Genomic DNA, 56,742 nt, shown 5'->3' on the forward strand with positions numbered 1-56,742 from the left:
ATTTTACACGAACAAGACGCAAAACCATATATTTTAATGTCTGGTGGGCTCGGTTTTGTTTATAAGACCCCGCGTCTCCCCCACGGGCGGGGCCCCCCCCCGGGGGGCCCTCGCCGTTTTTCGTGCCGTCGTGGTGTTTTGGGATATACCGTCCAACGGCCGCTCAATCAATGGGATATGAGGCCTCATCACTTTTCGGACGCGGTGTTCCGGTTTGGCAGGTGGCGTCCGGATCAAGGCGTAGGTTCGCCCCAACCCTGGGGAGCAGAGCTGTTCAAGCCGCCTTCCCCGTGCTGGCATGCGCTCGTCATCCCACTCCTGGTGTTCCCGCCCCGCGGGCCCTAGGACGACCGGAAGGAAAGCCCATGCTCAGCACGCTCAGTGCTGGTGCCGCAGTGGCATCGTTGCTCCTCGCCGGATCGGCATCCCCCACCACCGCCACACGGTTCGGCGACGACCCGCCGACCGGCAAGATCACCATTACCGTCGCCACGGTCAACGGATCGGGCTGCAGACCCGGCAGCGCCGCCGTGGCCATCGCCCCCGACAACACCGCCTTCACCGTCACCTACAGCGAATACCTCGCCCAGGCGGGCGCCGGCAGCAAGCCGACCGACTCCCGCAAGAACTGCCAGATCGCGCTGAACGTGCACGTCCCGCAGGGCTTCACCTACGCGGTCGCCCGGGCCGACTACCGGGGCTATGCGTCCCTGGCCCCGGGTGCCAGAGGGCTGGAGCAGGCGGGCTACTACTTCCAGGGCCAGCAGCAGACGGCCCGTAAGAGCCACACCTTCACCGGCCCCTACGACTCCAACTGGCAGACCTCGGACGAGACCGACGTCGACGCCCTGGTGTACGCACCCTGCGGGGAGGAGCGCTACTTCAACATCAACACCGAAATGAGGGTGGACGCCAAGTCGGCGGACCCCAAGGCCACCAGCTACATGGCCATGGACTCCACCGACGGCAGCATCAACACCCTGTACCACTTCGCGTGGAAGGAGTGCCCCGCGCGCAAGTGAGGTCCGGACGATGAGCGGGGGCCCGTACGCCGGTGCGTACGGGCCTCCGGCCAGGCGCGTACGGGCCCCCGGTCAGGCGCGCACCGCGGTGGGCTCGGCCGGCGCCGGCGGGGGAGCGGCCGCGGCCTGCTCGTCCGGCAGTTTCAGGCAGAGGGTCAACAGCGCGGCGACGACGTACAGTCCGGCGAAGATCAGGACCACACCGCCCGCCCCCAGCGGTCCGAGGAAGACACTGACGATGGCCGGGCCGACGAAGGCGGCGCCGCCCGCGCCGAGGTTGAGGAGTGCCATCGCGCCGCCCTTGTTGTCGGGGGCGAGCGCGGGCACCAGGGCGGAGATCGATACAAATCCGGCCAGCGTGATGCCGTAGAGCATGCCGACCACGATCGCGACCCAGTAGTGGCTGCCGACGGCCCGGGGGATGAAGTACAGGCTCAGGGTCGTCACCGCGCAGCCCAGGCCGCCGAAGGTGGCGATCGTACGGCGCCAGCCGATCTTGTCGCCGATGGCCCCGAACAGCAGATTGCACAGGACGTTGGTGCCGTAGATGACGGCGAGCAGGGTCAGCCAGCGGCCCTCGCCGAAGCCCAGCTCCTTGGAGAAGAAGGTCGGCAGAAAGACCAGGAAGCCGAACTCCGGGGCGGTGTTGATGATGCGGACGACGCAGCCGACGGCGACCTTGGGGTGGGTCCAGGCGATGGAGAGGCTGGAGAGCAGCGACTGCACGGGGCGGACCCCGGGCGGGGCGAGGCGCGCGAACCCGGTGCGCTCGCGGACGCCGAGCAGACAGCACGCCCCGCCGAGCGCGATGATGCCGAGCGCGACCCACAGCGTGCCGAAGCGGCCGAACCAGGGGTTGGTGAGGCCGGCGACCAGCGAGCCGAGGGTGGGCAGTCCGCCGGTGAAGGCGACGTAGAACCAGCCGACGGCGGTGCCCATCCGGGCCATGGGTGCGGTCGCGGTGATCCAGACGAGGAAGCCGAACGCGAAGAGCGGATAGCCGAAGCCCCGCAGGCCGTAGAAGACCAGCATCAGCGTGTAGTTGTGCGGCGCCAGCGCCAGTGTCAGGAAGAGCAGGTCGAAGACGATCCAGACGGCCAGGCCCAGTTGCATCACCCGGCGCGGGCCCCACAGGTCGGAGAGTGCGCCGGACAGCCAGGAGGCCAGCATCACGGTGATGCCGTACGCGGTGATCACGTATGAGGCGTGGATCTCGGTGCCGGCGCCGTGGTCGGCCATGTACGGCGCGATGAACCCGGACTCCACGCCGTCGCCGACCATGAACAGCAGCACGCCGAGATAGCCGAGGACCAGGGCCTTGGGGATGCCGAGCCGGTCGGGGAGGGTGGATGGTGCCATGTCGCGCCTCCGTGGGAGCGGATGTCTGAGAGGCAAGGAAGGAAGGAAGGGGGGAGGGCAGGAAAGGACGGGGAAGGACGGGTGGGGCGGGAGGGTGTGATGCGAGCAGCATGAATCCTGAGAACTTCACATGCAAGATGTGATGAAGGACTTTCTTGGCCAGCATCCTCACAGGGTTACCCAGGATTTCCGCCGCCAGGGGTGACGTATCTGTGATGTAGGTGTTAAATCCAACAGGGAGAGAACAAAGGAGTGTGCCCTGATGACCACCACCCCCGCCGGCCTCGGACACCACCCCGAGACCTTCCGTGAGGACTGGCTCGAAGGACTGGCCGACGCCTATGCACGCACGGTCCGCCGCGTCCCGGGCGCCTACGGCGTGGTCGGCCGCCACGTACCACGCCCCGGCAAGGTCGCGGTCGTCATCGGCGGCGGCTCCGGCCACTACCCCGCCTTCGCCGGACTGGTCGGCCCCGGCCTCGCCGATGCCGCCGCGATCGGCGATGTCTTCGCCAGCCCCAGCGCCGAACAGGTCTACCGCACCGCGAAGGCCGCGGACGGCGGCGCCGGCGTCCTGCTCAGCTACGGCAACTACGCAGGCGATGTACTGCACTTCGGCCTCGCCGCCCGCCGGCTCGCCGCCGAGGGCATCGAGACCCGTACGGTGCTGGTCACCGACGACGTCGCCAGCGGCCCGCCGCCCGTGGCGGGGCAGGAGACCGACCCGTCCCGTGACCGCCGCGGGGTGGCCGGTGACTTCTTCGTCTTCAAGGTGGCCGGCGCCGCCGCCGAACGCGGCGACGACCTCGATGCCGTCACCCGCCTCGCGGCCCGCGCCAACGCCCTGACCCGCACCTTCGGGGCCGCCTTCGCCGGCTGCACGCTGCCCGGCGCGAGCGAACCGCTGTTCTCGGTCGGCGCCGGAACCACCGAGCTGGGCATGGGCATCCACGGCGAGCCGGGCCTGCGCACCACGCACCACCTCACCGCCGCCGAACTGGCCGACGAACTCGTCGACAACCTGCTGCCGGAGCTGCCCGAGGGCGGCGACGGCCGGGTGGCGGTGCTCCTCAACGGGCTGGGCCGCACCAAGTACGAGGAGATGTTCGTGGTCTACCGGCGGGTGAACCGGCGGCTGCGGGCGGCGGGCCTGCGCCCGTACCGGCCCGAAGTAGGGGAGTTCGTCACCTCCTTCGACATGGCCGGCGTCTCCCTGTCACTCATGCCCCTGGACGAGGAACTGGGCGCGCTCTACGACGCCCCCTGCGACACCCCGGCCTTCCGCAGCCTGCCGGGCAGGCACTCCGTCGAGGACGACGTCCGGGCCGAGGAGCCCGCGCCCGTACGGGACGAGGCGTCCGTTCCCGTACGGGACGCCCGCACCCCCGGTGGGGATCTGCCCGCGACGAAGGCGCTGCAAGCGGCCCTGGACCTGGTGGCAGCGCAGGAGGCCGAACTCGGCCGGCTGGACGCGGTGGCCGGCGACGGCGACCACGGCATCGGCATCGTCCGCGGGCTGCGAGCCGCCGTCGCCGCCGCCCGCGCCGCCGAGCCGGGACCGGCCGGCGACCCGCAGTCGGCCGGCCGCGCGCTGCTCACCGCCGGCCTCGCCCTGGCCGATGCCTCGGGTGGCGCGTCCGGGGCCCTGTACGGCGCTCTGCTGGCCGAAACCGGCGCCGTACTGTCCAAGGCCCCAGCGGGCAGCGGCGGTCGCCCTGGCGCGCTGTTCGCGGACGCCGCGGATGCCGCCCAGCGGGCCGTCGGCGAACTCGGCGGCGCGGCGGTGGGGGAGAAGACGATGCTGGACGCCCTGGACCCGTTCCGCCGCGAACTGCGCGCCCGCGCGGGCGAGGAGCTGCCCAAGGCCTGGCGGGCGGCCGCCGAGGCCGCCACCCGGGCCGCCGCCGACACCGCACAGCTCACCCCGGCCCGCGGCCGCGCCGCCCGTATGGGGGCGCGGGGCCACGGCCACCCCGACGCCGGGGCGGTCTCCCTCGCGCTGATCCTCACGGCCGTCGGCACGACCCTGCGCTGAGCGCCGGCGGCAGCCGGGTACGACGAAGGCCCCCGCACCTGACCGGTGTGGGGGCCTTTCGTCATGCGAGGCGTGCGGGCACGGGGAGCCCGGACGCGTCTGCCGCCTGTCCTAGCGCAGCCGCGCCATCAGCGCGTGTTCCACGAGCGTGATGAGCGCGCTCTTGGCCTCGCTGCGGTGCCGGGCGTCGGTCACGATGATCGGCGCGTCCGGGCCGATCTGGAGCGCCTCACGCACCTCGTCCGGCGTGTAGGGCTGGTGCCCGTCGAAGCCGTTGAGGGCGATCACGAAGGGCAGGCCGCTGTTCTCGAAGTAGTCGACCGCGGGGAAGCAGTCGGCGAGACGGCGGGTGTCGACCAGCACCACGGCGCCGATGGCGCCCCGGACCAGGTCGTCCCACATGAACCAGAAACGGTCCTGACCCGGCGTACCGAAGAGGTACAGGATCAGGTCCTGGTCCAGCGTGATCCGGCCGAAGTCCATCGCCACGGTCGTGGTCGTCTTGTCCGGCGCGTGCGTGAGGTCGTCGATCCCCGCCGAGGCGGAGGTCATCACGGCTTCGGTACGCAGCGGATTGATCTCTGAGACGGCCCCGACGAACGTGGTCTTGCCCACGCCGAAGCCGCCCGCCACCACGATTTTCGCGGAGGTGGTGGAGCGGGCTGCACCGCTAGAGCTTGCGAAGTCCACTGAGCACCCTTTCGAGCAGTGTCACATCTGGCTGTCCGCCGGCGGTCTCGTCCCCGCCGGGCTGATGGATGGCGACGAGTCCGGCCTCCGCCAGGTCGGCGACGAGGATCCGGGCGACGCCGAGGGGGATGGAGAGAAGCGCGGAGATCTCGGCAACTGACTTGATCTCGCGGCAGAGGTGGCAGATGCGCTGGTGCTCCGGCAGCTGGCCCTGCATCTTCGCGGGGTCGGCGGTCGTGCTGACCAGCGCCTCGATGGCGAGCTGGTAGCGCGGCCTGGTCCGGCCTCCGGTCATGGCGTACGGGCGCACGAGCGGGTTGTTCGCACCCGTGGGGGCGGGCTCGGGCGCGCGCCGCTGCGGCTGTACCGGCTGGATGCGCGGTGCCTGCGGCTGGTCGTACACCGACGGCTCGTACGGCTGGGAGTCGTACGGCCGGGGCTGCTGCTGCGGGGGCCGCTGCGGCCGGCGGCTCGGCGCAGACGGGAAGTTGAAGCGGTTGCTATGGGTCTCGCCCACAGGCCCGGACTCCTGCCCGGAACCATACGGGTATCCGCTCGGGGGCGTTGCCACGTCTCCTCCTCCAACTTGCCTGTCTGACGCCGGTCGCGCCACCGAACCATATGGCGCGGTGGCGGGAAACGCACTGCCTGTCTTTTAGTTGAGAAGGCTGCCCTGCAGTTCGGCACGCAGATCCGGCGTCAGTACCGTGCCCGCGCGGTCGACCAGCAGGGCCATCTCGTAGCCGACCAGGCCGATGTCGCACTCGGGGTGTGCGAGCACGGCCAGGGACGATCCGTCCGAGACGGACATGATGAAGAGGAAGCCGCGCTCCATCTCCACCACGGTCTGGTTGACGCTTCCGCCCTCGAAGATGCGGGACGCGCCGGAGGTCAGCGAGGTCAGGCCGGAGGCCACCGCCGCCAACTGATCGGCTCTGTCACGAGGGAAACCCTCGGACATGGCGAGGAGCAGACCGTCCGCGGAGACCACGACCGTGTGGGACACCCCAGGGGTGTTGTCCACGAAGTTGGTGATCAACCAGTTCAGATTCTGCGCCGCCTGGCTCATCGGGCTCACACTAACGCTCCTGATCGTAGGTGCTGCCGGGGCCGTAGCCCTGTTGGTCATTCTGAGGGACCCCGGAGGGGTCCGTGCCGACGTTGCGTCCCTGCTGGACACCGCGGCGCAGGTTACTCAGCCTGCCGCGGACGTCCTCCGGGGCCCGGGAGACCTGAGGGCCGCCCTGCAGCGTCTGCTCCGCGGCGCCTTCGACCAGGTTGGCCTTGGGCACCCGCCGGGGGAGGCCGGAGGAGGTGACTCCGCCCGCCTTCGGCTCGCGCAGCCGCTCCGCCCGCTCCCACCGGTCATCGTTGGAGCTGCGCCAGTCGGAGCCGTCCTGGCCGGTCTCCGGCGTGCTCCGCTGCTGCTGCACCTGCGGTGGCTGCTGGTCGCGGCCTCCGCGGCGCGGAAGGCCGGCGCCCGTCAGCGAGGGGGTATCGCTCGGTGTGGGGCCCGGACGCTCGAATGGTACGCGCTCGGGCGCGTCAGCGGGAGCGGCAGTTGTATTGCGGTCGGATTCCGCTTCGGTCCCGAAGTAGCCCTCGAATGCGGGGCGTTCGGCCCATTCGTCCGGCTGTGCCGCTTCATGGGAGACGAAAGGCTGCTGGCCCGTGGTCTCCGCGAAGCCCGCCCCGCCGAATGCCTGGTTGCCGTGGGACCGGTCGTCATAGAGCGGTTGATCGGCTTCCGCATATGCCTGGGCGGGGTAGTCCTGGTAGCCACCGCCGGACGGCACCTCGTCACGGAAGAGCGGACGCTCGCCCCCCTGGTACTCGGCTTCCTGCTCCCCGGTGGTCTGGGCCTCCAGAGCCGCCCGGCGCTCCTCGCGCTGCAGCGAGCGGCCGACCATGTCCAGATCCGCGGCGTCCGTGCGGCCGTACTGGCTGTCGTCGAAGCCGAGCTCGGCAGCGGTGCGCTGGTGGTCCTCGTACGACGCCTCCTGGTGCTCCGGAACGATCCGGGAGACCGTGAAGTCGTCGTCGTACTGCTCCTCGCCGCCACCACCGTGGGTGATCGCCTCGGGCAGCATGACCAGGGAGGTGGTGCCCGCCTGCTCGCCGGACGGGCGCAGCTGCACCCGGATCCCGTGCCGGTCGGCCAGCCGGCCGACCACGAACAGGCCCATGCGCTGGGAGATCGCGGCATCCACGCTCGGCGGGTTGGCGAGCTTGTGGTTGATGTCCGCGAAGTCCTCGGGGGTGAGCCCGATGCCCTTGTCGTGGATCTCGATCATCACCCGGCCGTCGGGCAGCCGCGTCGCGGCCACCCGCACCTTGGTCTGCGGGGAGGAGAACGTGGTGGCGTTCTCCAGCAGTTCGGACAGCAGGTGCACGAGGTCGGTCACGGCGGTGCCGTGGATCTCGCTCTCGGGGACGCCGGTGAGTTCTATTCGCTCGTACGACTCGACCTCGGAGGTCGCCGCCCGCACGACGTCGATCAGCGGCACCGGCTGGTTCCAGCGGCGGCCGGGCTCCTCGCCCGCGAGGATGAGGAGGTTCTCGCCGTTACGCCGCATACGGGTGGCGAGGTGGTCGAGCCGGAAGAGGCTCTCCAGCTGGTCCGGGTCCGCCTCGTTGTTCTCCAGGTCGGTGATCAGCTCCAGCTGGCGCTCGATCAGGCCCTGGTTACGGCTCGAAAGGTTGGTGAAGATCGCGTTGACGTTGCCCCGCAGCAGCGCCTGCTCGGCGGCGAGCCGGACGGCCTCGCGGTGTACCTGGTCGAAGGCGCGGGCGACCTCGCCGATCTCGTCGGTGGTGGAGATCGGGATGGGCTGGACGCGGGTGTCGACCCGGCCCGGGTCGGTCCGCGAGAGCTGGTCGACCAGCATCGGCAGCCGCTGCTCGGCGATGCCGAAGGCGGCGGTACGCAGCTGGCGCATGTTGCGGCTCATCCGGCGGGCCATGAGACCGGCCACGACGAACGCGATGATCAGCGCGGCCAGCACGATGCCGGAGTCGACGAAGGTGGACTGCTTGGCGTCGTCGGAGATCTGCGCCGCTTCGTTCACGGCCTTGTCCGCCAGGTCCTTCTCGATGGACCGGTACATGTTGAACTTGCCGGTCGCAGTCGCGAAGTAGCTGTCCGAAGTGATGCCGCGCACACCCAGCGTCTCCGGCGCCGCGCCGGTGGCGATCAGGGTGGACATCTGGTCGATCGACGGCGGGGCGCGGAACGGCCGGCCGGCGGCCTCCGCCTGTGCCTTTGCCCGTGCGATCTTCTGCTGCGCGGCCTGCTTGAGCGCCGCGGCGTCCTTGCTCAGCCGCTGGACGTCGTCGGGCGTGCCGCCGGAGGTGTACTCGCCGATGGCGATGCCCTCCAGGTAGCGGTACGACGCGAAGGCGGTCAGCTGCAGCTTGTGCTCCTTGCCGCCCTGCGGCGTCGCCGGGTCCACCAGGAGGTGGGTGCCGATGGAGCGCTGGAGCGACACGGCGGCCTTGGCCAGCGAAACGGCGTAGACCGTACGGCCGTAGGAGGTGATGTTGCCGGTGCCCAGGCCGAGTTCGTTGGCGAACTCCATCAGCGGGTGCTGGACCTCGACATAGCCCTCTTCGGTCTGCACCCCGTGCAGCTTGGAGGTGTAGGAGGCCTGGCGCAGCTTCTGCAGCTTGGGCTCGGCCTTCTCGAACGCCGCGAGCCGGCGCTTGAGGCCCGGCTTGTCCGGCATGGCCTTGGCGGCCTGGTGGAACTTGTCGGCGGCGGCGTCGGTGGCGTCCCGCGCCTGCTGCACGATCGGGTCGTCCTTCTTGCCCTTGAGCAGCGGCGCCGCGGTGCGGTCACGCTCGTCGATCACGGCAGTGCCGTAGGAGAGCGCGGCACGCACCAGCTTCGCGGTGTTCTCCGCGTCCTGCGCCTCCTGCCAGGTGCCGAACGAGCTGTTCACCCGCAGACCGCCGAAGACCAGGGCGACCAGCACGGGGATCAGCAGAATGGCGTTCAGGCGGGTCGCTACGCGCCAGTTGCGCGGGGAGTACTTACCGCCGCTCACCGGAGGCTTCGCGACCGGACTTTCGGGCGCGTCGGAAGCCGGTAGGCCACCTCTGGGCGGCGGTGTGAAGTTGCCCCGCCGCGGTTCAAGCGGCTCGGGGCTCGCCTTGCTTCGCCTCACTCGACCAACAACCTCTCGGCGCCGGCACTGATTTGCTGTGCCGTTCTTCTGGGCGTTCCTACTCCGGAGTTCAGCGAATTTCAGCACGTCAGGGCGGTGCGTTCCAAACACTGGGCAAAGCCGGAGCAGGGCCGAAAGGGCCGGAGATAAAAGGGGCGTTAAGGGCGAGCGGCGCCAAAATGCAAGAGATCTGTGAGCGCAGCGAAGCCATGCATGCGCGCGGGGTGTCGAAACCCCGCTGATTCACTGTCGAAACGTTATGAAGCAAAATTGTGGGCGTGTCGAAGGACACAGATCCACACACGGCTGCCGGGAACCCGGCCGGAGCAGGGCGCTGCACCCCCGCCGGTGACAACTGCCGCACGGCCCGCGCCCGATGGCGGGGCGGGCCGTCAGCGCGCTACTGCAGCCGCGCCATCAGGGCGTGTTCCACGAGCGTGATGAGCGCGCTCTTGGTCTCGCTGCGGTGCCGGGCGTCGGTCGTGATGATCGGCGCACCCGGGCCGATCTGCAGCGCCTCACGCACCTCGTCCGGCGTGTACGGCTGATAGCCCTCGAAGCCGTTGAGGGCGATCACGAAGGGCAGGCCGCTGTTCTCGAAGTAGTCGACCGCGGGGAAGCAGTCGGCGAGACGGCGGGTGTCGACCAGCACCACGGCGCCGATGGCGCCCCGGACCAGGTCGTCCCACATGAACCAGAAACGGTCCTGACCCGGCGTACCGAAGAGGTACAGGATCAGGTCCTGGTCCAGCGTGATCCGGCCGAAGTCCATCGCCACGGTCGTGGTCGTCTTGTCCGGCGCGTGCGTGAGGTCGTCGATCCCCGCCGAGGCGGAGGTCATCACGGCTTCGGTACGCAGCGGATCGATCTCCGAGACGGCCCCGACGAACGTGGTCTTGCCCACGCCGAAGCCGCCCGCCACCACGATCTTCGCGGAGGTGGTGGAGCGGGCTGCACCGCTAGAGCTTGCGAAGTCCACTGAGCACCCTCTCGAGCAAGGTCACGTCCGGCGTGCCGCCGGCCTCACCACTGCCACCGGGCTGGTGGATCGCCACCATCCCGGCCTCTGCCAGGTCCGCGACCAGAATCCGCGCCACACCCAGCGGGATGTGCAACAGCGCGGAGACCTCGGCAACCGACTTCACCTCACGGCACAGGTGGCAGATCCGCTGGTGCTCGGGCAGCAGCCCGGGCAGCTGAGAGGGGTCGGCGGTCGTGCTGACCAGCGCCTCTATGGCGAGCTGGTAGCGCGGCCTGGTCCGGCCTCCGGTCATGGCGTACGGGCGCACCAGCGGCTGGTCACCTTCGCTCCCGTACGGCGCTTGACTGTAGGCGCCGTACGGGCCGGAAGTGGCAGGTGGCGGGGTCATGGGTCCTCCGGGCGGGACAACTGACTGTCGTCGGGTTGGGCCGGTGGGGGGTGCGGCACATGGGTGGTTGGGTGCTGAACGGTGCGGCGCTGCGGACGCCGCCTCAGTGCAGCAGGCTGCCCTGCAGTTCTGCGCGCAGATCGGGCGTCAGGACCGTGCCTGCGCGATCGACCAGCAGCGCCATTTCGTAGCCGACCAGGCCGATGTCGCACTCGGGGTGCGCCAGAACGGCCAGGGACGATCCATCCGAGACGGACATGATGAAGAGGAAGCCGCGCTCCATCTCCACCACGGTCTGGTTGACCGTCCCGCCCTCGAAGATGCGGGACGCGCCGGAGGTCAGCGAGGTCAGGCCGGAGGCCACCGCCGCCAACTGATCGGCACGGTCGCGGGGGAAGCCCTCGGACATCGCGAGGAGCAGCCCGTCCGCGGAGACCACCACCGTGTGCGACACCCCTGGGGTGTTGTCCACGAAGTTGGTGATCAACCAGTTCAGATTCTGCGCCGCCTGGCTCATCGGACTCAACTAACGCTCCTGCTGGTGAGTGGGATCGACAACGCCATGGGTGCCGGTGGACGACGTCCCGGCCTGCCGGCCTTGCTGGATACCCCGACGGAGATTGGTCAGCCGCCCCCGGACATCGCCGGGCGCACGCGAGACCTGCGGACCGCTCTGGGTGGACTGCTGTTGCGCGGTGCCCGCGACGAGGTTCGCGCGCGGGACCCGGCGGGGCAGCCCGGAGGTGGTGATCCCGCCCGCGGCGGGCTGGCGGATCTGCTCCGCCTGCCGCCAGGTCTCGTCGTTCGGCGAGCTGCGCCACTGTGCGGACTCGGCGGGCGCCGCGTTGCGCGCACCGTTGACCGGTGCGTCGCTGCGGGGACCGCCACGTGCCTCGCCGCCCTGGGCGGACCCGCGGCGCGGCAGCCGCGAGGCCTCCGGCTCGGCGGGGCCCTGGGGCGGCACACCGGCCGCGGCGGCCGCGGGGGTGTTGAACCAGTTGGACTCGATGGTGTCGAAGATCGGCGTACGGCCGTCACCGGGACCGGCGTCCGCGCCGCCGAGCACATCGGCGGACGGCGCACCGCTGTCCTGCGGCTGCTGCACCGGGAACTGCCCGGTGCCCTGCGACTCGTCGGCGTACGCACCACGGTCGGCGTCCGGCCGCTGGTACTCGCCGGTGTCGCTGTCGGGCCGCCGGTACTGGCCGGTGTCAGCCGCCGGTCGCTCGTACTGCCCGGTGTCGCTGTCGGGCCGCCGGTACTGGCCGGTGTCGCCGCCGGGCCGCCGGTACTGGCCGGTGTCGGCGGCCGGTCGCTCGTACTGGCCGGTGTCGCTGTCGGGCTGCGGGAACTGGCCGGTGTCGTACCGTCCGGCGTCGTACTGACCCGTCTCGTACTGACCCGTGTCGCTGCCCGGCAGGGCGAACTGCCCCGTGTCACCGGGCCCGTTGGCCGCACCCCGGCCGGCCGGACGTGCGCCCTGCGGGCCGCGCCCGCCCCGGGGGCCGTCCGCGACGGGCGGCGGACCGTTGAAGTCGGGACGGGGGAACGCCGCGGTGTCACCGGGACCGCCGCTCTGCGCGGGCCGCTCGAAGAGCCCGGTGGTCTCCGACTCCTCGTGGCCACGCGGCTGGTCCTGCGCCTCGCGGGGCGTCAGCGGCCAGTCGTCGGAGCCGCCGCGCTCACGGCGCGCACCCCAGCTCGTACCGCCCGGCTGCTGAGTGCCCTGGCCACCCTGGCCACCGGAGGGCGAACTACCCGGCAGCTCGGCCGCGGGGCCCCGCGCCGGCAGCTGGGGGCGCTCCTCACGGCGCGGTGCGCCGGTGGGCGGTGCCACGGTGGACGCCGGGCCCTGGTCCGCGCTGCGGGTGGGCAGCGAGGGACGCGCGCCACCGGGGCGGCCGGCGGCCGGGCGAGCGTCGCCGCCGCGTGGGGCGCCGGGCGAACCCGCGCCGGGAGGTGCCGTACGGCCGGACGGCGCCGAGGCACCGAAGGCGTTCGGCGCGCCGCCGCCGGGACCGCCGCGGCCGGGCAGCGCGGGGCGCCCGCCGGCCGAGGGACCCGAACCGACCTGTCCGCGCGGCTGCAGCCCCGCGAGCCGGCTGGAAGGCGCGCCGCCGACGTCGCCGCCGGCCTTGGCGTTGCTCGGCGCCGGCTTCTTGCCGCCCTGGGCGACATCGACCGGCAGCATGACCAGCGCGGTGGTGCCGCCGGAGTCGGAGGGCCGCAGCTGGATACGGATGCCGTGCCGCAGCGACAGCCGGCCGACCACGAACAGACCCATGCGCCGGGACACCGAAACGTCCACGGTCGGCGGGCTGGCGAGCCGCTCGTTGATCGCCGACAGGTCCTCGGGCGACAGACCGATACCGGTGTCGTGGATCTCGACCAGCACCCGGCCGTCGGGCAGCGCGTGACCGGTGACCTTGACCTTGGTCTGCGGTGAGGAGAACGAGGTGGCGTTCTCCAGCAGCTCGGCGAGCAGGTGCACGAGGTCGTTGACGACCCGGCCCGCGACCTCGGTCTGCGGGACGGCGTTGAGTTCGATCCGCTCGTACTGCTCCACCTCGGAGGCGGCGGCACGGAGCACGTCGACCAGCGGCACCGGCCGCGTCCACCGGCGCCCCGGCTCCTCACCCGCGAGGACCAGGAGGTTCTCACCGTTACGGCGCATGCGGGTGGCGAGGTGGTCGAGCTTGAAGAGGGAGGACAGCTGGTCCGGGTCGGCCTCGCGGGACTCCAGTTCGGAGATCAGCGAGAGCTGACGCTGGATGAGGCCCTGCGAACGGCGCGACAGGTTGGTGAACATCGCGTTGACGTTGCCCCGCAGCAGTGCCTGCTCGGAGGCGAGGCGGACCGCCTCGCGGTGCACGTCGTCGAAGGCCGCGGCCACCCGGCCGATCTCGTCCCGGCTGTGCACACCGACCGACTGGACGGAGGTGTCCACGTCCTGCGGGTCGGACTCGGACAGCTGCTTGACCAGCTCGGGCAGCCGGTCCTGGGCGACCTTCTGCGCGGTGTCCTGCAGCCGGCGCAGCGAGCGGACCATGGACCGGGCCACGACGAACGCGCCGACCAGCGACACACCGAGGACGAGCAGGATCAGCGCACCGCTGATGATCGCCGACTGGGTGGCCTGGTTGCGCAGCTCGCGGGACTTCTGCTCCATCTCCGAGAGCAGCGTGGTCTCGATCCGCGACATCTCGTCGATCTTGACGGTGTCGGAGTCGTACCAGTCGAGGTACCGGTAGTCCTGGCTGCGGATGCCGGAACCGCTGGCGAAGGCCCGGTGCGCGAAGGCGACCGCGGCCTTGATCTCGTCGTTGTTGCCGTCCAGACCGCGGGTGAGCGCGCCGGCGTTGTTGGTGTAGATCTGCGAGAAGCGGTCGCGGGCCGCCTTCTCGCTGTCCTCGGCGTTACGGCCGGCCAGCCGGTCGTTGGAGGAGAGCTGGGGGCCGCCCTTGTGGGCGAGGCCGGCGCTGACCAGGGCGCGCTGGATCGACGCGTACTCCTTGGCCGACGAGAACGCCGCCAGCGCACGGGTACTGCGGATCATCTCCGGGTTGCTGGTCGCCTGCGCCATGTCCTGGGACAGCGACAGCAGCGAGTTGATCAGCTGGTTGTAGCTGGTGACGGTCCGCGCGGCGTTGTCGCCGTCCTTGTAGGAGTTGGCGCGGATCTCGTTGAGGGTGTTGAGCTGGCGGCCGATCTCCAGGACGGTCGCGCGGACACCGGCCATCGTGGCGTCCTGGCCCTGGATGTCACCGGTGGCCTGGTTGAACTTCAGCTTGGCGCGGTCGGTCTCTTCACGGGGCGCGATGACGTTCGCGTCGTCCTTGGAGTTGCCGCTGCCCGCCAGCGGACCGGCAGACTTGTCCCGCTCCACCTGCAACGCGTCGGCGAGCTCGGTCGCCTGCCGGGTCATCTCGGTGAGCAGCTGCATCTTGTCGAGCTGGTCGATGTTCTCCATCGACGTGCCGATGCGCATGCCGCCCAGCGTGGTCGCGGCGACCACCGGAAGCGCGAGCAGGGAGACCAGGCGGGTGCTGATGCGCCAGTTGCGCAGCGCTATTCGTGAACCCGGGCCACTGGGGCCCTTCGCCTTGGGCTTACTGTCCGCGGCGTCATTGCCCGGCGCCTGACTGCCTCCGTCGACGGGCAGAGTGCCCCCGCCGGAACCGTTGCTCTGGGCGCGCTGGGGCGAGGAGGCGCGGTCTGTCCCGCCGCGCAGCTCCGGGTCCGCCGCAGCGCTGCCATCCCTCTTGAAACGTCCCTGCACTAGCGTCGCAACCTCTGGACCAGGCGTCCCACCTCGGCGGGACGGAGTCGAGTCGTATGGGGGACCGCTAAGTCCCCCATGGCGGTCGTGATGGACCGGCGGGCTGCCCTCTCTGGCCGAGAGAACGGCACCACCGCGCGGCGCTACGTTGCGCCCTGCGCGCCGGCTGAAACGTGCGGCGGTCCGTGGAATTCCAGCACAGTGCAGGATCTCCAACAAGAGCGGAGTCGGTCACTGTGACTTGGGTGACGCAATGTACGGAGCGCGTCACGACTTGTAGAACGTACCCCCGTTGATAACGGACTTTTACCCGCGAGTCGTTCGCCCTTAGCGGCTGTCCCAGGTGCGGTGATCGGGAGCGGAACGTGCAGTTCAATCCGCCATTGTCCGTTTCGCCCGGGGATGTTGATCATGGGAAATGCGGCATTTGTCGCACAGTTCGTGAGCAAACTCACAAGAAGATCGTCGAGTTCCCGTGCGCCGCGCAGGGAATAGCGTGCATAGCCTGACGCTTTACATGGTTGCCCAATGTGACAAGGCAACTTCCATGAGCCCTTTCCCGACCTTTGATGACGCGAGGCATGCAGCAGTGAAGACGACGATGATGTTCCGCAACATAGCCAACCCGCGGCGCACCACCCTGGCCCACCTCAACGACGCCGACGAGCTCGGCACCGAGGCACTCGAGACACCGGACCACACCGTCGACCTGCCGGCCCAGACCGCCAATCCCCGCCGCACCGTCCTGATGGACGCCCCCAAGGAGGACGTCCCGGCGTAAAGCGTTCAACGGATCGGCAGCGGCCCCGCGATAGCCTGGAGTGTCAACTCCGGCCAATGATCAATTGAGGGGCAGCGGCAACTCGTGCGCATCGCCAGATTCTCCATCGACGGCAACGTCGGCTTCGGCGTCCTCGAAGGCGACGAACTCGACGTCATCAAGGGGCATCCCTTCGCAGAATTCGAGCGCTCGGGCCAGAAGGTCCCCCTCGACAAGGTCCGGCTGCTGCCGCCGGTCCTGCCCAACAAGGTCGTGGCGATCGGCCGTAACTACGCCGATCACGCCGCCGAGCTGGGCAACGCCGTCCCGGACGTACCGGTCACCTTCTTCAAGCCGTCCACCTCGGTGATCGGCCCCGGCGGCCCCATCGCGTACCCCTCCTTCTCCCAGGAGGTGCACCACGAGGCGGAGCTCGCCGTCGTCATCGGCCGCATGTGCCGGGAGGTGCCCCGCGAGCGCGCCAAGGACGTCATCCTCGGCTACACCTGCGCCAATGACGTCACCGCGCGCGATGTGCAGCAGCGCGAGAAGCAGTGGGCCAGGGCCAAGGGCTTCGACAGCTCCTGCCCGCTCGGCCCCTGGGTCGAGACCGGACTCACCCCCGCGGACATCGCCGCCGGCCTCACCGTCCAGTGCACGGTCAACGGCGAGCAACGTCAGCTGGGCCGTACCAGCGACATGGTCCGCCCGGTCGAGGACCTGATCGTCCACATCACCGAGGCGATGACCCTGCTCCCCGGCGACGTCATCCTCACGGGCACCCCGGCCGGGGTCGGCCCGCTCAACGTCGGCGACGAGGTCGCCGTCACCATCGAAGGCATCGGCACTCTCACCAACAAGGTGATCAAGCGTGGCTAACGCGTCCCCCATCCGCGTCCGTTTCTGTCCCTCCCCGACCGGTAACCCCCATGTCGGCCTGATTCGTACCGCCCTGTTCAACTGGGCCTACGCACGGCACAACAAGGGCAGCCTGGTCTTCCGGATCGAGGACACCGACGCGGCCCGCGACTCCGAAGAGTCCTACCAGCAGCTGCTGGACTCCTTCCACTGGCTCGGCTTCGACTGGGACGAGGGCCCCGAGGTCGGCGGCCCGCACGCGCCGTACCGCCAGTCGCAGCGCATGGACATCTACAAGGACGTCGCCGACAAGCTCCTCGCCGGCGGCCACGCGTACCACTGCTACTGCACCACCGAGGAGCTGGACGGCCGCCGCGAGGCCGCCCGCGCCGCCGGCAAGCCCTCCGGCTACGACGGCACCTGCCGCACGCTGACCGATGAGCAGAAGGCCGCGTACGAGGCCGAGGGCCGTACCTCCATCGTCCGCTTCCGGATGCCCGACGAGCCGATCACCTTCACCGACCTGGTGCGCGGCGAGCTGACCTTCACCCCGGAGAACGTTCCGGACTACGGCATCGTCCGCGCCAACGGCGCGCCCCTCTACACCCTCGTCAACCCCGTCGACGACGCCCTGATGGGGATCACCCACGTCCTGCGCGGCGAGGATCTGCTCTCCTCCACCCCCCGCCAGCTCGCCCTGTACAAGGCGCTGATCGAGCTGGGCATCGCGCAGGCCGTCCCGGCCTTCGGTCATCTGCCCTACGTCATGGGCGAGGGCAACAAGAAGCTCTCCAAGCGCGACCCGCAGGCCAACCTCAACCTCTACCGCGAGCGCGGCTTCCTCCCTGAGGGCCTGCTCAACTACCTTGCGCTGCTCGGCTGGTCGTTCTCGGCGGACCAGGACATCTTCTCCATCCCCGAGCTGATCGAGAAGTTCGACATCGCGGACGTCAACGCCAACCCGGCCCGCTTCGACCTGAAGAAGGCCGAGGCGATCAACGCCGACCACATCCGGCAGCTGGACGTGAAGGACTTCATCACGGCCTGCGAGCCCTGGCTGAAGGCCCCGCACGCCAACTGGGACCCCGAGGACTTCGACGAGGCCGCCTGGCAGGCCATCGCCCCGCACGCCCAGACCCGCCTCACCGTCCTCTCCGACATCACCGCCAATGTCGACTTCCTCTTCCGCAAGGAGCCGGTCGAGGACGAGGCGTCCTGGACGAAGGCGATGAAGGGCGACCCGGTCGCGCTGCTCACCACGGCTCGCGCCAAGCTCGAGGCCGCCGACTGGGCGTCCGGCCCCGAGCCCCTCAAGGAGGCCGTCCTGGCCGCCGGTGAGGAGCACGGCCTCAAGCTCGGCAAGGCACAGGCCCCCGTCCGGGTGGCGGTCACCGGCCGCACGGTCGGCCTGCCGCTCTTCGAGTCCCTGGAGATCCTCGGCAAGGAGCGCACCCTCCAGCGCATCGACGCGGCCCTGGCCAAGCTGGCCGGCTGACCTCGCAGCACTTTCCATGGGCCCGGAAGCCGCACGGCTTCCGGGCCCATGGCCTGTCCGGAGCGCTCGGCTACATTGCCCGTATGCCCGTTCGCGCCGTCCTGTGGGACCTCGACGACACCCTCTTCGACTACTCCGGCTCGGACCGGGCCGGTGCGCTGCGACACCTCCGGGCCGAGGGGCTCCTTTCCGTACACGGCGGCGAGGAGGCGGCACTGGAGCGCTGGCGGACGGTCATGGAGGCCGAGTTCGCCCGTTTCCTCGCCGGCGAGGTGGGCTTTCTCGATCACCGCAGGGCCCGGGCCCGGGCGTTCCTGGGGGCCCCGCTCCTCTCCGACGCCGAGGCGGACGCCTGGTTCGGCCGGTACATCGCCCATTACGAGGCGTCCTGGGTCCTCTTCCCGGACTCCGCACCCGTACTGGAGGCGCTGGCGCCGCTGGTACGGCAGGCGGTGCTGTCCAACGCCACCACCGCCAACCAGGAGCGCAAGCTGGCCGTTCTCGGGATCCGCGGGTCCTTCGAGGCGGTGCTCTGCGCCGATGAACTGGGGTGCGCCAAGCCGGCCGCGGAGGCATTCCACGGCGCCTGTAAGGCGCTTGGCCTAACGCCCGACGAGGTGGTCTACGTGGGCGACAAGCTCGACATCGACGCACTCGGCGCCCGCGATGCCGGGCTGGCCCCCGTATGGCTGGACCGTACGGGCACTGGGGAGGAGGCCCGGGACGGGCTGCCGTCGGGGGTGTGGCGGATCGCGGGCCTGGCGGAGCTCCCCGAGCTGTTGCGCGGAGTTATCGGTTTTGGTGCGCCGTCCACGATCAGGTAATGTTCTTCCTGCGCCGCCCGAGAGGGCCGAAAGGCCTGGCCGGAAAGCGCAAACCAAACAAACCCCCCACGGGGGGTTGAGTTTTGGTGGGCTATGGTGTAATTGGCAGCACGACGGTTTCTGGTTCCGTTAGTCTAGGTTCGAGTCCTGGTAGCCCAGCAAGAGATCTTTCGGTCCACTGTGATCGTGCTGAAGGTTTCTTGATCGCAGTACCAGGCCCCCGTTGTGTAGCGGCCTAGCACGCCGCCCTCTCAAGGCGGTAGCGCCGGTTCGAATCCGGTCGGGGGTACAGATCCTTTCTCTCCGTCTCCTTCGGGTCGCTCCCGGATGCGACGATGCAGAGCCCACACGACTCCGGTCGTGTGGAGGATCGCTAGGGCCCCCGTTGTGTAGCGGCCTAGCACGCCGCCCTCTCAAGGCGGTAGCGCCGGTTCGAATCCGGTCGGGGGTACTGGTCTAAACCACCATGGGCTATGGTGTAATTGGCAGCACGAGTGATTCTGGTTCATTTAGTCTAGGTTCGAGTCCTGGTAGCCCAGCGCGGTGTGTCCTCGGGACACGACAACTGCAGGAAAACTTGCCCCCGTTGTGTAGCGGCCTAGCACGCCGCCCTCTCAAGGCGGTAGCGCCGGTTCGAATCCGGTCGGGGGTACAAGAAGGAGAAGCCCCCCGCATCATGCGGGGGGCTTCTTCGTGTCAACTGCCGCTGCCGAAGCGCCGGTTGGACTCCTCCGCCGCCGCCAGCCGGCGCAGGCTCAGCAGCACCGGCTCATGGAGCACGGTCAGGGCCACCGCCGCCTCCACCTGCTCCGCCGGGGTCGCGTACTCCTCGACCAGATCCAGGTCGGCGACGGCGAGTTGCGTTGCCTGCTGTCCGTAGGGCAGCAGATGTGCGGTGTCGCAGGCGTAATTCAGGCGGTGCAGCGCGGCGATGGCCGTGACGAGCATCCCGAAGGCGGGGGAACTGTCCGCGATCTCCAGGTTGAAGTGCCAGTCCAGGCGCCGCAGCAGCTCGGCGGCGGTGCGCCGGGCGACGGCCGTCGAGGGGGAGCTCTCGTCGGGCTCCGGGCCGTGGGGGAGAGCCTCCACGGCAATGCCCAGACGGGAGAGCTGGTCCAGGGAGTCGTCCTCGACCGCGGCCACCACCTTCCGCGCGGTGTTCACCGGTATCCGGCCGACCTGGATCAGCGCCCGGACGAGCCGCAGCCGCCGCAGGTGCTCCTCGTCGTACTCGGACTGGGTGGCGGAGATCCGGCGGCCCGGCGGCAGCAGCCGCTCGCGCAGGTAGTACTTGATCGTGGCGGTGGACACCCCGCTGCGTTCACTCAGTTCCGCCAGTCGCATACCTCTTGCGCCTTCCCTTGGAGAGTGTCACTATCCAACCATGGATAGCGATGCTATCCAATGTCGGAGGGGGCCGCCATGAGCGGAAAGCCGGTGCAGGGACGGATGACGACGGACGGCGGCCGGGAGGTGGTGGTCTTCCTCATCGGGATGCGCTTCAACAGCTGGCGCGCGGTGCGCAGTTGGCTTCCGGTGTTCCTGGCCATGCCGCGCATGATCAAGGAGCTGGCCCGGGATCCGGACAGCGGGATGATCGGCTGCCGGCTGCTTCCCGGTCTGCCGAGGAACTTCGCCGTCCTGCAGTACTGGGACTCGAAGGAGAAGCTGTTCGCCTACGCCGCGGACCAGAGTGGCGAGCACCGGCCGGCCTGGGCGGCGTTCAACCGGCGGGCCCGGGAGGGGCGGAACAAGGTCGGCTTCTGGCACGAGACCTACGTCGTCCCGGCGGGCTCGTACGAGAGCATCTACGTCAACATGCCGTCGTTCGGGCTGGGGGAGGCCCTGGGGGCGGTGCCGGTCGGGCGGCGCGGGGAGCGGACCGCGGACCGGATCGCGGCCTGAGTGCCGGGGCGCGGCCCCGTCCTGCCGGTCCGGTGGACGCAGGGCGGGGCCGCGCGCCGTGTCAGCCGGTGCGGCGCAGGCCCTCGGAGAGGCGGGCCGCCGCGTCGATGACCGCCTGGGCGTGCATCCGGCCGGGGTGGCGGGTCAGCCGCTCGATCGGTCCGGAGACCGATACGGAGGCCACCACGCGGTTGGAGGGGCCCCGTACGGGGGCGGAGACCGAGGCCACGCCCGGCTCCCGCTCGCCGATCGACTGGGCCCAGCCGCGGCGCCGTACGCCGGACAGGGCGGTGGCCGTGAAGCGTGCGCCCTGCAGACCGCGGTGCAGCCGCTCGGGCTCCTCCCAGGCCATGAGGATCTGGGCGGCCGAGCCAGCCTTCATGGGGAGCGTGGAGCCGACCGGGACGGTGTCCCGCAGTCCGGACAGCCGTTCCGCCGCCGCCACACAGATCCGCATATCGCCCTGCCGGCGATAGAGCTGGGCGCTCTCGCCCGTCACATCGCGCAGATGCGTGAGCACCGGGCCCGCCGTGGCCAGCAGGCGGTCCTCGCCGGCCGCCGCGGCCAGCTCGGACAGGCGTGGGCCGAGGATGAACCGGCCCTGCATGTCCCTCGCCACCATCCGGTGGTGTTCCAGTGCCACGGCCAGCCGGTGGGCCGTGGGTCGTGCAAGCCCTGTCGCCGCGACCAGCCCGGCGAGGGTGGCCGGACCGGACTCCAGGGCACTCAATACCAGAGCTGCCTTGTCGAGAACGCCGACGCCGCTAGAGTTGTCCATGCAACGATACTCGCGTCTCACACTGTGAAACGCAAGTTCAATTTTCCAGGGAAGTCGTCAATCTGTAGGTGTGGCCCTCTACCAGGGCCCGGCGTAAGGCCCGGCACGGGGATTTCTGCGGGCATCGCGCACAGACGAGAAAGGCCGGCACTGCGGCCGGCCGGAGGGAAAGCGATGGGACGGACACTCGCGGAGAAGGTCTGGGACGACCATGTCGTCCGGCGCGCGGAAGGCGAGCCCGACCTCCTCTTCATCGATCTCCACCTGCTGCACGAGGTCACCAGCCCGCAGGCGTTCGACGGCCTCCGTAAGGCCGGCCGTCAGGTGCGCCGTACGGACCTGACCATCGCCACCGAGGACCACAACACCCCCACCCTCGACATCGACAAGCCGATCGCCGACCCGGTCTCGCGCACCCAGCTGGAGACGCTGCGCAAGAACTGTGCGGAGTTCGGCGTCCGACTGCACCCGCTGGGCGACGTCGAGCAGGGCGTTGTCCACGTCGTGGGACCACAGTTGGGACTGACCCAGCCCGGCACCACCGTGGTCTGCGGTGACAGCCACACCTCCACCCACGGAGCCTTCGGCGCGCTGGCGTTCGGCATCGGCACCAGCCAGGTCGAGCACGTCCTGGCCACCCAGACACTGCCCCTGGCGCCCTTCAAGACCATGGCGATCACGGTCGACGGCGAGCTGCCCGAGGGTGTGACGGCCAAGGACCTCATCCTGGCGATCATCGCCAGGATCGGCACCGGCGGCGGCCAGGGCTACGTCCTGGAGTACCGCGGCCCGGCCATCGAGAAACTGTCGATGGAAGCCCGGATGACCATCTGCAACATGTCGATCGAGGCGGGCGCGCGGGCCGGCATGATCGCCCCCGACAAGACCACCTTCGACTACCTGCAGGGCCGCGACCACGCTCCCCAGGACGAGGACTGGGACGCCGCGGTCGCCTACTGGAAGACGCTGCGCACCGACGACGACGCGGTCTTCGACGCCGAGGTGCACATCGATGCCTCCGCGCTGGCGCCGTTCGTCACCTGGGGCACCAACCCCGGCCAGGGCGCGCCGCTTTCGGCGCAGGTCCCCGACCCGGCTTCGTACGAGGACGCCTCGGAGCGCTACGCCGCCGAAAAGGCCCTGGAGTACATGGGGTTGACGGCGGGTCAGCCGCTGCGCGAGATCAACGTGGACACCGTCTTCGTAGGTTCGTGCACCAACGGCCGTATCGAGGACCTGCGCTCCGCGGCCTCGATCCTGGAGGGCCGCAAGGTCGCCGACGGCGTACGGATGCTGATCGTTCCCGGCTCGGTCCGGGTCTCCCTGGAGGCCGTCGCCGAGGGTCTGGACAAGGTCTTCACCGCGGCGGGCGCCGAATGGCGGCACGCGGGCTGCTCGATGTGCCTGGGCATGAACCCCGACCAGCTGGCGCCCGGTGAGCGCTCCGCGTCCACCTCGAACCGCAACTTCGAGGGCCGGCAGGGCAAGGGCGGTCGTACCCACCTGGTCTCGCCGCAGGTTGCCGCCGCAACAGCGGTTCTCGGCCATCTGGCCTCACCGGCCGACCTGGCCTCAACGGCCGGCCAGTCCGACGTCGCCACGCCCGCGGGAGTCTGAACCATGGAAGCTTTCACCACCCACACCGGCCGGGCCGTCCCGCTGCGCCGCAGCAATGTCGACACCGACCAGATCATCCCTGCTCACTGGCTGAAGAAGGTCACCCGCGACGGTTTTGAGGACGGGCTGTTCGAGGCCTGGCGCAAGGACCCGCAGTTCGTCCTCAACCAGGAGCAGTACAACGGCGCCACGGTGCTGGTCGCCGGCCCCGACTTCGGTACCGGCTCCTCGCGTGAACACGCCGTATGGGCGCTGCAGAACTACGGCTTCAAGGCCGTCATCTCCTCGCGGTTCGCGGACATCTTCCGCGGTAACTCCCTCAAGAACGGTCTGCTGACGGTGGTCCTGCCGCAGGAGACCGTGGACCGGCTGCAGCAGCTGGTGGAGGCCGACCCGGCCGCCGAGGTGACCGTTGACCTGGTCGGCAGGCAGGTTCGCGCCGAGGGCGTGACCGCCGACTTCGAGCTGGACGAGAACGCCCGTTGGCGGCTGCTGGAGGGGCTGGACGACATCAGCCTCACCCTTCGGGAGGAGTCGTCCATCGTGGAGTACGAGGCGAACAGGCCGCCGTTCAAGCCGCGTACCATCGAGGCCTGACCTCGGGTTTTATGGCTCAAAGCTATATTGCGTACGATGCGCCCCCTGTGCAGTTGGCAGGGGGCGCATCTGCTTGTGCAGGCGGCTGTTGAGGCCCCGTGAAGCGACAACTCGGCGCAGATGGCACAATTAGCGCATGGAACGCGACGACCAACTCGAGCTCTACGGTCTCGTCGCCGACCGGCTCAAGGACGCACATACAAGAGTGCGCACACTGCAAGTCCCGGAGGGCGTACGGATGGCGCTGACCCGGAAGCTGCTCGTCATCACGGCCGCGGCTAAACACGATCTTGCGGACGCGGCAAGGCGTCTGGAGTGGTTCATGGAAGACCTCGACGAAGGTCGTTATCCCCAAGATGTGCGTGCCGACGGAAGTCCGTGAAGGTCGACTTCGTTGCGGCACAAGGGTGATTAGCCCGTTTCGTGTTTGATTTGCGGTATATATCTGCCTAACGTGCGAAAAAGCTTGGAAACTTTCCTTCCAGCAATGTCTCCGAAGGGGAAGACGTGAACAAGGCGCAGCTCGTAGAAGCCATTGCCGACAAGCTCGGCGGCCGCCAGAACGCCGCGGACGCGGTGGACGCCGTACTGGACGCAATCGTCCGTTCCGTGGTCACCGGCGACCGTGTTTCGGTCACCGGATTCGGTTCGTTCGAGAAGGTCGACCGCCCGGCCCGCTACGCCCGCAACCCGCAGACGGGTGAGCGCGTACGGGTCAAGAAGACCTCCGTGCCGCGTTTCCGCGCCGGTCAGGGCTTCAAGGACCTGGTGAGCGGCTCGAAGAAGCTCCCCAAGGGCGGAGAAGTCTCCGTCAAGAAGGCCCCCAAGGGCAGCCTCTCCGGTGGCACCGCCATCAAGAAGGCCGCCGCCAAGAAGGCCACCGCCAAGAAGTCCGCCGCGAAGAAGGCGACGGCGAAGAAGGCGACGGCGAAGAAGACCACCGCGGCGAAGAAGGCCACCGCGAAGAAGACGACGGCGAAGAAGACCGCCACGAAGGCCACCGCCAAGAAGGCGGCCCCGGCCAAGAAGACCGCCACGAAGAAGGCCACGGCGAAGAAGACCGCCCCCGCCAAGAAGGCGACCGCGAAGAAGGCCCCCGCGAAGAAGGCCACCGCGCGCAAGACCACCGCCAAGAAGACCACCGCACGCAAGCGGTAATTCAGCAGCGGCGACGCCACGCGTCGGGCCGGTCTCCCTTCGGGGAGCCCGGCCCGCGGTGCGTCCGGGGCCACCCGGACGGGCAGGCCCCGAGTCCCTTGTGGCCCACGGGCGGACGAAGGGGCCCGGGACCTCCTCGTCTAGGCTCTCTCCCATGCAGGCCACCGCGTATACGTACGACTCCGAGACCCGCTCCGGCAGTGTGCTGCTGGACGACGGCACCCCGCTGCCCTTCGACGCGGCGGCCTTCGACGCCGGCGGTCTGTTGCTGCTGCGGCCCGGTCAGCGGGTCCGAATCGACGTCACCGGCGAAGGGGACGACCGGCATATCGCCCTGGTCACCCTCCAGACGCTCTGACCTGCGGCGGCAGCAGCCGCGGGGATCCGTCCGGGGTATCGCTCCCCGCAGCCGCTCCGCCCGCCAGATACGGCGCCTGGAGCGCCGTGTGCGGGCCCACGCCCAGCGCCAGCGCGGCCAGCAGATCCTCGCCGGTGTCCACGTCCCGGCGTACCGACGGCACCCCGGGCGCGGTGATCTCCCGGGCCCCGGATGCCAGGTGACGGGCCCGGGACGCTCCTCCGAATGCCGGTTCCAATTCCACTCCGGAAGTCGCGGTCAGAAGTGTTGTCCCGATATCCGCCGCATCCGCGAGAAATGCACGGGGAAATTGCGAAGCGGAATGGAGCACCAGTTCCAGCTCGGCGGGGCGCAGCGCCGGAAGGTCGGCGTTCAGTGCGGCGACCGCCGCGCCCGGGCGACGCGCCCGGACCGCGCCCGCTCCATGGACCAGGGCCGCGTTGAGTCCGCGGGCCGGTGTGTCGGGCACGATGCGCGCTCCCAGCGCCGCCAGGCGCTCACCGGCGCGCTGATCGTCCGTGACAACCGCCACATCCCGGACGTCCTTGCAGGCCAGCGCCGCTGTCACGGTATCCAGGGCGAAGGCGAGGGCCAGCCGGGGCCGGAACTCCTCACCGGCGGCCGGGGAGAGCCTGCTCTTGGCCCGCACCAGCGGTTTCAGCGGCACCACCAGGCTCCAGCCCACATCCGCTCCCTCTCTACGCATCGGCGCCATTCTCACCTGCTGCCGCCGCTCTCCGGGAGCGTCGGGGTTACGGTGTCCTCGACATAGCGGGTACCTGGGGCGACACTTGTGCGGCTGCCGGCCCGCAGCAGCTTTGCAGGTCCCACAAGGAGGGTGTCCCAGTGTCCCGCCGCAGAATCGGCTTCTGGTACCGCTTGGCCGCGGTCATCTGCAAACCGCCGCTCTTGGTTCTGTTCAAGCGGGACTGGCTGGGAATGGAGCACATTCCGGCCGACGGCGGTTTTATCACCGCGGTCAACCACAACTCGTATCTTGATCCGCTCTCCTATGCGCACTATCAGTACAACACCGGGCGGGTCCCCCGATTCCTCGCCAAGGCCGGACTCTTCAAGAGCGGCTTTGTCGGCCTGATGATGCGCGGCACCGGACAGATCCCCGTGTACCGGGAAACCACCGACGCCGCGACCGCGTTCCGCGCCGCCGTCAGCGCCATCGAGAAGGGCGAATGCGTCGCCTTCTACCCCGAGGGCACCCTCACCCGCGACCCCGAGCTGTGGCCCATGCAGGGCAAGACCGGTGCCGCCCGGGTGGCGTTGCTGACCAAGGCGCCGGTCATTCCCGTCGCGCAGTGGGGCGCCAATGACGCGATGCCGCCGTACGCCAAGGAGAAGAAGCTCCGCCTCCTTCCGCGCAAGACGCTGCGGGTGAAGGCAGGGCCGCCGGTCGACTTGAGCGCGTACTACGGCCAGGAACCGACCGCCGAGGTGCTGCGCGCCGTCACCGACGTCATCATGACCGCGATCACCGAGCAGCTGGCCGACCTGCGCGGCGAGCCCGCGCCGTCCGAACCGTACGACTGGCGCAAGGCGATCGCCCGGGAACGCCGCGCCGCCCGGGAGGCCGCCAAGTCCGGCCAGGGCGCCACGGCGGCCAAGGCCCCCGCGGAGCCGGCCGTCGCCACCGAACCGGCCGTCGGCCCGCAGCAGGCCCGAAGCACCCAGCAGGCACAGGAGGATGAAAGCAAGTGACGCGCTGCGCCGTCTACGGCACGGGGTCCTGGGGTACCGCCTTCGCGATGGTGCTCGCCGACGCGGGATGCGAGGTGACCCTGTGGGGACGCCGTACGGCCCTGGTCGACGCCATCAACAACGGCCGTACGAACCCTGACTATCTGCCGGGGGTCGAGCTCCCCGCGTCCGTACGGGCCACCACCGACCCGGCGGAAGCGGCGCGCGGCGCGGAGTTCGCCGTACTGGCCGTTCCCGCCCAGACGCTGCGCGGCAATCTCGCCGAATGGGCGCCCCTGCTGCCCGACGGGACGGTCCTGGTCTCCCTGATGAAGGGCGTCGAACTGGGCACGGCCAAGCGCATGAGCGAGGTCATCGAGGAGGTCGCCAAGGTCCCCGCGGAGCGCGTCGCGGTGCTGACCGGCCCCAACCTCGCCAAGGAGATCGCCGCCCGGCAGCCGGCCGCCGCGGTCGTCGCGTGCGCCGATGAGGCGGTCGCCCAGCGGTTCCAGACCGCCTGCCACACCGCGTACTTCCGCCCGTACACCAACACCGACGTGGTGGGCTGTGAACTGGGCGGCGCGGTCAAGAACGTCATCGCGCTCGCCGTCGGCATCGCCACCGGCATGGGCCTGGGCGACAACGCCAAGGCATCCCTGATCACCCGCGGTCTGGCCGAGACCACCCGGCTCGGCCTCGTCATGGGCGCCGACGCGCACACCTTCGCCGGGCTGGCCGGCATGGGCGACCTCGTCGCCACCTGCTCCTCGCCGCTGTCGCGCAACAACACCTTCGGCACCAACCTCGGCCGCGGAATGACGCTCCAGGAGACCATCGCGGTCACCAAGCAGACCGCCGAGGGCGTCAAGTCCTGCGAATCCGTACTGGATCTGGCCCGCAGGCACGGCATCGACATGCCGCTCACCGAGACGGTCGTGGAGATCGTCCACGAGGGCAAGCCGCCGATGGTCGCCCTCAAGGAGCTGATGTCGCGCAGCGCCAAGTCCGAACGGCACTGAAACCGGGGCCGAAGCGTCCGACCGGCACCTTTGCGTCAGGAGGCGTGGCCCCCGGCACCCCGGAGGGCGTCGGCGCGGCACCACCAACGGCCGCCGCAGCACTGACTCCGCGCCGGTCAGCAGGTACCCTCAACCCGATATGAGCAGCGAGACCTCCCCACACAAGCCCCGCGTCGCCGTCGTGTTCGGCGGCCGCAGCTCCGAGCACGCCATCTCCGTACTCACGGCCGGCGCCGTGCTGCGCGCCATCGACCGCGACAAGTACGACGTGCTGCCCATCGGCATCACCACCGACGGCCGCTGGGCGCTGACCACCGACGACCCCGATCGGATGGCCATCGCGGACCGGCAGCTGCCCTCGGTGGCCGCGCTCGCCGAGTCCACCGAGGGCGGCGTGGTACTTCCCGTCGACCCCACCAACCGCGAGGTCGTCTACAGCGAACCGGGCTCGGTCCCCAAGGCGCTGGGCGAGGTCGACGTCGTCTTCCCCGTGCTGCACGGCCCCTACGGCGAGGACGGCACCCTGCAGGGCCTGCTGGAGCTCTCCGGTGTGCCCTACGTCGGCTCGGGCGTCCTCGCCTCCGCCGTCGGCCAGGACAAGGACTACATGAAGCGGGTGTTCACCTCCTTCGGGCTGCCGGTCGGCCCGTACGAGGTCATCCGCCCCCGTGAGTGGGAAAAGGATCCCGCAGCCGCCCGCAGGAAGATCGTGGACTTCGCCGGCGAGCACGGCTGGCCGCTCTTCGTGAAGCCCGCCCGGGCCGGCTCGTCCATGGGCATCACCAAGGTCGACGACCTCGGCGGCCTGGACGAGGCGATCGAGGAGGCCCGGCTGCACGACCCCAAGATCCTCGTGGAGTCGCTGCTGCGCGGCCGCGAGATCGAGTGCGGGGTGCTGGAGTTCGAGGAGGGCCCGCGGGCCAGCGTGCCGGCCGAGATCCCGCCCGTCACCGCGCACGACTTCTACGACTTCGAGGCCAAGTACATCGACTCGGCCGACGGGATCGTGCCGGCGCCGCTGAGCGCCGAACAGACCGCGAAGGTCCAGGAGCTGGCCGTCGCGGCCTTCGATGCGGCGTCCTGCGAGGGCCTGGTGCGCGCGGACTTCTTCCTGCAGGACAACGGCGAGTTCGTGATCAACGAGATCAACACGCTGCCCGGATTCACGCCCATCTCGATGTACCCGCGGATGTGGCAGGAGAGCGGTGTGAGCTACCCGGAGTTGATCGACCGGCTCCTGCAGGCCGCCCTGCAGCGCTCCACGGGTCTGCGCTGAGCACTGCCCGCCCCGGCGGCCGGTCCGTCCCCTGCGGGACGGTTCCTAGACCCCGGCGGGAACGGTCTTCTTCACGGCGCCCCCGAGGTCGGTGAGCACATCGACCTCGGGGGCGTACTTCCCGGGAACGGTCACCTCGACGAAGGCCTTCCGCAGCACCGTCGTGAAGCGATAGCCGTCGTCCTGTTTCTCAAAGAGCCATTCGACCCCATTGACTTCCGCCGCGTCGGCGTTGGGGTTGTAATGTTCACTCCCGTACGTCAGGACATCGGGCTTCGGCACCCCGCAGCGCAGTTTCACGGCAGGATCGCCCCATATGGCAGTGAAGTCGGAGACGGGCTCGGGAGTACCCCGCTTCAGCCCGTCCACGGTCTGCGGCAACTCCTTGTGGAGCGCCTTGCAGTACCGCGCCGCTGCACCCTCGGGGGAGGGTACGGCCATGTCTTCGGAAGAGGAGCAGCTCACCGCGGCGAACAGCACGGTGAGTACCGGGAGGGCCAGGTACCGGCGGCGCGTAGGGATCACCCGGCCGAGGATACGGGGGAGCTAAATATGCACGACCGGGCAGGTAAGGGTGCGCGTGATGCCATCCACTTGCTGGACCTTCGCGACCACCATGCGGCCGAGCTCGTCGACCGTGTCGGCCTGAGCGCGCACGATGACGTCATAGGGACCGGTCACGTCCTCGGCCTGCAGCACGCCATGGATCGTGGAGATCACCTCAGCTACCGCCGAGGCCTTGCCGACCTCGGTCTGGATCAGGATGTAGGCCTGTACCACGGAACCTCCAGGGCGGCTACGAGGATCATGTGGGAAGAAGGGACGCCACGGTACCGCGTCACCGAGCGGAGCGGGGAGACCCGCGCGGTGAACACGGCGAGTGCGGCACAGTCGTCAGCCACGTACGGACCGTCCGTACACATGGGAAGGGCAACAGCATGAAGGGCACCGTGGGCGAGCTGGGGGAGTTCGGGCTGATCAGGGAGCTCACCTCCCGGCTCACCACCACTCCGGCCGTACGGATCGGGCCGGGTGACGACGCCGCGGTGGTCACCGCGCCGGACCGGAGGGTGGTCGCCAGCACCGACATCCTCCTGGAGGGCCGGCACTTCAGGCGCGACTGGTCCACCGCCTACGACGTCGGCCGCAAGGCCGCCGCGCAGAACCTCGCCGACATCGCGGCGATGGGCGCGGTGCCCACGGCGATCCTGCTCGGCCTGGTCGTGCCCGCTGAGCTCCCCGCGACCTGGCCGACCGAGCTGATGGACGGGCTGCGCGACGAGTGCCAGGTGGCCGGTGCCGCGGTCGTCGGCGGAGACGTCGTGCGCGGCGACACCATCACCGTCGCCATCACCGCGCTCGGCGATCTGCGCAACCAGGAACCGGTCACCCGGGCCGGTGCCCAGCCCGGCGACGTGGTCGCGGTGACCGGCTGGCTCGGCTGGTCCGCCGCCGGGCATGCCGTCCTCTCCCGCGGATTCCGCTCGCCGCGCGCCTTCGTGGAGGCCCACCGCCGCCCCGAGCCGCCTTACCACGCGGGTCCGGCGGCCGCCGGGCTCGGCGCCACCGCCATGACGGACGTCAGCGACGGACTGGTCGCCGATCTCGGGCACATCGCCGAGGCCAGCAAGGTCCGGATCGATCTGCGGTCCGCCGGTATCGACATCCCCTCGCAGATGTCCGACATCGGCACGGCCGTGGGCGTGGACCCCATGCAGTGGGTGCTCAACGGCGGCGAGGACCACGCGATCGTCGCGACCTTCCCGCCCGATGTGAAGCTGCCCGCCCGGTGGAAGGTCATCGGCGAGGTGCTCAACCCCTCCGCGCTGCCCCAGGTGACGGTGGACGGCGCCCCCTGGGCGAAGGCCGGCTGGGACCACTTCGGCGACAACGGGGACGCCGGATAGGCCCGGTACGGGCCACCGGCGACGCCGGTACGGGCACCCGCAGGACCGCGGGGTGCCGCCGAGTAGATTCGGCGGTATGCACATACCTCCACGCGTCCTCACCATCGCCGGGTCCGATTCCGGCGGCGGCGCGGGCATCCAGGCCGACCTGAAGACGATGCTGGCGCTCGGCACCCACGGCATGAGCGTGCTCACCGCCGTCACCGCCCAGAACTCCCTGGGCGTACAGGGCGCGTGGGAGCTGCCGGCCGAGGCCGTACGGGCCCAGTTCCGCAGCGTCGTCGACGACATCGGCGTGCAGGCGGTGAAAACCGGGATGCTCTCCTCGGCCGAACTCGTCGAGACCGTCGCCGAGCTGCTCGCCGGACTGCGGGTACCGGTCGTCATCGACCCCGTGGGCGTCTCCAAGCACGGCGATGCGCTCCTCGCCGCCACCGCTCTGGACGCGGTCCGCACCACGCTGCTGCCGACGGCCACCGTCGCCACCCCCAACCTGGACGAGGTCGCGCAGCTGACCGGTATCCGCGTCGAGGAGGAGGCCGGTATGCGGCGGGCGGCCGCCGCGATCCTGGACTTCGGTCCGCGCTGGGCGCTGATCAAGGGCGGCCATCTGACGGCCGGGCACGACGGCACCGAGAACAGCGCCGTCGATCTGCTCACCGACGGCACCGAGGAGCACTGGCTGCGCGCCCCCCGCCACGACAACCGGCACACCCACGGCACCGGCTGCACCCTCGCCAGCGCGCTCGCCGCGCAGCTCGCCAAGGGGGACGCCGTCCCGCAGGCCGCCGCGGCGGCGAAGGACTATGTCACCGGCGCCCTCGCGGCCGGCTTCCGGCTGGGCGCGGGCATCGGCCCCGTGGACCACGGCTGGCGCTGGCGCGGCACGCACTGACCGCGCGCACCGCGGCCGCACGGCCGGGCGAAGCAGCCGCTGCGCCCGGCCCCGGGAACGGCAGAAGCCGGTCCACCACGAAGGGGGACCGGCTTCTCAAGCAACCGGCTGGGCTGCGCTACGGCTAAGACGTCAGCGCGAGACCTTGCCGGCCTTGATGCACGAGGTGCAGGCGTTGAGCCGCTTCGGCGTGCGCCCGATCACTGCACGCACCGTCTGGATGTTGGGGTTCCAACGACGGTTGGTACGGCGATGCGAGTGCGAGACACTCTTGCCGAAGCCCGGCCCCTTGCCGCAGACGTCGCAGTTGGCAGCCACGGGTCACTCCAAAGACTTCAGATGCACTTACGGTGAAATCCCGACGAGCCGAGTGCATTGCCCGAACGGCACCGTCAGGAGAGGAATGGCCCGATTCTCATCGGGCAACCGGAGCAGCATACAACGGCCGCTCCCGTAGAACGAAACTACCACGCACCCCCGGCCCCCCGACCCGGCCCCGCCCCCGGAGCGCGGCTACTGTGCGGTGCATCCCGCGACCCAGGAGGACGACGTGCCGTACCCGCTCGACGCCGCCGCGGTCCGCTCCTGGTGCGGGCTGGCGCTGGAGGCGCTCGGACGGGAACGCGAGCGGATCGACGCGATCAACGTCTACCCGGTGGCCGACGGCGATACCGGCACCAACCTCTATCTGACCCTCGAATCGGCCGCCCGCGCGGTCGAGGCCGCCTTCGACGGGCACGCCTCGGCCGGCACCGCACCCCGCCTCGCGGACGCCATCGGCGCCATGGCACACGGCGCCCTCATCGGGGCGCGCGGCAACTCCGGCACGATCGTGGCGCAGCTGCTGCGCGGGATGACCGAGGTGCTGGCCGCCACCGACGGCTCCCCCGACGCCCTGCGGCGGGCGCTGCGCCGGGCCGCCGCATCGACCTACGAGGCGGTCGCCCACCCCGTGGAGGGCACCGTCCTGACGGTGGCGACCGCCGCCGCCGATGCCGCGGAACGGGCCGCGGGCGAGGACGCCGGGGCCGCCGAGGTCGCCCGCGCCGCCCACGAGGGCGCCCGCACCGCCCTGCAGGCGACCCCCGGGCAGCTCGCGGTCCTGGGCCGGGCCGGTGTCGTGGACGCCGGCGGCTGCGGACTCGTCGCCCTGCTGGGCGCGCTCGCCGATGTGCTGTCCGGGGAGGTCTCGGCGGCACCGGTCGCCGTACGCGCCGACGCCCCGCTCCCCGAGGCGGCCGGCTGCGAGGTCGCGGGCCGGGTGACGGCGAACGGCTGCGGGGACCCGGACGGACCCGCCTTCGAGGTGATCTACCTGCTGGAGGCCGACGACACCGCTGTGGCGCGGCTGCGGGCCCGGCTCGACGGACTCGGTGACTCCCTGGTGGTGGTCGGCGGGGACGGCCTGTGGAACGTCCACGTCCATGTCGACGACGCGGGCGCCGCCGTGGAGGCCGGCATCGAGGCGGGCCGCCCGTACCGGATCCGCATCACGCACTTCGGCGGTGCCCGCACCAAGGAGCCGGCGATGACGGCGCGGGGCGTGGTCACGGTGGTGCCGGGCGCCGGGCTCGCCGGGCTGTGTGCACAGGCCGGTGCGACCCCCGTCCCGGTACGTCCCGGGGAGCCACCCGCCAGCGGCGAACTGGTGCAGGCGATCCGGCAGGCGCACGCCCGTGAGGTGATGCTGCTGCCGAACGACCACGACCTGCGGCACACCGCGGCGGCCGCCGCCGAACAGGCCCGCACCGAAGGCGTACGGGTCGCGCTCATCCCCACCCGCTCCGCCGTCCAGGGCCTCGCGGCGCTGGCCGTGCACGAACCGGGCCGCAGCTTCGACGAGGACGTGGTCGCGATGACCGCGGCCGCGGGCGCCACCCGGTACGCCGAGCTGGCCCTCGCCGAGCGGCAGTCGTGGACGATGGCCGGCGTCTGCCAGGCCGGGGACGTCCTCGGCCTGATCGACGGCGATGTCGCGGTGATCGGCTCCGACCTCACCGGCACCGCGATGACCGTGCTCGACCGGATGCTGTCCGCGGGCGGGGAGATGGTGACCCTGGTCCTCGGCGCGGAGGCGCCCGACGGGCTCGCCGAGCGGCTGGCGGGCCATGTCCGCGAGCGTCATCTCGCCGTGGACACCGTCGTCTACGACGGCGGTCAGTACGCTGCGCCGCTGCTCATCGGCGTGGAGTGAGCGCGCGGCACCGGCGTGAGCGCGCCGGGCCGGTGAGACGGCCGCGATTGTCACAGGCGTGGTGTGCAATAGATGCGTGGCAGCGCTCGACGAACCTCTGAAGAAAATCCTCGGTGGCACCACCGCGAAGGTGCTGGCCGAGCATCTCGACCTGCATACGGTCGGCGACCTGTTGCACCACTATCCGCGCCGCTATGCCGAGCGCGGCGAACTGACCCGGCTCGCGGACCTCCCGCTGGACGAACATGTCACGGTCGTCGCACAGGTCGCGGATTCCCGGGTGCTGAAATTCAACGGCGGCCGGGGACAGCGCCTCGAAGTGACGCTCACCGACGGCAGCGGCCGGCTCCGGCTGGTCTTCTTCGGCAAGGGCATTCACAAGCCCCATAAGGACCTGCTCCCCGGGCGCCGGGCGATGTTCGCCGGCAAGGTGTCGGTCTTCAACCGCAAACTGCAGCTCGCGCACCCCGAATACGAGCTCCTGGACGGCGACGCCGAGGACGGGGCCGATGCGGTCAGCGCCTTCGCCGGCCAGCTCCTGCCGATCTACCCGGCCTGCCAGCAGATGGCGTCCTGGAAGATCGCCAAGGCGGTCGACGCGGTGCTGCCCAGCGCGCAGGACGCCGTCGATCCGCTGCCCGAAGCGCTCCGGGAGGGCCGGGAGCTGGTCCCGCTCACCGAGGCGCTGCTCAAGGTCCACCGTCCGGCGAGCAAGGCCGATATCGCCGCCGCGCGGGACCGGCTGAAGTGGGACGAGGCGTTCGTCCTGCAGGTCGCGCTCGCCCGGCGCCGCCTCGCCGAGACCCAACTCCCCGCCGTGGCGCGGACCTTGGCCACGGGCGGCATCCTCGACGCCTTCGACGCCAAGCTGCCCTTCACGCTCACCGACGGCCAGCAGAAGGTCAGCCGGGAGATCTTCGACGAGCTGGCGACCGAGCACCCCATGCACCGCCTCCTCCAGGGCGAGGTGGGCTCCGGCAAGGCCCAGCCGCTGGATGCGCTCGTGCTGACGCCGCGCGGCTTCCGGCCCATGGGGGAGATGACCGTCGGCACGGAAGTGGTGGTGCCGAGCGGGGAGCGGGCCGTGGTGGACGGCGTCTTCCCGCAGGGGGAGCGGGAGGTGTGGCGGCTGGTGCTGTCCGACGGGAGCACCGTCGAGTGCGATGACGAGCATCTGTGGATCGTCGGAACCGACGATGCCCGGGAGCGGGTGCTGACCACACGCGAGCTGCGCGGCGACCTCTGCGGCCCCGACGGCCACCCCCGGTGGTCCATCGCGGCGGCCACCCCGGTGGATCTCGACGACGGCGGGAACCGCCCGCTCGATCCGTATCGGGTGGGGCGGGCGTTGGGCGGGGGCGATCGGCTCCCCGGTGCGGAAGCGGATCTCGACGGGGCGACGGCCGGTGCGCTGCGCGGGCGCCGGGTGCCCCACGCCTACCGCAACGCACCGCTCAAGGAGCGCCTGGCCGTGCTGCAGGGGCTGATGGACGCGGGGGGCGAGCGCGGGGCGGCCGGTGCGGCGTTCCGCGCGGCGCCCGCCCCGCTGGCCGGCGATCTTGCCTGGCTGGTGCGCTCCCTGGGCGGCCATGCCCGGCAGCGGCCCGTGGGGGACGGCGGATACGACGTATCCGTGGCGCTGCCCGCTGCCTGCGACCTGTTCCGCGAGGCGGCGACCGACGGTGCCGCGCGGCCGGCCGGCGCCGAGGACTTCCGGCGCACCATCCGGGCCATCGAGTACGTCGGCCGCAAGCCCGTCCAGTGCATCAGCGTCCGGCACCCCGGCCACGCCTATGTGACCGACCACTTCACCGTCACCCACAACACCATGGTCGCGCTGCGCGCCATGCTCGGTGTGGTCGACAGCGGCGGCCAGGCCGCGATGCTGGCGCCGACCGAGGTCCTCGCCCAGCAGCACCACCGCTCGATCACCGAGATGATGGGGGAGCTGGCCGAGGGCGGGATGCTCGGCGGCGCGGAGAAGGGCACCAAGGTGGTGCTGCTGACCGGCTCCATGGGCGCCGCCGCCCGCCGGCAGGCGCTGCTCGATCTGGTCACCGGCGAGGCCGGGATCGTCGTCGGCACCCACGCCCTGATCGAGGACAAGGTGCAGTTCCACGACCTGGGCCTGGTCGTCGTCGACGAACAGCACCGCTTCGGCGTCGAGCAGCGGGACGCGCTGCGCGGCAAGGGCAAGCAGCCGCCGCATCTCCTGGTCATGACGGCGACCCCGATTCCCCGCACGGTCGCCATGACCGTCTTCGGTGATCTGGAGACCTCCGTCCTGGACCAACTCCCCGCCGGGCGCTCGCCGATCGCCACCCATGTGGTGCCCGCCAAGGACAAACCGCACTTCCTCGCGCGTGCCTGGGAGCGGGTCCGCGAAGAGGTGGAGGCCGGGCATCAGGGCTATGTGGTGTGCCCCCGGATCGGCGACGAGGAGGAAGCGCCCAAGGGGGCGAAGAAGACGGCCGGCTCCAAGGGGGCCGCGGACAAGGCGAGTTCGCCGGAGGACGCGGAGGAGAAGCGCCCGCCGCTCGCGGTGCTCGATATCGCCGGGCAGCTCACCGAGGGGCCGCTCGCCGGGCTGCGGGTGGCGGTGCTGCACGGCCGGATGGCGCCGGATGACAAGGATGAGGTAATGCGCCGGTTCGCCGCCGGCGAGCTGGATGTGCTGGTGGCCACGACCGTCATCGAGGTCGGGGTGAACGTCCCGAACGCCACCGCCATGGTGATCATGGACGCGGACCGCTTCGGTGTCTCCCAGCTGCACCAGCTGCGCGGCCGGGTCGGCCGTGGCTCGGCTGCCGGGCTGTGTCTGCTGGTCAGCGAGATGCCCGAGGCGAGCCCGGCCCGCGCCCGGCTCGCCGCCGTGGCCGCCACCCTCGACGGCTTCGAACTCTCCCGTATCGACCTGGAACAGCGGCGCGAGGGCGATGTCCTCGGCCAGGCGCAGTCCGGCGTCCGCTCGTCGCTGCGGATGCTCGCGGTCATCGACGACGAGGAGGTGATCGCGGCCGCCCGCGAGGAGGCCACCGCGCTGGTCACCGCCGATCCCGAGCTGACCGGATACCCCGAGCTGCGGATCGCCCTTTCCGCCCTGCTGGACGAGGAACGGGAGCAGTATCTGGACAAGGGGTGAGCGGGTGCCGCGGCCCTCTCCGGGGCGCGGCCGGCGGGGGCCCGGCCGCCCGGCCACGGCTCAAGGCCCCCCGCCGCCACGTGAGATCGATCACCACTCGGTGCGCTTCCGGGGAGCCCCGGCCGGACGCCGGGCCCCGGCTGACGGAATATCGTGGAGGAGCGGAGCCCGCCCGGCTCCTCCATACCGACCACGCGCAACGTAAGGACGGGCCCATGACCCGCGTGATCGCCGGCACGGCCGGCGGCCGCCGCCTGGCCGTACCACCGGGAAACGGCACCCGCCCGACCTCCGACCGTGCGCGTGAGGGCATGTTCTCCACCTGGGAGTCGCTCGACGGACCGCTGCCCGGTGCCCGGGTGCTCGATCTGTACGGCGGTTCCGGCGCGGTCGGCCTGGAGGCGCTCTCCCGCGGCGCCGCACACGTCCTGCTGGTCGAGGCCGATCCCCGCGCGGTGCGCACCATCCGGGACAACGTCCGCACGGTCGGACTCCCGGGCGTCGAGGTCCGGGCCGGCAAGGCCGAGCAGACCGCCGCCGCACCGGCCCCGGGCGAGCCGTACGACATCGTGTTCCTGGACCCGCCCTATGCGGTGACCGATGAGGATCTCCGCGAGATCCTGCTCACACTCCGTGGTCAGGGGTGGCTTGCGGAGCAGGCACTCGTCACCGTGGAGCGCAGTACCCGAGGCGGCACGTTCCCATGGCCGGACGGTTTTGAAGCGATCAAGGCCCGTCGCTACGGCGAGGGGACGCTTTGGTACGGTCGCGCCGCTTCGACGTCCGCCGAATCGACGTCAGTAAGCGTGTCATGACCGGATCGGAGAGCGAGGAACCCGAGTTGCGCCGCGCCGTCTGTCCGGGGTCATTCGACCCCATCACCAATGGGCATCTGGACATCATCGCCCGTGCCTCCAAGCTGTACGACGTCGTCCATGTCGCCGTGATGATCAACCAGTCCAAGCAGGGACTGTTCACGGTCGACGAGCGGATCGAGCTGATCCGCCGGGCCACCGCCGAGTACGGCAATGTGGAGGTCGAGTCCTTCCACGGCCTGCTCGTCGACTTCTGCAAGCAGCGCGACATCCCCGCGATCGTCAAGGGGCTGCGGGCCGTCAGCGACTTCGACTACGAGCTGCAGATGGCCCAGATGAACAACGGCCTGTCCGGAGTGGAGACCCTCTTCGTCCCCACCAACCCCACCTACAGCTTCCTCTCCTCCAGCCTCGTCAAGGAGGTCGCCGCCTGGGGCGGTGATGTCTCCCATCTGGTGCCGGCGTTCGTCCTGGAGGCCCTCACCGAGCGCCTGCGGAAGAAGGACTGACACCGCTGGACGCACCGGCCCGGTGCCAGACTGATGGGCCGTCAGTTGGTGTCGGGCAAAGGGGCCGTGGACGTACAGTCGTCCCGTTCCGTCGTTCCAACCCTTCAGAGAGTGGCGAGTCCAAAGTGGACGTGCAGAAGAAGCTCGACGACATCGTCGCGACCGTCGGCGGTGCCCGGTCCATGCCCATGTCGGCATCGTGCGTGATCAACCGCGCCGAGCTGCTCGCCATGCTGGAGGAGGTGCGTGCGGCGCTTCCGGGCTCCCTCGCACAGGCGCAGGAGCTGCTCGGCGGGCGGCAGCAGATGGTGGAGGAGGCGCGGGCCGAGGCCGAGCGGATCATCGAGACCGCGCACGCCCAGCGCGGGTCGCTGATCTCCGACACCGAGGTCGCCCGGCAGTCCCAGGACGAGGCGGAACGGATCCTCGCGGAGGCCCGCCGGGAGGCCGAGGAGATCCGCGCCGAGGCCGACGACTACGTCGACAGCAAGCTGGCCAACTTCGAGGTCGTGCTCACCAAGACCATCGGATCCGTCGACCGCGGCCGCGAGAAGCTGCTCGGCCGCGGTCCTGGGCTCGATGAGCAGGGATACCCGGACGAGGACGGCACCGAGGCCCCGGAGCGCAGCGCCGACCCGGAGACCCTCAGGCAGCGTGCCGACGTGTATGTCGACGCCAAGTTCGGGGCATTCCAGGCCGTACTGACCAAGACACTGGAGGCGGTCGGCCGGGGCCGCGACAAGCTCCAGGGCGCCCGGGCGATCGATGAGCTGGGCGTCCATATGGCAGGGCAGGGCGACCCCCAGTCCGGGCACCCGCAGGCCGACGCCGAGTATCTCGCCGGCCTGGCGGGCATCGGCGCCGGCCAGGAGCCGCAGCCGCCCCAGGCGCCCCCGATGCCCGAGGCGACTCCCATGCCCCAGATGCAACCCCAGCCCCAGGAGCATCAGCAGCCCCTCCAGCCTCAGCAGCCCCTCCAGCCCCAGCTTCAGCAGCAGGGCTACTACACCGACCCGGCGCTCTACCAGCAGCAGGACGTCTACGGCTATCAGCAGCCGCAGGAGGTCCCGTACGCCCAGCACCAGGACCCGTACGGCTACGACTGGCAGCAGCAAGCCCAGCAGCAAGCCCAGCAGCAAGCCCAGCAGCAAGCCCAGCTGCAGGCCCAGCAGCAGGGCTACGACCCCAACGCCTACCTCCAGCAGCAGGTGCCTCAGCAGCCCCAGCACGCTCCGCACGGCCACCCCGCGCAGCCCGGGGCACTGGACGAGACCAGCCTCTTCGACACCGGCATGATCGACCTGGACCAGCTCCGGGCCTACGAGGAGGGGCGCCAGTAGGCGGCCCCGCCCGCGGCCCCGGGAGGGGACCGGGAGCGGATTGGGCCTATCGGGGCCCGTCCAGTATCCTGGCTCTTCGGTCGCGCGTATTTCCGCGATCTCTGCTGCCCGAATCCTGTCCAGCAGGAATACGGACGGCACGGAAACCCCGTAGAAAGCAGGAAGCCATCAACGCCCGCCTCGACCACCGTTCCCCTCTCGTGTTCGATACGCGCGAGCTGGGCCGGCGTCCCGGTGCGCTCAAGAGGGTCTCCCGCTCCATCGAGGCCCCCCAGGGCCTCGGCAATGAGGTCATCGGTGTGCCCGAGGGTGCGCCGGCCGAGCTCGACCTCCGCCTCGAATCGGTCATGGACGGGGTGCTTGTCACAGGCACCGCCCGTGCAACCGTCAAGGGGGAGTGCGTAAGGTGTCTGGAGCCGCTGGAGCGAGAGCTCGATGCGGACTTCCAGGAGATGTTCGCCTACCCCGACGCCGACGCCAGGGTCCGTGAGGACGCCGGCGACGACGCCGAGGACGAGGAGGACACCCTCTTCCTCGAGGACGACCTGTTCGACCTCGAACCCGTGCTGCGTGACGCGGTGGTGCTTGCACTGCCGATGCAGCCGGTGTGCCAGGACGACTGCCCGGGTCTGTGCTCCGAATGCGGAGTGCGGCTGGCGGACGACCCGGACCACCACCACGACGCCGTCGACATCCGTTGGGCGGCATTGCAGGGACTCGCCGGGACCGTCAAGGACGGCGAGAAGGACAACATGGGCGGCGCCGAAGCGGGCGTCGACGAGAAGCAGGAGAAGTAGCCGTGGCTGTTCCGAAGCGGAAGATGTCGCGCAGCAACACGCGCCACCGCCGGTCGCAGTGGAAGGCTGCGGTCCCCACCCTGGTGGCGTGCGAGCGCTGCCACGAGCCGAAGCAGCAGCACATCGCGTGCCCGAGCTGCGGCACCTACAACAAGCGCCAGGTCCTCGAGGTCTGAGCGGCTGGTGACAGGCTTCATGTCAGACGCCAATTCGACTTCCCGCAAGCGCGGGGATGAACCGACTCCGGCGGACACGGCCTCGTCTCACACGCTTCTGGAAGGGCGGCTCGGGTACAAGCTCGAGTCCGCCCTTCTGGTGCGTGCGCTGACGCACCGCTCGTACGCATACGAGAACGGCGGTCTGCCCACCAACGAGCGGCTCGAATTCCTCGGGGATTCGGTGCTCGGCCTGGTGGTCACCGACACGCTGTACCGCATCCACCCCGATCTGCCCGAGGGCCAGCTGGCCAAGCTCCGGGCCGCGGTGGTCAACTCGCGTGCACTTGCCGAGGTGGGCCGCGGCCTCGACCTCGGCGCCTTCATCCGCCTCGGACGGGGCGAAGAGGGCACGGGCGGCCGGGACAAGGCATCCATCCTCGCCGACACCCTTGAAGCGGTGATCGGCGCCGTCTATCTCGACCAGGGCCTCGACGCGGCCGGCGAGCTGGTGCACCGGCTCTTCGACCCGCTCATCGAGAAGTCCTCCAGCCTGGGCGCGGGCCTGGACTGGAAGACCAGCCTCCAGGAACTCACCGCGACCGAGGGTCTCGGCGTTCCGGAGTACCTGGTCACGGAGACCGGACCGGACCACGAGAAAACCTTTACTGCTGCCGCCCGCGTCGGTGGTGTCTCGTACGGCACCGGCACCGGCCGCAGCAAGAAGGAAGCCGAGCAGCAGGCGGCCGAGTCCGCATGGCGCGAGATTCGCGCCGCGGCGGACGAGGCGGCCAAGGTGGCCGAGGCGGAGAAGGCGGCACAGCCCGCCGAGCCCGCCGCTGAAGACACCGCCGGCTAGGCGCATCGCCTACGCCCTTGTGGCGCGGGCCCGCACCCCCGTTGCGCTTCGGCGTGGCGGGGGTCCTTCTTGTCCGGAGCCGTACCTGCCCGCGGCACCGGTGACGCGGCGGTGTTCCTCGCGGCGGTACCCCAACCAGGCGGCGGCAACCGGCGGTTGGGATGGCGAACGCCGTGCGAGGCACCGGGCGGGCCCATGGCGTCCCGGAGGGGAGAGGTACGCTGCGGCTGTCGTTCCTCAGCTGTCCCAAGGAGTCCCGTGCCCGAGCTGCCCGAGGTCGAGGTCGTACGCCGCGGACTGGAGCGCTGGGTCAGCGGCCGCACGATCGACGACGTCGAGGTGCGGCATCCGCGCGCGATCCGCCGGCACACGGCCGGTGCGGCCGACTTCGCGGCGCGGCTCAAGGGGTTGCAACTCGGCGTGGCGTGCCGGCGCGGCAAGTACCTCTGGCTCCCGGTGACCGGCGGTGGCCCGGCCGCACAGACCGCCGCCGAAGGCATCACCCCGATGGTCACGCCGTCCGTCACCCACGGCCTGGCGATCCTCGCCCATCTCGGGATGAGCGGCCAGCTGCTGGTCCAGCCGCACGACGTCCCGGACGAGAAGCATCTGCGGATCCGGCTCCGCTTCGCCGACGCCCTCGGCACCGAGCTCCGCTTCGTCGACCAGCGCACCTTCGGCGGCCTCTCGCTGCACGACACCGTCCCGGGCGACGCCGACCACCTTCCCGACGTCATCGCCCATATCGCCCGCGACCCGCTCGATCCGGCCTTCGACGACGCCGCCTTCCACGACGCGCTGCGCCGCCGCCGGACCACCGTCAAGCGGGCGCTGCTCGACCAGACGCTGATCAGCGGCGTCGGCAACATCTACGCGGACGAGGCGCTGTGGCGCAGCAAGCTCCACTACGAGCGGCCGACCGCCACCCTCACCCGCCCGCGCACCGCCGAGCTGCTCGGCCACGTACGGGACGTGATGAACGCCGCGCTCGCCGTCGGCGGCACCAGCTTCGACAGTCTCTATGTCAACGTCAACGGTGAGTCCGGCTACTTCGACCGTTCCCTGGACGCCTACGGCCGCGAGGACGAACCCTGCCGCCGCTGCGGCACCCCGATCCGCCGTCGTCCCTGGATGAACCGGTCCAGTTACTTCTGCCCCCGCTGCCAGCGGCCGCCGCGCGGCTGAGCGCGGAACGCCGGCGCGGGCACCGGCTCATTCCGCGGCGTGCCGGGCGTCATAGCGTTCCCGGGCCTGGAGCACCTGTGGCATCCGGTCCTCGACCAGGGTGATCAGTAGCTGCAACTGGCGGGCGACCTGGTGGCCCAGTGGCGTCAGCGCGTAATCCACCCGAGGCGGGTTGGTCTGCTGGGCCGCGCGGTGGACGAGTCCGTCCCGCTCCAGTGCGTGCAGGGTCTGGGCCAGCATTTTTTCGCTCACCCCTGCCACCCGGCGCCGCAGTTCGTTGAAGCGGAAGGTGCCGTCGAGGAGCGCGCCCAGCGTCAGGCTGCCCCATCGGTCGGTGACGTGCTTGAGCGCGTCGCGGGACGGGCAGTCGCGCGCGAAAACGTCGAAGGCCAGGTCGTCCGTACAGCCGGAGGCGGGCTCCTCGGCCGGTTCGGCAGGGGTCTCGGTCGCCATACGGACACCATACCTGTGCGCAGCGCTATCTAGTGGGTTGCGCTTTCGAAAAGTTAGTGCTTGTCTTCTCTCATCGCCGCCCGGCATTCCCCGGCACCGACCGCCCCGGGAAGCCGTGACCTTGAGGAGAAACCGCCGTGACCAGCCCCGCCCTGCCCGCCCCCGTCGTCTCCATCGCGTACCACTCCGGCTTCGGCCACACCGCCGTACTGGCCGAGGCCGTCCGCGCCGCTGCCGCCGAGGCGGGTGCCACCGTCCACCTGATCAAGGTCGACGACATCACCGAGGCCCAGTGGGAGCAGCTCGATGCCTCCGACGCGATCGTCTTCGGTTCGCCGACCTATATGGGGACGGCCTCCGGCGCGTTCCACACCTTCGCCGAGGCGACCGCCAAGCGCTGGGCGACCCGCGCCTGGCAGGACAAGCTCGCGGCCGGCTTCACCAACTCCGCCTCCAAGAGCGGGGACAAGCTGCACACCCTGCAGTTCTTCACGGTGCTCGCCGCCCAGCACGGCATGAGCTGGGTCAGCCTCAACCTGCTCCCCGGCTGGAACGCGTCCACCGCCTCGGAGAACGACCTCAATCGGCTCGGTTTCTTCCTGGGGGCCGGCGCCCAGTCCGACAACGACCAGGGCGCCGACGGAGTCCACAAGGCCGATATCGCCACCGCTGAGCACCTCGGACGCCGCATCGCCGAGCAGGCCCGCATCTTCGCCGCGGGCCGCGCCACCCTCGCGGCCTGACCACCAGGGGGTGCAAGCCCCCCGGGCCTCACACGTGAGACGCCCGTGCCGCGCCGTGACGGATCACGGGGCGGCGCGGGCGTCTCACGCGTCCGAGGCCGGTTCACCTCGGCCGGGGAAGCTGTCTCAGAAGCCGAAGTCCTGCGTCCACCACGGGCCGCCCGGCCCGAAGTGGGCGCCGACGCCGAGGGTCTTGTACTCGCAGTTGAGGATGTTCGCGCGGTGGCCGGGGCTGTTCATCCAGGAGTCCATGACGGCCTGGGCGGTGGCCTGGCCGCGGGCTATGTTCTCGCCGCCCAGGTCACTGATGCCCGCGGCCTTGGCACGGTCCCAGGGCGTGTCGCCGTCCGGGTCGGTGTGGTCGAAGAAGCCACGCTGGGCCATGTCGTCACTGAACCGCTGTGCGAGACCGGCCAATTCCTTGTCCGCCGTGACGGGGGAGCAGCCGGCCTGGGCGCGCTCCTGATTGACCAGGGACAGGACCTGCGTCTCGGCGGACGACTGGGTGTCGGGGGCCTTCGACGGAGTCGCGCTGCGTACGGGCGCTGCCGGGGACGGCCGGTCGGTGGGTGCGGCGGACCGGTGTGCCTCGGCCTTCCCGGTGGAGGAGGTGGCCGACCGGTGCGGCGAGGGGGACTTCGACGGGGTAGTGGGGGAGGAGGGGCGGCCGGTGCCGGGGACCGTGGGGCGGGCGCCGCCGCGGCTCGCCTGCTCCGTGGCGCGGTCGGTCGGGGTCGCCGACACGCCGCCCAGTGGCTCGGTGGCCTCCGGCAGCGCGCCGGCCCGGACGCGGTCTCCGCGGTCGCCGCTCGTCCCGCCGTCGAACTGGCCGTGGCCGGGGATCAGTCCGGAGGCGACCGCGACGGCTCCCATCGCCATCGCCGCGGACGCGCCGAGCAGTCCGGTGCGTACGGGCGCCATGCCGCGGCGCGGGGCCGCGCGATGTCCGCGGCGCCGGGCCGCTGCCGACGCGCCGGTCCGTACCGCTGTCGGAGCGTCAACAGTCCCCGCACCGGGGGCCTCGGGGGCTGGGGGAGCAGAGCGTCGATGGCGGCCCATCCGCTGTCTTCCTTCCGTCCTCAGCGTCAAGACGACTCACTCAAAAGAGTGAGTCTCGCTTGTCGGGGGACTGTACGCCATGGCGGAAGTGGCAGATGTGACCACTGAGCAATTGGCCGGTTAACGTGCACACATGAACGAAGATGTCCGTGTGACCGCCTGGGTGCGTGGTCAGGTACAAGGCGTCGGGTTCCGTTGGTTCACCCGGGCCAACGCCCTTCGCATCGGCGAACTCGCCGGATTTGCGGTCAATCTCGGTGACGGCCGCGTCCAGGTGGTCGCCGAGGGGCCGAAGGATCACTGCGATGCGCTGCTGGACTGGCTCCGTACCGGAGACACGCCCGGGCGGGTCTCCGGAGTCACTGAGATATGGGACACGCCCCGCGGCGGTTACGACGGCTTCGAGATCCGCTGAGCGACCCCGCCGAAACCGTCCGTACGGCCGTCACGGACGACCTTGCGGATGCGTCTTTGTCAGCTGCTTACAGGAGATAAGGCCTGGTGGTTGCCAACTCGGCCGACCCGTGCAAGGCTGCCGCTGTACGGATGATCTCTACGCCCCCGCGGGACCTTTCTGGGGAGTCGGCGCAGCGCCCTCGCGGCCGCGCACTCTCAGGTGCCCGAGGATACGGGGTGTGATCGTGTTGACCGTCAAACCGTTTGGTGAGACTCTGGAATCCCCGCGCACCTTAGCTGTTTGGCATTGAGTACAACAGAGAATGACAAGCACCGCGGGTGCGAATCCCTCACGACCCACACCGCTTCGGTCGGTCACTCATTGTGGAGGACCATCCATCATGGCAAAGGCGCTTCTCGGTTACGTCGGCGGCTCCGACCCCCGAGTCCTCTCCGAGATGCGACGGCTTCAGCAGCGCGTTCAGGACCTTGAATCCGAACTTATTCGGATGCAGGCCGAAAACGACATGCTGTCCGCTGCCGCACGTCACGACGACTCGATGCTCGACCTCGACGTACCCCAGGCGGAGCCCGCGCTCACCTGACCTCAACCCAAGGGCCGGTAGGGCTGCTCGCCAGCCGCTTGAGGACCGCTCTCTTCAAGATCTGCAAGGGACGCTTCGGCGTCCCTTCGTCGTTTCCCGGCTCTGCGTTCTCCGGTTCCTTTTCGCGGACCATACGGCCACTTCAGCCGTGCCGCCCCTCCCTTACCGCATGATGTGCCCTGCGCTTTCGTCAATGAAACCGAAAATGAACGGTGCGGTATACCGGGGGGCCGTACGGGCGGGCGACCGGTGCCGGAATGTTGGGGTCGCCCCCCGAGGAGCGGCCGGTAGAGTCCAACGGCGTGCATCTCAAGAGTTTGACCCTGCGAGGTTTCAAGTCCTTCGCCTCCGCCACGACGCTCCGGTTCGAGCCCGGCATCACCTGCGTCGTGGGCCCGAACGGCTCGGGCAAGTCCAATGTCGTGGACGCGCTGTCCTGGGTCATGGGCGAGCAGGGAGCCAAGTCGCTGCGCGGCGGGAAGATGGAGGACGTCATCTTCGCCGGGACGACCGGGCGGCCGCCGCTGGGCCGTGCCGAGGTCTCGCTCACGATCGACAACTCCGACGGTGCACTGCCGATCGAGTACGCCGAAGTCACGATCACCCGGATCATGTTCCGCAATGGCGGCAGCGAGTACCAGATCAACGGCGACACCTGCCGGCTGCTGGATATCCAGGAATTGCTCTCCGATTCCGGTATCGGCCGGGAGATGCATGTCATTGTCGGGCAGGGCCAGCTCGACTCCGTCCTGCATGCCGACCCGATGGGGCGCCGGGCCTTCATCGAGGAAGCCGCCGGTGTCCTCAAGCACCGCAAGCGCAAGGAAAAGGCGCTGCGGAAGCTGGAGGCGATGAAGGCCAACCTCGCCCGCGTCCAGGATCTGAACGATGAGCTACGGCGCCAGCTCAAGCCGCTGGGGCGGCAGGCCGCGGTCGCCCGGCGCGCCGCCGTCATCCAGGCGGATCTGCGCGACGCCCGGCTGCGGCTGCTCGCCGACGACCTCGTCACCCTGCGCCGGGCGCTGCGCGCCGAGATCGCGGACGAGGCGGCGCTGAAGGAACGCAAACAGGCCGCCGAGGACCGGCTGCGCGACGCCCAGCGGCACGAGGCGGCCCTGGAGGAGGAAGTGCGCACCCTGACGCCACGGGTGCAGCGCGCACAGCAGACCTGGCATGAGCTCACCCAGCTCGCGGAGCGGGTGCGCGGCACGATCTCGCTGGCCGAGGCACGGGTCAAGAGCGCCTCGGCGGCCCCGCCGGAGGAGCGGCACGGGCGCGACCCCGAGGACATGGAGCGCGAGGCGGCCCGGATCCGCGAGCAGGAGGCGGAACTGACGGCCGCGCTGGAGGCGGCGAGCCGGGCGCTGGAGGACACCGTCGAACACCGTGCCGGGCTGGAGCGGCAGTTGGCGGACGAGGAGCGGCGGCTGCGGGACATGGCCCGGGCCATCGCCGACCGCCGCGAGGGCCTGGCACGGCTGAGCGGGCAGGTCACCGCCGCCCGTGGCCGGGCCGCCTCGGCGCAGGCGGAGATCGGCCGGCTGGCCGAGGCCAGGGACGACGCGCGGCGCCGGGCGGCCGACGCCCAGGAGGAGTACGAGCAGCTCAAGGCCGAGGTCGACGGGCTGGATGCGGACGACGAGGAGGTCGCCGAGCGGCACGAGGCGGCTCGCCGGGGGCTGGCGGAGGCGGAGTCCGCGCTGTCCGCCGCGCGTGAGGCGCTGACCGAGGCCGAGCGCGAGCGAGCCGCGACCGCCGCACGGCATGACGCGCTGGCGCTCGGGCTGCGCCGCAAGGACGGTACCGGCGCGCTGCTGGCCGCCGCGGACCAGCTCACCGGCCTGCTCGGTCCGGCGGCGGAACTGCTGACCGTCACCCCCGGTTTCGAGATCCCGGTGGCGGCCGCCCTGGGCGTGGCAGCGGACGCCCTCGCCGTCACCGGCCCGGGCACCGCCGCCGAGGCCATCCGGCTGCTGCGCAAACAGGATGCGGGGCGGGCGGCCATGGTGCTGGGGGGCAGTGCGAGCCGGAATGGTGCGGGGCTGGTGCCTGCGCCCGCGCGGGCTGTGGAGCCCGTGGACGCGGTGGGGCCTGCGGAGGCCGGTGGAGCCTCGGATGCCGTGGAGGCGGCTGAGGCTGTTCGGGTGTCGGCGTGGAGTGCGGCCGAGGGAGCCCACAGGGCTGATGCGGCTCTTGGGGCCGGCAGGGCCAATGGCGCAAATGGGTTCAATGGGGATAGTGGCACGGCAGTTGGGGCCGATGGCGCCGTGCTGGACGCCCATGAGGGCGCGGCCGGGGCGCCGGGTGCCCCCGAGTACCGGTTCCCCGGGCCCCGTTCCGAGCCCGTACCGGCGGATGAACTGGTGCGGGGGCCCGCGGAGTTGACGGCCGCCGTGGCCCGGCTGCTGCGGGATGTCGTGGTGGTCGGGACGCTGGAGGACGCCGAGGAGCTGGTGGCCGCGCGGCCGGAGCTGATGGCCGTGACCGGTGACGGCGATCTGCTCGGGGCGTATTTCGCGCACGGCGGCTCCGCCGGTGCGCCGAGCCTGCTGGAGGTACAGGCGTCCGTCGACGAGGCGGCCGCCGAGCTGGAGGAGCTGGCGGCGCGCTGCGCGGAGCTGGCGGAGGTGCAGCGGGCCGCGGCGGAACGCCGTACGGAGTGTGCCGCGCTGGTCGAGGAGCTGGCCGAGCGGCGGCGGGCGGCGGACCGGGAGAAGTCGAAGGTCGCCGGGGACCTGGGCCGGCTCGGCGGGCAGGCGCGGGCGGCCGCGGGGGAGGCCGAGCGGTCCGACGCGGCAGCAGCCAAGGCCGAGGAGGCGCTGCTGCGGGCCACCGAGGAGGCCGAGGAACTGGCCGAGCGTCTTGCGGTGGCCGAGGAGGAGCCGGGCGTCGGCGACGAGGAGCCCGATACGTCCGTACGGGACCGGCTGGCCGCCGACGGCGCCAATGCGCGGCAGACCGAGATGGAGGCACGGCTCCAGGCGCGGACGCACGAGGAGCGGGTGAAGGCGCTCGCCGGGCGGGCGGATGCGCTGGACCGGGGGGCGCGCGCCGAACGGGAGGCGCGGGTGCGGGCCGAGCGGCGGCGCGCGCGGCTGCGGCACGAGGCGGAGGTGGCCGGGGCGGTCGCCGCCGGTGCCCGGCAGCTGCTGGCGCATGTCGAGGTGTCGGCCGTACGGGCCGAGGAGGAGCGGGGCGCGGCGGAGCGGGCCAAGGCCGAGCGGGAGCAGGCGCTGGTGGCCGAGCGCAACCGGGGCCGGGAGCTGAAGTCCGAGCTGGACAAGCTGACGGACTCGATGCACCGCGGTGAGGTGCTGGGCGCGGAGAAGCGGCTGCGGATCGAGCAGCTGGAGACCAAGGCGCTGGAGGAGCTGGGGGTGGAGCCGGCCGGGCTGATGTCCGAGTACGGCCCCGAACAGCTCGTCCCGCCGTCGCCGGCCGCCGACGGCGAGGTGCTCCCGGACGATCCGGAGCATCCGCGCAATCAGCCGGTGCCCTACGTACGGACCGAGCAGGAGAAGCGGCTCAGGGCGGCCGAGCGGGCGTATCAACAGCTCGGGAAGGTGAATCCGCTGGCGCTGGAGGAGTTCGCCGCGCTGGAGGAGCGGCACCAGTTCCTGAGCGAGCAGCTTGAAGACTTGAAGAAAACCCGCGCCGATCTGATGCAGGTGGTGAAGGAGGTCGACGAGCGGGTGGAGCAGGTCTTCACCCAGGCCTACCACGACACCGCGCGCGAGTTCGAGGGCGTCTTCGCGCGGCTCTTCCCGGGGGGTGAGGGGCGGCTGGTGCTGACCGATCCGGACAACATGCTGGCGACCGGGGTGGATGTGGAGGCACGTCCTCCGGGGAAGAAGGTCAAGCGGCTGTCGCTGCTGTCGGGCGGTGAGCGGTCGCTGACCGCGGTGGCGCTGCTGGTGTCGATCTTCAAGGCGAGGCCCAGCCCGTTCTATGTGATGGACGAGGTGGAGGCCGCGCTGGACGACACCAATCTGCAGCGGCTGATCCGGATCATGGAGGAGCTGCAGGAGAGCTCCCAGCTGATCGTGATCACGCATCAAAAGCGGACGATGGAGGTCGCGGACGCGCTCTACGGGGTATCGATGCAAGGCGACGGCGTATCGAAGGTCATCAGTCAGCGGCTGCACTGACGGCGGGCGCGCAGTGCGTACGCGGCACGGCCGCGGGCCGGTATTGACCGGAATCGGTGCCTTTGTTCGTCCGCTCGGCGCCCTCCGCGATCGCCCGGAGTGTCCGACACACCATCAGTTCACAACTTGAACGAACAGCTCCTGAAGCGCCCGAGAAACAAATTCATTCCGCCCTATTGACTTCGAAACTTGAAGGCATAGTCTCTGCAACGTTGCTTTTACCTTCAAGTGGTGGGTACCCCCAACCTATGCACCACTTGTAGGGCCAGCCCCCTAACCCGGCAGCGCAGCCGGGCCACTGGAGTTCACGTTGACCAGCACCGCGCAGCCGACGGGTTCGGAAGGCCGTAAGGCCCATCCCGAGCATCTCGGCCATGTCATCTTCATCACCGCGGCTGCCGCGATGGGCGGCTTTCTCTTCGGCTATGACAGCTCCGTCATCAACGGTGCCGTCGAGGCGATCCGCGACCGTTATGAGGTCGGGTCCGCAGTACTCGCCCAGGTGATTGCCGTCGCGCTGATCGGCTGCGCGATCGGCGCCGCCACCGCAGGCCGGATCGCGGACCGCATAGGCCGCATCCGCGTGATGCAGATCGCCGCGACACTGTTCACCATCAGCGCCGTCGGCTCCGCTCTGCCGTTCGCCCTCTGGGACCTGGCCTTCTGGCGGATCATCGGCGGTTTCGCGATCGGTATGGCCTCGGTCATCGGCCCGGCCTATATCGCCGAGGTCTCGCCGTCCGCCTACCGCGGCCGTCTCGGCTCGTTCCAGCAGGCCGCGATCGTCATCGGCATCGCCGTCTCCCAGCTCGTCAACTGGGGCATTCTCAACCTCGCCGGCGGCAAGCAGCGCGGCCTCATCGCCGGCCTGGAGGCCTGGCAGTGGATGCTCGGCGTGATGGTCGTCCCGGCCGTCCTCTACGGTCTGCTCTCCTTCGCGATCCCCGAGTCGCCGCGTTACCTGATCTCCGTCGGCAAGATCTCCCGTGCCAAGGAGGTGCTCGGCGAGGTCGAGGGCCACACCCTGAACCTCGACAAGCGGGTCACGGAGATCCAGGACGCGATGCGCCGTGAGCACAAGGCGTCGTTCAAGGACCTGCTCGGCAGCAAGTTCGGCTTCCTGCCGATCGTCTGGGTCGGTATCGGACTGTCGGTCTTCCAGCAACTGGTCGGCATCAACGTCGCGTTCTACTACTCCTCGGCGCTGTGGCAGTCCGTCGGGATCAACCCGAGCGCCTCGTTCTTCTACAGCTTCACGACGTCGATCATCAACATCATCGGCACCGTGATCGCGATGATCTTCGTCGACAGGATCGGCCGCCGCCCGCTGGCGCTGATCGGCTCGGTCGGTATGGCCATCTCGCTGGCCCTGGAGGCGTGGGCCTTCTCCGCCAAGACCGCGGCCGGCACCCTGCCGACCACCGAAGGCACCGTGGCCCTGATCGCCGCCCACGTCTTCGTGCTCTTCTTCGCCCTCTCCTGGGGCGTCGTGGTCTGGGTCTTCCTCGGCGAGATGTTCCCGAACAAGATCCGCGCCGCCGCGCTGGGCGTCGCCGCCTCTGCGCAGTGGATCGCCAACTGGGCCATCACGGCCAGCTTCCCGAGCCTGTCCGACTGGAACCTCTCGGGTACGTACGTCATCTACGCGGTCTTCGCCCTGCTCTCGATCCCCTTCGTGCTCAAGTTCGTGAAGGAGACGAAGGGCAAGGCGTTGGAGGAGATGGGCTAACCCCCCGCCAGTCCTCTCCTCAGTACTGGGTACTGCCCCGGGTCATCAGGGACCCCGGGCAGTACCCGTTTTTTGTGCCCGGGGCGTCGTGGCGCCTCAGGCGTCGTCGCCTTCCCGGCGGGCGCCGTCCGTCGCACGGAACGCCCGCCGGTACGCGGCCGGCGTGGTGTGCAGCGCTTGCTGGAAGCGTCGGCGGCAGTTGGTTGCCGAGGACAGGCCGACGCGCAGTGCGACCGCCTCGACGGGCAGATCGCTCTCCTCCAACAGGGTGCGGGCGGCGGTGATACGACGGGTCAGCAGCCATTGGCCGGGGCTGGTGCCGAGCTGGTCAGCGAACCGGCGGGCCAGGGTGCGCGAGGAGATCCGCAGCTGCCCGGCCATGTCCTCGACGGAGACCGGCCCGGACAGCCGGCCGGCCACCCACTCCAGCAGCGGGGCCAGTGAGTGCTCCATGCCGAGCGCGGGGTCCGCACGGTCCGCCGGGGGCGGCACCGCGTACTGGGTCTGGCCCCCTTCGCGGTGCGGCGGCAGGACCATGTGGCGGGCGATCCGTGCGGCATGGGCCGCGCCGTGGTCGCTGCGTACGAGGTGCAGACAGAGGTCCACACCGGCGGCCGCTCCGGCGCTGGTCGCGAGGTCACCGTGATCGATGTACAGCACCGACGGGTCCACCTCGACGCGGGGGAAACGCTCCGTCAGGGCGGCCGCCAGATTCCAGTGGGTGGTCGCCCGGCGGCCGTCCAGCAGCCCGGTCTGTGCCAGGGCGAAGGCACCGGAACAGATGCTGACCAGCCGGGCGCCCCGCGCGTGCGCGCGCCGCAATGCCGTGCGGGCCGCGGGTGCGAGCGGTTCCCCGGGCGGTGTCCAGCCGGGGATGACGACGGTGTCCGCGGTCTCCAGCGCCGACAGGCCGGAGGTCACCAGCATGTCGTAGCCCGCCGTCGTCCGTACGGGGCCGGGCCGCGGCGTACACACCCGGAAGTCGTAGGAGGCCGGCAGTCCGGGGCGCCGGGTGCCGAAGACCTCGGCGGCGCAGCCGAGTTCGAAGGTCGGCTGGGGCGGGCGGACCAGCGCCACCACGCGGTGCACGGAGTCCGGTTGCGGGTGGTGCCGCGGCGGTCCGGTCATGGCAGGAAAGTACCTCAGGACGTCATTTCTGACACTGGGGGAGGGCGTCCCGCTCGGTGAGGGTGGAGACATGAGCGATACGGAGACGAACCGAACGACGGACACGCCCGGTACGGCCACAGAGGCGGCCGCGCACCCGCCCGGGGACGGGCGGCGCGCGAGGCGCGGACGGGCCGCCGGAGGCGTGGGCGGGACCGCGGGCTACGTGTGGAGTGCGGTGGACGATGCCCCGGTCAAGGAGCTGTTCCCCGGCATCCGGAGCAGGCCGCTGTGGACCGGCGGCAACGGGGCGAAGGCCCAGGTGCTGGAGATGGACCCGGGCAGCTGCTGGGAAGGCATCGATGTGCATGCACCGGGGCCCGAGGAAGTCTTCGTGGTCTCGGGGACCTTCCACGACGGGGAGCGGGACCACCCGGCCGGAACCTTCCTCCATGCGCCGGCCGGCTCCTGGCACGTACCGCAGTCGGCGACGGGCTGCACCCTGTTCGTCTTCTACCCGGAAGGCTGAACCCGCCCCGGCCGTCAGTCCTTGAGACCGGGCAGCACCTGCTCGGCGAAGAGATGCAGCGAGCGCCAGCCCTCGTCGACGGGCATCCCGCCGCACAGCGGATGCAGGATCAGTGAGCCCTGCCCGCCCGCCTGCCGGGCGAGCCGCAGGCACTCGTCCGGGGTGACGACGCGGTAGACGCCCTCCTCGCGCAGCGCCGCGACGTCCTGGGCGGACGAGCGCACCGCGGAGCGGATGTCGGCGGACTGCCAGGAGGCGTACATCCGGGCCTCGTGCAGCAGATGGCCGCCGTACGCGGCCCAGGTGCGGTCGGGGTCCTCGGAGACGTGCAGGAGCGAGGTCCGCTCGGGCGGCTGCAGCACCCAGCCGTCGGTGCCGAAGGCGGCGCGCTGCTCGTGGTAGTAGGCCTCCAGCTCCGGGAGGTGGGCGCTGGGGAAGAGGGGGAGCCCCAGGCGGGCCGCGCGCCGCGCCGCGGCCCGTGAGCTGCCGCCGATCAGCAGCAGCGGGTGCGGCCGGGTGTACGGGCGGGGGGTGACCTGGACCGTGCGGCCCTGGTAGAGGAACGGTTCGCCGGTCCAGGCGGACAGCACGGTCTCCAGCACCTCGTCCTGGAGCGCGCCACGGCCCCGCCAGTCCTTCCCGTGCGCCCCGTACTCCTCGGGCCGGTAGCCGAGGCCGGCGACGGTGACCAGCCGGCCGCCGCTGAGGAGGTCGAGCGAGGCGAGGTCCTCGGCCAGCCGGAGCGGGTCGTGCAGCGGAGTGATCAGCGCCGAGACGGTGACGCCGATGCGGCGGGTGGCGCCGAAGACGGCGCCCGCGAAGGTGAGCGGGGAGGGCATCCAGCCGTTGGTGGTGGCGTGGTGCTCCTCGGTCTGGACCATGGTGAAGCCGCGGTCGTCGGCGAACGTGGCCATCTCGACGGCCGCCCGGTAGCGCGCGGACAGCGTGGCGGGCGTGGGCGCGGGGTCGACGAGGTTGATGCGCAGGACCGTGACGGGCAGGGCGGGCAGGGCAGACATGGCAAACGTCCCCTTCGCCAAGGTGGTGGGCGAAGGGGACGTTAGCTGACGCAGCGTCAGATCACTAGAGGGGGGATCCGGTCCGCGGGGCGGAGCCGGGTCAGCCCGCCTCGACCGGCTGCCGGGCGTCGGCCGCCCGGTCGGCCCCGGCCGCCGGCACGGACTCCCGGGGCGCCGGCAGTACGGCGAAGACCACCGCGGCGATCGCGATCGTGGCCGCCCAGCCCAGGCCGTTCTCGCCGATCCAGGTGGTGGCCAGCGGGCCGGCGAACCACTGGACCTTGGTGAAGCACAGGCCCGCGCCGAGTGCGACCGCCCAGGCCGTCATGGCCTGCCAGCAAAAGCCGCCGGTGTACCAGTAGCGGCTGGTGCGGCCGGTGTTCATCAGGCTGTCGGCGTCATAGCGCACCGCCAGCTTGCGCCGCCGGGCCATGTCGATGCCGTAGACGCCGATCCAGGCGGAGAAGGAGACCGCCAGCAGCGTCAGGAAGGCGATGAACTGGCCGATGAAGTCCTTGGCCACCAGCATCATGAACAGGCCGCCGACCAGGCTGATGACGGCATTGATGCTGACCGCGAGCGCACGCGGCAGCTTGACGCCCATGGTCTGGGCGGTGAAGCCCGCGGAGTACATCGACAGGCTGTTGATCAGCACCATGCCGACCAGCGCGGTGACCAGGTACGGCACCGCGAGCCAGCCCGGCAGGACGGTGCCGAGGAACGACATCGGGTCGGTGTTCTGGCCGGCCAGCTTCGGGTCGGAGACGGCCATCACGCCGCCCATCAGCACCATCGGCAGCAGCACCAGGGCCGCGCCGGAGACGGTGGTGCCGACGATCTTCTTCCCGGACGCGGAGTGCGGAAGGTAGCGCGCGAAGTCCGGGCCGGTGGGCACCCAGCTGATACCGCCGGCCGCGATGGTGCCGATGCCCGCGATCACCATGGCGGTGGTGCCGGCCTTCTTGGCGAAGATGGCGTCCCAGTTCATCGTCGCGACCAGGTAGACCAGCACCATGATGCTGAACAGGCCGAACAGATACGTCGAGTACTTGTTGCAGACGTTGAGCGCCTTGCGGCCCAGGCCGCTCACCAGGTAGGTGACGGCCACGAAGGCGAGCAGGGTGACGACGACGAGGACGTTGTTGCTCTCGATGCCCAGCAGCAGATGCAGCACGGTCAGTACGGCATAGGCGCCGGTGACCGCGTTGATCGTTTCCCAGCCGAAGCGGGCGACCCACAGGATCGCGCCGGGGAAGTAGTTGCCGCGGACGCCGAAGGCGGCCCGGGAGAGCATCGCGCCGGGCGCGCCGCCCCACTTGCCCGAGACCGACAGCACGCCCACCATGCCGAAGGCGACGGCCGCGGCGATCGCGGCCACCAGCAGGACCTGCCAGAAGTTCAGCCCGTTGCTCACCACGAGCGAGGCGCCCATGGTGAGCAACAACACGCTGATATTGGCGGCGACCCAGGTCGGGAAGAGCTCGCGGACGCGGCCCTGGCGTTCGTGGTCGGGAACGGGCTCGATGCCGCGGGTCTCGACGGCGCCTTCGGTTGCGGGCGTGGAAGCGGTCGTGGTGCCCATGGTGCAGGTATCTCCGTGCGGGGATCAGGAGGCACCCCCGGGGAGAGGAGGTGCAGGCAGCGGCTGTGGTGCCTGGCCGGCGATTTGGCTGCCAGGACTCTACGCGCGTTGCGCGGCCGTCGACCATCGTACTTTGATCCAACTTCTGCCGGTACGTTCCGTTGGACCCCACGACGAGAACGAGTGTCACCCACCTTCGTCGAAGGGTCCAGTCGAGCCTCTCCGACCAGGCCGGAGGCGGTACGGCGGTCGCCGGCCGACCCGGTGGCCGGCCCGCCGCGGCAGCTCCTGCGGGTCATCGGCCGGCGGAGAGGCG

Annotated in this window: 52 protein-coding genes and 5 tRNA genes; 37 read left to right on the top strand and 20 right to left on the bottom strand. The window is 70.5% G+C overall.

The window, feature by feature from the left end; translation table 11 throughout:
- Positions 1-365: 365 nt before the first annotated feature.
- Entirely contained in the window at positions 366-1,022 is a 657-nt protein-coding gene (locus ACWGI6_RS22765; RefSeq protein ID WP_453269226.1) for a DUF4360 domain-containing protein, read from the top strand.
- A gap of 72 nt (positions 1,023-1,094) precedes the next feature.
- Here ACWGI6_RS22765 and ACWGI6_RS22770 read toward each other — a convergent pair whose 3' ends face one another.
- The gene (locus ACWGI6_RS22770) at positions 1,095-2,381 is read right to left on the bottom strand and encodes an MFS transporter (protein ID WP_453269227.1); all 1,287 of its coding nucleotides are present in this window, start codon (positions 2,379-2,381) and stop codon (positions 1,095-1,097) included.
- A gap of 262 nt (positions 2,382-2,643) precedes the next feature.
- Between ACWGI6_RS22770 and ACWGI6_RS22775 the strand changes: the two genes are divergently transcribed.
- The gene (locus tag ACWGI6_RS22775; protein ID WP_453269228.1) at positions 2,644-4,416 is read left to right on the top strand and encodes a dihydroxyacetone kinase family protein; all 1,773 of its coding nucleotides are present in this window, start codon (positions 2,644-2,646) and stop codon (positions 4,414-4,416) included.
- A gap of 111 nt (positions 4,417-4,527) precedes the next feature.
- Here ACWGI6_RS22775 and ACWGI6_RS22780 read toward each other — a convergent pair whose 3' ends face one another.
- The 8 genes from ACWGI6_RS22780 to ACWGI6_RS22815 all read right to left on the bottom strand — a co-directional run bounded on the left by ACWGI6_RS22780 (position 4,528) and on the right by ACWGI6_RS22815 (position 14,921).
- Positions 4,528-5,106, bottom strand: coding sequence for a GTP-binding protein (locus tag ACWGI6_RS22780; protein WP_159469791.1), 579 nt, complete (start codon positions 5,104-5,106; stop codon positions 4,528-4,530).
- A complete protein-coding gene (locus ACWGI6_RS22785; protein ID WP_030982222.1) occupies positions 5,087-5,677 on the bottom strand; it encodes a DUF742 domain-containing protein in 591 nt (196 codons plus the stop codon). Before ACWGI6_RS22785 ends, ACWGI6_RS22780 begins: the two co-directional genes overlap by 20 nt.
- Before the next feature lie 84 nt (positions 5,678-5,761).
- Complete coding sequence (locus tag ACWGI6_RS22790) at positions 5,762-6,175, bottom strand: roadblock/LC7 domain-containing protein (protein WP_018087204.1); 414 nt, start codon at positions 6,173-6,175, stop codon at positions 5,762-5,764.
- A gap of 10 nt (positions 6,176-6,185) precedes the next feature.
- Positions 6,186-9,272, bottom strand: coding sequence for a nitrate- and nitrite sensing domain-containing protein (locus ACWGI6_RS22795; RefSeq protein WP_453269229.1), 3,087 nt, complete (start codon positions 9,270-9,272; stop codon positions 6,186-6,188).
- A gap of 400 nt (positions 9,273-9,672) precedes the next feature.
- On the bottom strand, positions 9,673-10,251 hold the full coding sequence (locus ACWGI6_RS22800) for a GTP-binding protein (protein ID WP_453269230.1): 579 nt from the start codon (positions 10,249-10,251) through the stop codon (positions 9,673-9,675).
- On the bottom strand, positions 10,232-10,642 hold the full coding sequence (locus ACWGI6_RS22805; protein WP_030087818.1) for a DUF742 domain-containing protein: 411 nt from the start codon (positions 10,640-10,642) through the stop codon (positions 10,232-10,234). The genes ACWGI6_RS22800 and ACWGI6_RS22805 overlap by 20 nt, the downstream gene beginning before the upstream one ends.
- Positions 10,643-10,745: 103 nt before the next feature.
- Entirely contained in the window at positions 10,746-11,159 is a 414-nt protein-coding gene (locus ACWGI6_RS22810; protein ID WP_018087200.1) for a roadblock/LC7 domain-containing protein, read from the bottom strand.
- Positions 11,160-11,168: 9 nt separating this feature from the next.
- Positions 11,169-14,921 (bottom strand): nitrate- and nitrite sensing domain-containing protein, encoded by a 3,753-nt coding sequence (locus tag ACWGI6_RS22815; protein WP_453269231.1) that lies wholly within the window; start codon positions 14,919-14,921, stop codon positions 11,169-11,171.
- Between the two features lie 589 nt (positions 14,922-15,510).
- Between ACWGI6_RS22815 and ACWGI6_RS22820 the strand changes: the two genes are divergently transcribed.
- The 9 genes from ACWGI6_RS22820 (at position 15,511) to ACWGI6_RS22860 (ending at position 19,510) form a co-directional block, all read left to right on the top strand.
- Complete coding sequence (locus tag ACWGI6_RS22820) at positions 15,511-15,702, top strand: hypothetical protein (protein WP_453269312.1); 192 nt, start codon at positions 15,511-15,513, stop codon at positions 15,700-15,702.
- Positions 15,703-15,786: 84 nt separating this feature from the next.
- Complete coding sequence (locus ACWGI6_RS22825; protein WP_453269232.1) at positions 15,787-16,560, top strand: fumarylacetoacetate hydrolase family protein; 774 nt, start codon at positions 15,787-15,789, stop codon at positions 16,558-16,560.
- The gene (gene gltX / locus ACWGI6_RS22830; protein WP_453269233.1) at positions 16,553-18,034 is read left to right on the top strand and encodes a glutamate--tRNA ligase; all 1,482 of its coding nucleotides are present in this window, start codon (positions 16,553-16,555) and stop codon (positions 18,032-18,034) included. Before ACWGI6_RS22825 ends, gltX begins: the two co-directional genes overlap by 8 nt.
- Before the next feature lie 83 nt (positions 18,035-18,117).
- Complete coding sequence (locus tag ACWGI6_RS22835; protein WP_453269234.1) at positions 18,118-18,858, top strand: HAD family hydrolase; 741 nt, start codon at positions 18,118-18,120, stop codon at positions 18,856-18,858.
- A gap of 87 nt (positions 18,859-18,945) precedes the next feature.
- Positions 18,946-19,017: transfer RNA gene (locus tag ACWGI6_RS22840), tRNA-Gln, on the top strand.
- 57 nt (positions 19,018-19,074) lie between these two features.
- Positions 19,075-19,147, top strand: a tRNA-Glu gene (locus tag ACWGI6_RS22845).
- An 89-nt stretch (positions 19,148-19,236) separates the two neighbouring features.
- Positions 19,237-19,309 (top strand) — tRNA-Glu (locus ACWGI6_RS22850).
- Between the two features lie 16 nt (positions 19,310-19,325).
- A tRNA-Gln gene (locus ACWGI6_RS22855) sits at positions 19,326-19,397 on the top strand.
- Between the two features lie 40 nt (positions 19,398-19,437).
- Positions 19,438-19,510: transfer RNA gene (locus ACWGI6_RS22860), tRNA-Glu, on the top strand.
- A gap of 44 nt (positions 19,511-19,554) precedes the next feature.
- Here ACWGI6_RS22860 and ACWGI6_RS22865 read toward each other — a convergent pair.
- The gene (locus ACWGI6_RS22865; protein ID WP_453269235.1) at positions 19,555-20,202 is read right to left on the bottom strand and encodes a MerR family transcriptional regulator; all 648 of its coding nucleotides are present in this window, start codon (positions 20,200-20,202) and stop codon (positions 19,555-19,557) included.
- A gap of 78 nt (positions 20,203-20,280) precedes the next feature.
- On the opposite strand from ACWGI6_RS22865, the gene ACWGI6_RS22870 reads away from it, so the two are divergent.
- Complete coding sequence (locus ACWGI6_RS22870) at positions 20,281-20,763, top strand: DUF4188 domain-containing protein (RefSeq protein WP_453269236.1); 483 nt, start codon at positions 20,281-20,283, stop codon at positions 20,761-20,763.
- Between the two features lie 61 nt (positions 20,764-20,824).
- On the opposite strand, the gene ndgR is transcribed toward ACWGI6_RS22870, so the two are convergent.
- Entirely contained in the window at positions 20,825-21,541 is a 717-nt protein-coding gene (gene ndgR, locus ACWGI6_RS22875; RefSeq protein ID WP_030982239.1) for an IclR family transcriptional regulator NdgR, read from the bottom strand.
- A gap of 174 nt (positions 21,542-21,715) precedes the next feature.
- Here ndgR and leuC point away from each other — a divergent pair, with 174 nt between their 5' ends.
- The 5 genes from leuC to ACWGI6_RS22900 all read left to right on the top strand — a co-directional run bounded on the left by leuC (position 21,716) and on the right by ACWGI6_RS22900 (position 25,271).
- On the top strand, positions 21,716-23,158 hold the full coding sequence (gene leuC, locus ACWGI6_RS22880; RefSeq protein WP_453269237.1) for a 3-isopropylmalate dehydratase large subunit: 1,443 nt from the start codon (positions 21,716-21,718) through the stop codon (positions 23,156-23,158).
- A gap of 3 nt (positions 23,159-23,161) precedes the next feature.
- Positions 23,162-23,755, top strand: a complete 594-nt coding sequence (leuD, locus tag ACWGI6_RS22885) for a 3-isopropylmalate dehydratase small subunit (protein WP_453269238.1) — start codon at positions 23,162-23,164, stop codon at positions 23,753-23,755.
- Positions 23,756-23,891: 136 nt separating this feature from the next.
- A complete protein-coding gene (locus tag ACWGI6_RS22890) occupies positions 23,892-24,137 on the top strand; it encodes an SCO5555 family protein (RefSeq protein ID WP_453269239.1) in 246 nt (81 codons plus the stop codon).
- A 125-nt stretch (positions 24,138-24,262) separates the two neighbouring features.
- Positions 24,263-24,913 carry an HU family DNA-binding protein gene (locus ACWGI6_RS22895; RefSeq protein ID WP_453269240.1) on the top strand — a complete coding sequence of 217 codons (651 nt, stop codon included), beginning with the start codon at positions 24,263-24,265 and terminating at the stop codon, positions 24,911-24,913.
- Between the two features lie 154 nt (positions 24,914-25,067).
- Positions 25,068-25,271, top strand: a complete 204-nt coding sequence (locus ACWGI6_RS22900) for a hypothetical protein (RefSeq protein WP_393907196.1) — start codon at positions 25,068-25,070, stop codon at positions 25,269-25,271.
- Here ACWGI6_RS22900 and cofC read toward each other — a convergent pair.
- Positions 25,252-25,977 carry a 2-phospho-L-lactate guanylyltransferase gene (gene cofC / locus ACWGI6_RS22905; protein ID WP_453269241.1) on the bottom strand — a complete coding sequence of 242 codons (726 nt, stop codon included), beginning with the start codon at positions 25,975-25,977 and terminating at the stop codon, positions 25,252-25,254. The two genes, ACWGI6_RS22900 and cofC, sit on opposite strands and share 20 nt — an antisense overlap.
- A gap of 140 nt (positions 25,978-26,117) precedes the next feature.
- On the opposite strand from cofC, the gene ACWGI6_RS22910 reads away from it, so the two are divergent.
- From ACWGI6_RS22910 to ACWGI6_RS22920, 3 genes are all read left to right on the top strand, one after another.
- Entirely contained in the window at positions 26,118-26,984 is an 867-nt protein-coding gene (locus ACWGI6_RS22910) for a lysophospholipid acyltransferase family protein (RefSeq protein WP_453269242.1), read from the top strand.
- Positions 26,981-27,982, top strand: a complete 1,002-nt coding sequence (locus tag ACWGI6_RS22915; RefSeq protein ID WP_453269243.1) for an NAD(P)H-dependent glycerol-3-phosphate dehydrogenase — start codon at positions 26,981-26,983, stop codon at positions 27,980-27,982. The genes ACWGI6_RS22910 and ACWGI6_RS22915 overlap by 4 nt, the downstream gene beginning before the upstream one ends.
- Positions 27,983-28,121: 139 nt before the next feature.
- Positions 28,122-29,258: a D-alanine--D-alanine ligase family protein gene (locus tag ACWGI6_RS22920; protein ID WP_453269244.1), complete on the top strand. Its 1,137-nt coding sequence runs from the start codon at positions 28,122-28,124 to the stop codon at positions 29,256-29,258.
- 45 nt (positions 29,259-29,303) lie between these two features.
- Here ACWGI6_RS22920 and ACWGI6_RS22925 read toward each other — a convergent pair whose 3' ends face one another.
- Together ACWGI6_RS22925 and ACWGI6_RS22930 are read right to left on the bottom strand one after the other, a co-directional pair.
- Positions 29,304-29,783, bottom strand: coding sequence for a DUF3515 domain-containing protein (locus ACWGI6_RS22925; protein WP_453269245.1), 480 nt, complete (start codon positions 29,781-29,783; stop codon positions 29,304-29,306).
- 21 nt (positions 29,784-29,804) lie between these two features.
- On the bottom strand, positions 29,805-30,038 hold the full coding sequence (locus ACWGI6_RS22930) for an Lrp/AsnC ligand binding domain-containing protein (RefSeq protein ID WP_393907202.1): 234 nt from the start codon (positions 30,036-30,038) through the stop codon (positions 29,805-29,807).
- 158 nt (positions 30,039-30,196) lie between these two features.
- Between ACWGI6_RS22930 and ACWGI6_RS22935 the strand changes: the two genes are divergently transcribed.
- Positions 30,197-31,165, top strand: coding sequence for a thiamine-phosphate kinase (locus ACWGI6_RS22935; protein ID WP_380933240.1), 969 nt, complete (start codon positions 30,197-30,199; stop codon positions 31,163-31,165).
- Between the two features lie 76 nt (positions 31,166-31,241).
- Positions 31,242-32,060, top strand: coding sequence for a bifunctional hydroxymethylpyrimidine kinase/phosphomethylpyrimidine kinase (gene thiD / locus ACWGI6_RS22940; RefSeq protein WP_453269246.1), 819 nt, complete (start codon positions 31,242-31,244; stop codon positions 32,058-32,060).
- Between the two features lie 132 nt (positions 32,061-32,192).
- On the opposite strand, the gene rpmB is transcribed toward thiD, so the two are convergent.
- Complete coding sequence (gene rpmB, locus ACWGI6_RS22945; RefSeq protein ID WP_018087178.1) at positions 32,193-32,378, bottom strand: 50S ribosomal protein L28; 186 nt, start codon at positions 32,376-32,378, stop codon at positions 32,193-32,195.
- A gap of 232 nt (positions 32,379-32,610) precedes the next feature.
- Between rpmB and ACWGI6_RS22950 the strand changes: the two genes are divergently transcribed.
- The 9 genes from ACWGI6_RS22950 (at position 32,611) to mutM (ending at position 43,056) form a co-directional block, all read left to right on the top strand.
- The gene (locus tag ACWGI6_RS22950) at positions 32,611-34,254 is read left to right on the top strand and encodes a DAK2 domain-containing protein (RefSeq protein WP_453269247.1); all 1,644 of its coding nucleotides are present in this window, start codon (positions 32,611-32,613) and stop codon (positions 34,252-34,254) included.
- A 76-nt stretch (positions 34,255-34,330) separates the two neighbouring features.
- Positions 34,331-37,396, top strand: coding sequence for a helicase-related protein (locus ACWGI6_RS22955; RefSeq protein WP_453269248.1), 3,066 nt, complete (start codon positions 34,331-34,333; stop codon positions 37,394-37,396).
- Between the two features lie 215 nt (positions 37,397-37,611).
- Positions 37,612-38,211, top strand: coding sequence for a 16S rRNA (guanine(966)-N(2))-methyltransferase RsmD (gene rsmD, locus ACWGI6_RS22960; protein ID WP_453269249.1), 600 nt, complete (start codon positions 37,612-37,614; stop codon positions 38,209-38,211).
- 26 nt (positions 38,212-38,237) lie between these two features.
- Positions 38,238-38,720 carry a pantetheine-phosphate adenylyltransferase gene (gene coaD / locus ACWGI6_RS22965; RefSeq protein WP_393907256.1) on the top strand — a complete coding sequence of 161 codons (483 nt, stop codon included), beginning with the start codon at positions 38,238-38,240 and terminating at the stop codon, positions 38,718-38,720.
- Between the two features lie 125 nt (positions 38,721-38,845).
- Positions 38,846-40,060, top strand: a complete 1,215-nt coding sequence (locus ACWGI6_RS22970) for an ATP synthase F0 subunit B (protein ID WP_453269250.1) — start codon at positions 38,846-38,848, stop codon at positions 40,058-40,060.
- 200 nt (positions 40,061-40,260) lie between these two features.
- A complete protein-coding gene (locus tag ACWGI6_RS22975; protein ID WP_453269251.1) occupies positions 40,261-40,857 on the top strand; it encodes a YceD family protein in 597 nt (198 codons plus the stop codon).
- Positions 40,858-40,859: 2 nt separating this feature from the next.
- The gene (gene rpmF, locus ACWGI6_RS22980) at positions 40,860-41,033 is read left to right on the top strand and encodes a 50S ribosomal protein L32 (RefSeq protein ID WP_003951102.1); all 174 of its coding nucleotides are present in this window, start codon (positions 40,860-40,862) and stop codon (positions 41,031-41,033) included.
- A gap of 19 nt (positions 41,034-41,052) precedes the next feature.
- Positions 41,053-41,871, top strand: coding sequence for a ribonuclease III (gene rnc, locus ACWGI6_RS22985; protein ID WP_453269252.1), 819 nt, complete (start codon positions 41,053-41,055; stop codon positions 41,869-41,871).
- A gap of 258 nt (positions 41,872-42,129) precedes the next feature.
- Positions 42,130-43,056 (top strand): bifunctional DNA-formamidopyrimidine glycosylase/DNA-(apurinic or apyrimidinic site) lyase, encoded by a 927-nt coding sequence (gene mutM / locus ACWGI6_RS22990; RefSeq protein WP_453269253.1) that lies wholly within the window; start codon positions 42,130-42,132, stop codon positions 43,054-43,056.
- A 27-nt stretch (positions 43,057-43,083) separates the two neighbouring features.
- Here mutM and ACWGI6_RS22995 read toward each other — a convergent pair whose 3' ends face one another.
- Positions 43,084-43,509, bottom strand: a complete 426-nt coding sequence (locus ACWGI6_RS22995) for a winged helix-turn-helix transcriptional regulator (RefSeq protein WP_453269254.1) — start codon at positions 43,507-43,509, stop codon at positions 43,084-43,086.
- Positions 43,510-43,661: 152 nt separating this feature from the next.
- Here ACWGI6_RS22995 and ACWGI6_RS23000 point away from each other — a divergent pair, with 152 nt between their 5' ends.
- Entirely contained in the window at positions 43,662-44,252 is a 591-nt protein-coding gene (locus ACWGI6_RS23000) for a flavodoxin family protein (RefSeq protein WP_393907257.1), read from the top strand.
- Positions 44,253-44,378: 126 nt separating this feature from the next.
- On the opposite strand, the gene ACWGI6_RS23005 is transcribed toward ACWGI6_RS23000, so the two are convergent.
- Entirely contained in the window at positions 44,379-45,311 is a 933-nt protein-coding gene (locus tag ACWGI6_RS23005; RefSeq protein ID WP_453269255.1) for a CAP domain-containing protein, read from the bottom strand.
- Positions 45,312-45,444: 133 nt separating this feature from the next.
- Here ACWGI6_RS23005 and ACWGI6_RS23010 point away from each other — a divergent pair, with 133 nt between their 5' ends.
- The 4 genes from ACWGI6_RS23010 (at position 45,445) to ACWGI6_RS23025 (ending at position 52,189) form a co-directional block, all read left to right on the top strand.
- Positions 45,445-45,726 (top strand): acylphosphatase, encoded by a 282-nt coding sequence (locus tag ACWGI6_RS23010; protein ID WP_453269256.1) that lies wholly within the window; start codon positions 45,445-45,447, stop codon positions 45,724-45,726.
- A 382-nt stretch (positions 45,727-46,108) separates the two neighbouring features.
- Positions 46,109-46,312, top strand: coding sequence for a hypothetical protein (locus ACWGI6_RS23015; protein WP_030084672.1), 204 nt, complete (start codon positions 46,109-46,111; stop codon positions 46,310-46,312).
- Between the two features lie 302 nt (positions 46,313-46,614).
- Positions 46,615-50,460, top strand: coding sequence for an AAA family ATPase (locus tag ACWGI6_RS23020; protein WP_453269257.1), 3,846 nt, complete (start codon positions 46,615-46,617; stop codon positions 50,458-50,460).
- Positions 50,461-50,770: 310 nt separating this feature from the next.
- The gene (locus tag ACWGI6_RS23025) at positions 50,771-52,189 is read left to right on the top strand and encodes a sugar porter family MFS transporter (RefSeq protein WP_453269258.1); all 1,419 of its coding nucleotides are present in this window, start codon (positions 50,771-50,773) and stop codon (positions 52,187-52,189) included.
- 96 nt (positions 52,190-52,285) lie between these two features.
- Here the strand turns inward: ACWGI6_RS23025 and ACWGI6_RS23030 are convergent, their stop codons facing one another.
- A complete protein-coding gene (locus tag ACWGI6_RS23030; protein WP_453269259.1) occupies positions 52,286-53,317 on the bottom strand; it encodes a GlxA family transcriptional regulator in 1,032 nt (343 codons plus the stop codon).
- A gap of 184 nt (positions 53,318-53,501) precedes the next feature.
- Between ACWGI6_RS23030 and ACWGI6_RS23035 the strand changes: the two genes are divergently transcribed.
- Complete coding sequence (locus ACWGI6_RS23035) at positions 53,502-53,825, top strand: cupin domain-containing protein (RefSeq protein ID WP_453269313.1); 324 nt, start codon at positions 53,502-53,504, stop codon at positions 53,823-53,825.
- 14 nt (positions 53,826-53,839) lie between these two features.
- Here the strand turns inward: ACWGI6_RS23035 and ACWGI6_RS23040 are convergent, their stop codons facing one another.
- Positions 53,840-54,844: an LLM class flavin-dependent oxidoreductase gene (locus ACWGI6_RS23040; RefSeq protein WP_453269260.1), complete on the bottom strand. Its 1,005-nt coding sequence runs from the start codon at positions 54,842-54,844 to the stop codon at positions 53,840-53,842.
- A gap of 100 nt (positions 54,845-54,944) precedes the next feature.
- The gene (locus tag ACWGI6_RS23045; protein WP_453269261.1) at positions 54,945-56,426 is read right to left on the bottom strand and encodes a purine-cytosine permease family protein; all 1,482 of its coding nucleotides are present in this window, start codon (positions 56,424-56,426) and stop codon (positions 54,945-54,947) included.
- Positions 56,427-56,742: the final 316 nt, after the last annotated feature.

It is taken from the genome of Streptomyces sp. NPDC054786 (assembly GCF_053611685.1).

Coding starts and splice junctions, on each gene's coding strand:
- ACWGI6_RS22765 (WP_453269226.1), top strand. CDS start 366: ATGCTCAGCACGCTCAGTGCTGGTGCCGCAGTGGCATCGTTGCTCCTC.
- ACWGI6_RS22770 (WP_453269227.1), bottom strand. CDS start 2,381: ATGGCACCATCCACCCTCCCCGACCGGCTCGGCATCCCCAAGGCCCTG.
- ACWGI6_RS22775 (WP_453269228.1), top strand. CDS start 2,644: ATGACCACCACCCCCGCCGGCCTCGGACACCACCCCGAGACCTTCCGT.
- ACWGI6_RS22790 (WP_018087204.1), bottom strand. CDS start 6,175: ATGAGCCAGGCGGCGCAGAATCTGAACTGGTTGATCACCAACTTCGTG.
- ACWGI6_RS22805 (WP_030087818.1), bottom strand. CDS start 10,642: ATGACCCCGCCACCTGCCACTTCCGGCCCGTACGGCGCCTACAGTCAA.
- ACWGI6_RS22810 (WP_018087200.1), bottom strand. CDS start 11,159: ATGAGCCAGGCGGCGCAGAATCTGAACTGGTTGATCACCAACTTCGTG.
- ACWGI6_RS22835 (WP_453269234.1), top strand. CDS start 18,118: ATGCCCGTTCGCGCCGTCCTGTGGGACCTCGACGACACCCTCTTCGAC.
- ACWGI6_RS22865 (WP_453269235.1), bottom strand. CDS start 20,202: ATGCGACTGGCGGAACTGAGTGAACGCAGCGGGGTGTCCACCGCCACG.
- ACWGI6_RS22870 (WP_453269236.1), top strand. CDS start 20,281: ATGAGCGGAAAGCCGGTGCAGGGACGGATGACGACGGACGGCGGCCGG.
- ndgR (WP_030982239.1), bottom strand. CDS start 21,541: ATGGACAACTCTAGCGGCGTCGGCGTTCTCGACAAGGCAGCTCTGGTA.
- leuC (WP_453269237.1), top strand. CDS start 21,716: ATGGGACGGACACTCGCGGAGAAGGTCTGGGACGACCATGTCGTCCGG.
- leuD (WP_453269238.1), top strand. CDS start 23,162: ATGGAAGCTTTCACCACCCACACCGGCCGGGCCGTCCCGCTGCGCCGC.
- ACWGI6_RS22890 (WP_453269239.1), top strand. CDS start 23,892: ATGGAACGCGACGACCAACTCGAGCTCTACGGTCTCGTCGCCGACCGG.
- ACWGI6_RS22900 (WP_393907196.1), top strand. CDS start 25,068: ATGCAGGCCACCGCGTATACGTACGACTCCGAGACCCGCTCCGGCAGT.
- cofC (WP_453269241.1), bottom strand. CDS start 25,977: ATGCGTAGAGAGGGAGCGGATGTGGGCTGGAGCCTGGTGGTGCCGCTG.
- ACWGI6_RS22920 (WP_453269244.1), top strand. CDS start 28,122: ATGAGCAGCGAGACCTCCCCACACAAGCCCCGCGTCGCCGTCGTGTTC.
- ACWGI6_RS22935 (WP_380933240.1), top strand. CDS start 30,197: ATGAAGGGCACCGTGGGCGAGCTGGGGGAGTTCGGGCTGATCAGGGAG.
- thiD (WP_453269246.1), top strand. CDS start 31,242: ATGCACATACCTCCACGCGTCCTCACCATCGCCGGGTCCGATTCCGGC.
- rsmD (WP_453269249.1), top strand. CDS start 37,612: ATGACCCGCGTGATCGCCGGCACGGCCGGCGGCCGCCGCCTGGCCGTA.
- rnc (WP_453269252.1), top strand. CDS start 41,053: ATGTCAGACGCCAATTCGACTTCCCGCAAGCGCGGGGATGAACCGACT.
- ACWGI6_RS22995 (WP_453269254.1), bottom strand. CDS start 43,509: ATGGCGACCGAGACCCCTGCCGAACCGGCCGAGGAGCCCGCCTCCGGC.
- ACWGI6_RS23005 (WP_453269255.1), bottom strand. CDS start 45,311: ATGGGCCGCCATCGACGCTCTGCTCCCCCAGCCCCCGAGGCCCCCGGT.
- ACWGI6_RS23010 (WP_453269256.1), top strand. CDS start 45,445: ATGAACGAAGATGTCCGTGTGACCGCCTGGGTGCGTGGTCAGGTACAA.
- ACWGI6_RS23015 (WP_030084672.1), top strand. CDS start 46,109: ATGGCAAAGGCGCTTCTCGGTTACGTCGGCGGCTCCGACCCCCGAGTC.
- ACWGI6_RS23030 (WP_453269259.1), bottom strand. CDS start 53,317: ATGACCGGACCGCCGCGGCACCACCCGCAACCGGACTCCGTGCACCGC.
- ACWGI6_RS23040 (WP_453269260.1), bottom strand. CDS start 54,844: ATGTCTGCCCTGCCCGCCCTGCCCGTCACGGTCCTGCGCATCAACCTC.
- ACWGI6_RS23045 (WP_453269261.1), bottom strand. CDS start 56,426: ATGGGCACCACGACCGCTTCCACGCCCGCAACCGAAGGCGCCGTCGAG.